Here is a 57,671-nt window from a genome sequence, read left to right as displayed (position 1 = left end):
CAAAACATGAACAAAATTGGTGTGGTATCTGCTGACGGCGCCACCACGCTGGACGGCCTGGAAGCAAAACTGGCTGAAAAAGCGACTGCTGCTGGCGCAACGGGTTACAGCATCACTTCCGCTATCGGCAAAGACAAAATGAGCGGCACCGCGGTTATCTATAAATAACCGAAAGATTACCTGTACGACCCAATGCTCCAACCCTCATTGACCCTGTTTGTTACCCTTTGTTTGCCCGTCCGCCACTGGACGGGCTTTTTTTTGCTTAGTGTTCCAGTCGTTGACGGAATTCCTGCAACACGGCGTCTGGCATCCCTATGTGCAACGCCGCCTCGCAAATCGCCTGCCAGCTTCCGGCATCCAGCGGAATACCTTGCTCCAGCCGTTCTTCACGAGTATTCACCTCCCACTCCCCTGGCAACAGGATCGGGGCATCTTCAGCATGGGGGGACGCTTTCACCCACTTAGCAAATGCCGCGACCTGGTTGTCGCAGTCCGGCGCGCCAAACAGTTCCGGATTCATAATGATGGTCGTCATACAGTTAATGATGGCGTCCGCGCTGGTCTGCAGGCTCTCTTCATGTGTGGTTTTACCACCAGAAAGCGCTCCCCCCATAATTTCGCACATTGCCGCCAGCGCATAACCTTTGTGTTGGGCGAAGGTCAGCAACGACCCCAGCGGAGAGACCTGCATTACGGCAGGATCGGTTGTGGGTACCCCATTAGCATCAATCAGGCATCCCGGAGCCACCAGCTCGCCCTTGTGCCATGCCACACGGGTTTTGCCAAACGCGATGGCGCTGGTTGCATAGTCCAGCAACAACGGGAACGTATTTTTACGCGGGAACACCACGCAGAAGGGGTTGGTGCCAAATCGACTATTGCGGCCATGAAAAGGTGCGACCATCGGGATCCCTACCACATTCACAAAGTGCACCGAAACAAAACCCGCCGCCGCACATTGCTCCGCCCAGTAGCCAATGCGTCCAATATGGTGCGAATTATGTAATGCCACGGCAGCGATACCGTACTGGCGCGCTTTTTCGATCCCAAGCGTAATTGCCTCGTGGGCCGCCACCTGACCAAATGCGCAGTCGCCGTCAAGCGTAATCACCGCTCCCGCATCGTTGACCACTTTGGCATGGCGGTTGATCTGCAGGTGTCCCTGCGAAAATGAGCGAATATAGCTTGGGATCATGCCGATACCGTGGGAGTCGTGGCCGGCGAGGTTAGAGGCTATCAGATGATCGGCCACCAGCCGCGCCTCCAGTTCATTGCTTCCCATCTGGTGAAAAACGGCCTGGATAAAGGCGTGCAGCGTTGGCACATGGAAGCGATGTCCACTGTTCATTGTTATCTCCTGTTGTGTCGCGTGTTGATTGTGGTTCTTATTTTTCAACAAACTATGCTGCGCCACAGCGCTCAGGAGATCAATAAACGTGCAGAAATTTCACGTTGCCGGAAGGCGTGAAGCGACGGGCCAGGCAAATGACCCGTCGGGAGAAAGAAAAATCAGAAGCTTTGCTCGACGCGGTCAAGTCCTTCAGCCAGCGTCGCGGATTCACCGGTTGCTACCAGGCAGCAGGCCATCTGGATTTTCAGCGATGCCGGAACCGGCTCACTGCCCGCCAGACAACGCTCAATCCAGCGCGCGGTAGTTTCCGGGTCTTTAGCCACCGGCAGTGGGACCGGCTCATCGGGCATCTCGCTCTGCCGGTCCTGTAGCACTCGCACGCCGGACGAATCTATCAGGCTTATCTGCGGGCAGCGCTGCGGGTTGGCGTACACTTCACCCTCGGTACCGTGCATCAACAGGGCACGCCCACCGATATCGCCGAAAAATTTCGCCACGCGCGATACGTATTCCGGGTGGGAAACGCTGGAAAGACGCAGCGCGGCATCTTCGGCAAACGGCGTGGCTAATTTAGCCAGCGTATGCGCACTGTTACGCACGCCCATTCGCCAGCGCATCGCCAGCTGTTTTTCCAGCGGAGGACACAGCGCACTCACCGGGATAAACACCGGCTCATGACCATCCAGCTTTGCCTGCGCCTGCCCGGCATGCAGCGTCGGCGCAATCCCCATCAGTTCGAAAATGGTTTCAGTCAGCACGCGGGTTGGATCCTCGCTGACACCGTGCACCACCACCGGGAAGCCCAGCTTATGCAGTAAAATCGCCAGCAGCGGAGTCAAATTTGCCTGCTTGCGCGCGCCATTGTAGCTGGGAATGACAATCGGCATGGGTTTGGCCACTGGCGGAGTCAGGCGAATGGTGTGGTTCTGCATCGCTTCGTAAAAGCCCAGCATCTCCGCTTCGCCTTCGCCTTTAATACGCAGCGCAATCAGTACACCGCCCATCTCAAGATCGGGCACTTCGCCGTTCATCATATGGGTATACAGTCCGCGAGCGGTATCCTTATCCAGGTCACGCGCGTGATTTTTTCCTCGCCCAATCTCTTTGATGATTTTGCGGTAATCCATCGATAACTCCTTGCCTGTTGCTCGCATCGTTAACGCCGACGGCGACGCGTGGGTTTCGCTTTTTCTTTTGGTTTTACTATAACGTCTGGCACAGCAGGTTGCTCTATCGGAAATATGGGTAATGCGTTCAGTAAACGCTTGCCATAGCTTTTGGTCAATAAACGCTTGTCATAAATAACCACTTCTCCCCAGCAGCCGTGGCTACGAATGAGTCGCCCAACCTGCTGGATCAAATTGAATGACGCCGCGGGCAAGCTCTGCACCTCAAAGGGGTAGCGGTTCAGGCTTTTCAGCCACTCGCCCTCGGTGATCACCACCGGGCTGTCGATAGGCGGAAAAGCAATTTTGTGAATATGCACCTGGGTCAGCAAGTCGCCTTTCAAATCCAGACCTTCGGCAAAAGATTGCAGCCCAATCAGTACGCTACGCTCGCCGTTGGTCACCCGCTTGCGGTGCAGCTCCACCAGTCGATAGCGCGGCTGGTCGCCCTGTACCAGCAACAGCAGACGCAGATCGGTAACGTGCTCAAGAAAACGCTGCATTGCCCGACCGCTGGCAAAGAGTACCAGCATGCCCTGATGCTTTTTACTTTCCAGCTGTTCGCGGAAATAGGCGGCCATTTCCGCGATATGCTGCTCTTCGTTATCAATTGACGGTTCGTAGCGCATCTGCGGAATGACGATTTTGCCTTGCTCAACGTGATTAAACGGTGAATCCAGCGCGATAAACCTGTCCCCTGCTTTTTCTTTCAGCCCGCTCATCTCCTGCAAACGCGAGAAGCTGTTGAGCGAACGCAGCGTGGCGGAGGTCACGATAATATGCGGTACGCTGCGCCACAGCAGTCGTTCAAGCTGATCGCTCACACGGATCCCCACACAGTGGAACCAGACGTGGATCTGCCCGTCACGCACTTCGCGCGTCGCCCATTTACTCACCGGCGCGCCTGACGACTGCGCGAGCGAAGCCAGCCGCCACAGTTTGCTTTGCGCCTCAAACATGCCCAACGCCCGATTCATCTGCAAAATAACCCGATGCAGACGCACAATATCGTGGGTGCCGGTTTTTTCGCTGAGATCGTTGAGGAACAGTTCCGCCAGACCGCGCAGCATTTCTGTTAGCTTCGCCAGACGCTGACAAATCTCCATCACTTCCGCAGGCAGTTCGCCCATCGCGAAGCGGTGTTCCGCCTCCTGGGTCGCAGGCATGTACAGATTAAGAATGTTATTGAGCGATGAAATCAGCTCATACAGTTCCTCACAGTGACCGTTCAGACGCTCGGCATTCGCCAGCGGCGGCGTGGTTTTTGGACGAAACTGTTCCAGGCAGGTGGCCACTAATTTGCAAAACAGATCCAACTGCAGTCGATACCAGGGGGCGCTGATTTCTGCGCTCATCTCCAGCGCATCGCGCGCGACGTCCGGCAAATGGTGACCTTCATCAAGGACCAGCAGCAGGTTCTTCGGCTCCGGCAAAACAGCTTCGCTTTCCATGGCCGCCATCACCAGCGCGTGGTTAGCCACCACCACTTCGGCTTCCTGAATCTCACGGCGGGCGACAAAAAAGGGGCATTCACGATAGTAGTGACAGTTACGATTCAAACAGCTGGCTTTATCAGTGCTCAGGCGCTGCCAGAGTCCGTCGTCGATAGCGATATCCGTGTGATCGCGCAGCCCGTCCCACTTGTAGCTGTCGAGATCGCCTTTTAGCCTGGCGCAGCGCTTTTGTTCTTCCTGGTTGTTGGGCGTCAGGTCATCGTCGAGAAAGGCCAACAGATCCTGCTGATTGGGTTCGCTACTGGCCAGCGCCGCTAAATTACGCGGGCAGACATAACGCCCGCGACCAAACGCGGCGGTAAAACGCAGATCGGGGATAATTTTGCGCAGCAGCGGTAAATCTTTGCTGTAGATCTGATCCTGTAAAGCAACGTTGGCGGTACTGACCACCAGCGTTTTTTGTTCTTCACGCGCTATGGCAATACCGGGAATCAGGTACGACAGCGTTTTCCCCACCCCGGTCGGCGCTTCAATTGCCAGATGCCGCCCTTCTTCCCCGGTGAGCGTTTTCGCGACGTCAGCAATCATCTGCCGCTGGGGCGCACGGGGAATAAAGTCGGGGATCTGTTCCTGAAGCGCCTTATACCAGGCGGCAATTTGCGCTTTTAGCGCGGCCGTTAGTGCCATGAGAAAACCTGAAATACTGTATAAACAGCCACTATTGTGGCACTTTCTGATACGTGTCGCAAAAAGAAAAGCCCGACCTTTCGGCCGGGCTCGCAATTACTGCGCTGAAGACGGTTTGCGCGGACGGCGCGGTGGACGAGGCTTATCGCCCGCCGGTTTGCCTTCGCCGCTACGCGGTTTCGCTTTTGGCGCACCGCCATCCTGACGACGCGGCTGCTGACCACGCCCAGCTCCCCCCTGACCGCGACCACCGCCGCCACGCTGCTGGCGACCATTCTGGATCGGCTCGGCTTTGATGGACGGGTCTGGCTCGTAGCCTGGCATCGCAATTCGCGGGATCTCTTTTTTCAGCAGCTTCTCGATGTCACGCAGCAGCTTGTGTTCATCGACGCACACCAGAGACAACGCTTCGCCGGTAGCGGCCGCACGACCGGTACGACCAATACGGTGCACGTAATCTTCCGGGACATTTGGCAGCTCGTAGTTCACCACGTGCGGCAGCTCTTCAATATCCAGACCGCGCGCGGCAATATCGGTCGCCACCAGCACACGAATATCACCGGATTTAAAATCAGCCAGCGCACGCGTACGCGCCCCCTGAGATTTATTACCGTGGATCGCCGCGCTGCGAATGCCGTCTTTATTCAGCTGTTCCGCCAGATGGTTCGCACCATGTTTGGTACGGGTAAACACCAGCACCTGCTGCCAGTTGCCCTGACCGATCATCTGCGACAACAGTTCACGTTTACGCTTTTTATCAACAAAATGAACGTGCTGAGTCACCTGCTCTGACGCGGTATTACGGCGCGCCACTTCGATTTCCAGCGGATTGTGCAGCAGCTTTTCGGCCAGCGACTTAATATCATCAGAGAATGTTGCTGAGAACAGCAGGTTCTGGCGTTTTGCCGGCAGTTTCGCCAGAACGCGACGGATATCATGAATAAAGCCCATATCCAGCATGCGGTCAGCTTCATCCAGTACCAGAATCTCAACCTGATCCAGTTTCACCGCATTCTGGTGTTCCAGATCGAGCAAACGACCAGGCGTGGCGATCAGCACATCCACACCGCCGCGCAGCTTCATCATCTGCGGGTTAATGCTCACGCCGCCGAAGACCACCAGCGAGCGAATATTCAGATACTTACTGTAATCACGTACGTTTTCGCCAATCTGGGCCGCCAGTTCGCGGGTTGGCGTAAGGATCAGCGCACGCACCGGACGACGGCTTTTGCCATGCGGCTGATGGGTAATCAGGTGCTGCAACAGCGGCAGGGTAAAACCTGCCGTTTTCCCCGTACCGGTCTGGGCGCTGGCCATCAGATCGCGGCCTTCCAGCACGGCAGGGATCGCCTGCTGCTGAATAGGGGTAGGTTCACGGTAACCCTGCTCGGCAACGGCACGTAAAATATCAGGGTTTAAACCAAGGGAATCAAAAGACATAACAACTCCGAACCACCCTGACCGTTACCGGTGTCGTTTTCAGGGAGATACATATAATAAAGATGACAAAAACCACAATGTCATGAAGGGGCGGAGTGTAGCAGTTTTTGTGATGTGCCGCATAAATTATCCCTGCGCTGAAAAATAACGGTCCGGACTGGACAAGGTTACACATCAGTCATAATCTTAATCAATCGATTGATTAAGATCTGAGTCGTGCTATGAATACACCCACCATGACAACCAAAGGTGAACAGGCGAAAAATCAGCTCATTGCCGCCGCGCTGGCGCAGTTTGGTGAGTATGGTCTGCACGCCACTACTCGCGATATCGCCGCGCAGGCCGGGCAAAATATTGCTGCCATCACCTACTATTTTGGCTCAAAAGAGGATTTATATCTCGCCTGCGCCCAGTGGATTGCGGATTTTATCGGCTCACAGTTTCGCCCGCATGCTGAAGAAGCCGAGCGTCTGTTTGCTCAGCCGGAACCGGATCGTGGCGCGATGCGCGAACTGATCCTCCGCGCCTGCAAAAATATGATCATGCTGTTAACCCAGGACGATACCGTTAACCTGAGCAAATTTATTTCGCGCGAACAGCTTTCCCCCACCGCGGCTTATCAACTGGTGCACGACCAGGTTATCAATCCGCTACATACTCACCTGACGCGCCTGATTGCTGCCTATACCGGCGGCGATGCCAACGATACCCAAATGATCCTGCACACCCACGCCCTACTCGGCGAGGTACTGGCCTTTCGTCTGGGGAAAGAAACCATTCTGTTGCGTACGGGCTGGTCACAATTTGATGAGGATAAAACCGCGCTGATTGACCAAACGATCACCTGTCACATCGATCTTATTCTGCAAGGTTTAACGCAAAGGAGTCTGGAGTCATGAAAAAACCTGTCGTTCTCGGGCTGGTCATCGCGGCCCTCGTTGCCGTGATTGCCGGTGGAACGTGGTGGTATCAAAGTCGGCAAGATAACGGTCTGACGTTGTACGGCAATGTCGATATCCGTAGCGTCAACCTGAGTTTTCGCGTCGGCGGCAGGCTGGCCTCGCTGGCGGTTGACGAAGGCGATGCCATTACCGCCGGTCAGGTGCTGGGCGAACTGGACCGTGCACCGTATGAAAACGCATTAATGCAGGCAAAAGCGAATGTTGCCGCCGCGCAGGCGCAATACGATCTGATGCTGGCAGGGTATCGTGAAGAAGAGATCGCGCAAACCGCAGCGGCAGTCAAACAGGCGCAGGCAGCCTATGATTACGCGCAAAACTTTTACAATCGGCAGGTGGGATTGTGGAAAAGCCGCACTATCTCCGCCAACGATCTGGAAAACGCCCGTTCATCACGCGATCAGGCGTTGGCCTCTCTGAAATCCGCACAGGATAAACTCACCCAATACCGCAGCGGTAATCGTGTGCAGGACATTGAGCAGGCGAAAGCCACGCTCGAACAAGCTCAGGCCGAGCTGGCCCAGGCAGAGCTTAATTTGCATGACACCACGCTGACCTCGCCGTCTGACGGCACGTTACTCACCCGTGCGGTCGAACCCGGCAGCATGTTGAACGAAGGGGGCACGGTACTGACGCTGTCACTCACGCGTCCGGTATGGGTTCGCGCCTACGTTGACGAACGAAATCTGAGCCAGGCGCAGCCAGGACGCGAAATCCTGCTTTACACCGATGGCCGTCCGGACAAACCGTATCACGGTAAAATCGGCTTCGTGTCGCCCACCGCGGAGTTTACCCCAAAAACAGTCGAGACCCCTGACCTGCGCACCGACCTGGTTTATCGCCTGCGTATTGTGGTGACCGACGCGGACGATGCGCTGCGCCAGGGAATGCCGGTAACGATAAAGTTCAGCGATGAGGCACGGCATGAATGACGCCGTCATTACGCTGAATGGACTGACGAAAAACTTTGCCGGAATGGATAAACCGGCCGTCGCCCCGCTCGACTGTACCGTTCATGCGGGCTACGTGACCGGGCTGGTCGGGCCGGATGGCGCTGGCAAAACCACGCTGATGCGAATGCTGGCAGGGCTGTTGAAACCCGACGCCGGTAGCGCAACGGTGATTGGTTTTGATCCCATCAAAGACGACAGCGCGCTGCATGCGGTACTGGGTTACATGCCGCAGAAATTTGGTCTGTATGAAGATTTGACCGTCATGGAGAACCTCAATCTCTATGCAGATTTACGTAGCGTTACCGGTGAAGCGCGAGAAAAAACCTTTGCCCGACTACTGGAATTTACCTCGCTGGGGCCGTTTACCGGACGACTGGCCGGCAAGCTTTCCGGCGGCATGAAGCAGAAGCTCGGACTTGCCTGTACGCTGGTCGGTGAACCCAGCGTGTTACTGCTGGATGAGCCTGGCGTGGGCGTCGACCCTATTTCCCGTCGCGAACTGTGGCAAATGGTTCATGAGCTGGCCGGGGACGGCATGCTGATCCTCTGGAGCACTTCGTATCTGGATGAAGCTGAACAATGCCGTGATGTGCTGCTGATGAACGAAGGTGAATTGCTGTATCAGGGCGATCCCACTCAGCTTACGCAAACCATGTCGGGTCGCAGCTTCCTGATGAGCAGTTCGCAGGAAAATAACCGCCGACTGCTGCAACGCACGTTAAAACTGCCGCAGGTTAGCGACGGGATGATTCAGGGGAAATCCGTCCGCCTAATCCTGAAAAAAGAAGCGACGGCCCAGCAGATTCAAAACGCTGACGGCATGCCGGAGATAACCATCAACGAAACCGCCCCCCGCTTCGAGGATGCCTTTATCGATTTACTCGGCGGGGCCGGAACATCGGAGTCCCCGCTGGGCGCTATCCTGCATACCGTGGAAGGCACGCCAGGTGAAACGGTGATCGAAGCCAAAGCGCTGACCAAAAAATTTGGCGATTTTGCCGCTACCGACCACGTAGACTTTGCCGTGCAGCGCGGCGAGATTTTTGGTTTGTTAGGCCCCAACGGCGCGGGCAAATCCACTACCTTTAAAATGATGTGCGGCCTGCTGGTCCCCACTTCGGGTAAAGCGCTGGTGCTGGACATGGACCTGAAGGTCAGCTCCGGTAAAGCGCGCCAGCATCTGGGCTATATGGCGCAGAAATTCTCCCTGTATGGCAACTTGACAGTTGAACAGAATCTGCGCTTTTTCTCCGGCGTCTACGGCCTGCGCGGTCGGGCGCAGAAGGAGAAAATCGAGCGGATGAGCGAGGCATTCGGCCTGAAGAGTATCGCCTCCCACGCCACCGACGAACTGCCGCTGGGCTTTAAACAGCGCCTGGCGCTGGCCTGTTCGCTGATGCATGAACCCGACATTCTGTTCCTCGATGAACCCACTTCCGGGGTCGATCCCCTCACCCGTCGGGAGTTCTGGTTACATATCAACAGCATGGTGGAAAAAGGCGTCACGGTGATGGTGACCACCCACTTTATGGATGAGGCAGAATACTGCGATCGCATCGGGCTGGTGTATCGCGGCAAACTGATTGCCAGCGGTACGCCGGATGACCTGAAAGCTCAGGCTGCTGACAGTGAGACGCCAGACCCGACCATGGAACAGGCGTTTATCACGCTAATCAATGACTGGGATAAGGAGCATACGCATGAGTAACTCCGTTCTCTCCTGGCGTCGCGTACGCGCGCTGTGCGTGAAAGAGACGCGCCAGATCGTCCGCGATCCCAGCAGTTGGCTGATTGCGGTGGTGATCCCGCTGCTGCTGCTGTTTATCTTCGGCTACGGGATCAACCTCGACTCCAGCAAGCTGCGGGTAGGGATTTTGCTCGAACAGCAAAGCGAAGAGGCGCTGGATTTTACCCATACCATGACCGGTTCACCGTATATTGACGCCACCATCAGCGATAACCGTCAGGAATTGATTGAGAAAATGCAGGCCGGGCGCATTCGCGGGCTGGTGGTGATCCCGGTGGATTTCGCCCAGCAGATGGCGCGACCCAACGACGTGGCGCCGATTCAGGTGATCACCGACGGTAGTGAACCGAATACCGCTAACTTTGTACAGGGTTATGTCGAAGGCATCTGGCAGATTTGGCAACAACAGCGGGCGGAAGATCGCGGAGAATCATTTGAACCTTTGATCGACGTGCAGACCCGCTACTGGTTTAACCCGGCGGCCATCAGCCAACATTTTATTATTCCCGGGGCGGTAACCATCATCATGACGGTTATTGGCGCTATCCTCACCTCATTAGTGGTGGCGCGCGAATGGGAGCGCGGAACCATGGAAGCGCTGTTGTCTACCGAAGTCACCCGCGTCGAACTGCTGCTGTGTAAACTGATCCCCTATTACTTTCTGGGCATGCTGGCGATGCTGCTGTGTATGCTGGTGTCGGTGTTTATTCTCGGCGTGCCCTATCGCGGTTCGTTGCTGATCCTGTTTTTCATTACCAGTCTGTTTCTGCTCAGCACGCTCGGCATGGGGTTGCTTATCTCCACCATCACCCGCAATCAGTTTAACGCCGCGCAGGTCGCGCTAAACGCCGCCTTCCTGCCCTCGATTATGCTGTCGGGTTTTATCTTCCAGATAGACAGCATGCCGGCGATTATCCGGGCAGTAACCTATATTATTCCGGCTCGTTATTTCGTCAGCACCCTACAAAGCCTGTTTCTGGCGGGAAATATTCCGGTGGTGCTGATTATCAACGTGCTGTTTTTAATCGCTTCGGCGGTGATGTTTATTGGCCTGACGTGGCTTAAAACCAAACGTCGGCTGGATTAAGGGGACGGGCATGTTTCATCGCTTATGGACATTAATTCGTAAAGAGCTGCAATCGCTGTTACGTGAACCGCAGACGCGAGCCATTCTGATTTTACCGGTGCTGATTCAGGTTATTCTGTTCCCGTTCGCGGCCACGCTGGAAGTCACCAACGCCACAATCGCTATCTATAACGAAGACAACGGTAAACATTCGGTGGAGCTAACCCAGCGCTTCGCTCGCGCCAGCGCCTTTACGCACGTTCTGCTGCTGAAAAGCCCGCAGGAGATCCAGCCCACCATCGACACGCAAAAAGCCCTGTTGCTGGTGCGCTTCCCGGCCAACTTTTCGCGTAATCTGGATACCTTCCAGCAGGCTCCCATGCAGATTATTCTCGACGGGCGTAACTCTAACAGTGCGCAAATTGCCGCGAATTATCTGCAGCAGATCGTTAAGGAGTATCAGCAGGAGCTGATGGACGGCAAGCCGAAACCGAACAACAGCGAGCTGGTGGTGCGTAACTGGTATAACCCGAATCTGGATTACAAATGGTTTGTGGTTCCGTCGCTGATCGCCATGATCACCACCATCGGCGTCATGATCGTCACTTCGCTCTCGGTTGCCCGCGAGCGCGAGCAAGGCACGCTGGATCAGTTGCTGGTCTCCCCGCTTACCACCTGGCAGATATTCATCGGTAAAGCGGTGCCCGCGTTAATTGTGGCAACGTTTCAGGCCACCATTGTGCTGGCGATCGGCATCTGGGCTTATCACATTCCGTTTGCCGGTTCATTGGCGCTGTTCTATTTCACGATGGTGATTTACGGGCTGTCGCTGGTCGGCTTTGGTCTGCTGATTTCATCACTGTGTGCCACCCAGCAGCAGGCGTTTATCGGCGTGTTTGTGTTTATGATGCCGGCGATTTTACTTTCAGGCTACGTCTCGCCGGTCGAAAATATGCCGGTCTGGCTACAGAATCTGACGTGGATAAACCCAATCCGCCATTTTACGGACATCACGAAACAGATTTACCTGAAGGATGCGAGTCTGCAGATTGTGTGGGGAAGTTTGTGGCCGCTGTTGGTGATAGCGGCCACGACCGGCTCAGCGGCGTATGCGATGTTTAGACGCAAGGTGATGTAGCTTTTTGTCTTTCGCCAACAGCGAGACCACGGCGGGTCCGGCAAGGATCACCAGCCCCGCCAGGGCCAGCAAGACGTTGTTTTGCAGCACGCGCGACAGCAACCACAGTACGATCATCGCGGCACCGAAATACCACGTGGTAGTCAGTTCTTCCAGCACATCAGCTACGTCGCGCCAGCGCTGCTCATGGTGACGTTGCAAGGCCAGCATTAATAAAACCGTTACGCCGTAAACGACGCATAATCCCAGGCCGACGCGCACCAGCGTACCGCTCATCCAGCCCATTACCAGCAACGCCACTACCAGTAAATGCAACACAATCTGCCAGCAACTTAGACCCGTTGCGACACGAACACGTTGTTGCCACCTCATGGCTTTTCTCCTGAAGGATTTTCAACTAATTATTCAGAGTACCGGACTTTACGGAAAATTCCGCAACACCGCATCTTTTTGTGACGACGACTACACTATTTTATTTAGGAAGTGACGCCAACGGGAGGCTCATGAGCGGATCGGGAGTTCAATTTTCATTCAATGTGCTCACCATTAATACTCACAAAGGGTTCACCGCCTTCAACCGGCGTTTTATTTTGCCTGAGCTACGGGAGGCTGTCAGAACGGTCGGTGCAGATATTGTCTGCCTGCAGGAAGTTATGGGCGCGCACGATGCTCACTCGCTGCAAATTGAGAACTGGCCGGATACCACCCACTACGAATTTCTGGCGGACACCATGTGGAGCGACTTCGCCTACGGGCGTAACGCCGTGTACCCGCAAGGGCATCACGGTAACGCGGTGCTGTCGCGTTATCCCATTGAACATTATGAAAATCGCGATGTGTCCGTCGGCGCGAGTGAAAAGCGCGGGGTCCTCTACTGCCGCATCGCGCCGCCAATGCTCTCGCACCCAATCCATGTCATGTGCGTGCATCTCGGTTTGCGTGAAGCACACCGTCAGGCCCAGCTCGCTATGCTGGCTGACTGGGTCAATGCCCTGCCCGACGCGGAGCCCGTGGTGATCGCCGGAGATTTTAACGACTGGCGGCAAACGGCCAATCACCCGCTGAAAGCCAGGGCCGGCCTTGACGAGATTTTTACCCGCGCCCACGGTCGCCCGGCGCGGACGTTTCCGGTGCAGTTTCCCCTGCTGCGTCTGGACAGGATCTACGTGAAAAACGCGAATGCCAGTACCCCAACGACGCTGGCGCTGCGTCACTGGCGACATTTGTCCGATCATGCCCCCCTGAGTGCGGAGATTCATTTATGAAAAATGGCTGGCGTGAAGGCAATCAAATTCAACTGCTGGAAAACGGCGATCAATACTATCCCGCCGTCTTTGACGCCATTGAACAGGCACAGCAAAAAATTATCCTTGAGACCTTTATCTGGTTTGAAGATGCGGTCGGAAAACAGCTGCATGCCGCCTTGCTCGGAGCCGCCCAGCGCGGAATCAAAGCAGAGGTGCTGCTGGACGGTTACGGTTCGCCGGATCTTAGCGACAGTTTTGTCGAAGAGTTGACCGTAGCTGGCGTTGTTTTCCGCTACTACGATCCGCGCCCGCGTCTGTTCGGTATGCGCACCAATCTCTTTCGCCGTATGCATCGCAAAATTGTGGTCATTGATGACCGTGTTGCCTTTGTCGGCGGTATTAATTATTCCGCTGAACACATGTCTGATTACGGTCCCGAGGCCAAGCAGGATTATGCCGTTCGCGTGGAAGGTCCTGTCGTGGCCGACATCCTGAAATTCGTGCTGGAGAACTTACCGGGACAGAGCGCCGTACGACGCTGGTGGCGACGTCATCACCGGGCAATTGAGAATCATCGGCCTGGCGAAGCGCAGGCGCTGTTTGTCTGGCGCGATAACGAAGAGCATCGCGATGATATTGAACGCCACTATTTGAAAATGCTGACCCAGGCCCGGCGGGAAGTGATCATTGCCAATGCCTATTTCTTTCCGGGTTATCGCCTGCTGCATGCCCTACGAAAAGCTGCGCGACGCGGCGTTCGGGTAAAACTCATCGTCCAGGGTGAACCGGATATGCCGATTGTGAAAGTGGGTGCCCGCCTGCTGTATAACTATCTGGTTAAAGGCGGCGTCCATGTCTATGAATACCGGCGTAAGCCCCTGCATGGTAAAGTCGCGCTGATGGACGATCATTGGGCGACGGTAGGTTCCAGCAATCTCGACCCGCTTAGTCTGTCGCTCAATCTGGAGGCGAATCTTATTATTCATGACCGCACGTTTAACCAGACCCTGCGTGACAACCTGAACCCCATTATTGCGCAGGACTGCAAGCGAGTTGATGAATCAATGCTGCCAAAACGCACCTGGTGGAACCTGACCAAAAGCGTGCTGGCCTTCCACTTTTTACGCCACTTCCCGGCGCTGGTCGGCTGGCTACCGGCGCATACCCCGCATCTGGCCGAGGTAGAACCACCCGCACAGCCAACTCTGGAAACCCAGGATCGTATTCCAACTGAGGATGCAGGAGGGGAAACCTGATGCCAAAAAACCACCGACGCTGGCGCTTAGCGAAAAAGATCCTCACATGGCTATTTTTTATTGCGGTCATCGTATTGCTGGTCGTTTATGCCAGTAAGGTCAACTGGCAGGAAGTGTGGACGGTAATTCGCGATTACAATCGGATCGCCCTGCTCAGCGCCGTAGGGCTGGTGATCGTCAGTTATTTACTTTACGGCTGCTATGACTTGCTCGGGCGCTACTACTGCGGGCACAGGCTGGCAAAACGCCAGGTCATGCTGGTGTCGTTTATCTGTTACGCCTTCAACCTGACGTTAAGCACATGGGTGGGCGGTATTGGGATGCGTTATCGTCTCTACTCGCGTCTCGGATTACCGGGGAGCACAATTACGCGAATTTTTTCACTGAGCATTACCACCAACTGGCTGGGCTATATTCTGCTGGGCGGTTTTATTTTCACCTTCGGCGTCGTTGAACTGCCCGCGCACTGGTATATCGATGAAGGTACGCTACGCCTCTTAGGCATTGCGCTGCTGCTGATGATTGTTGTTTATCTGTGGTTTTGCGCTTTCGCTAAACATCGCCACATCACCATCAAGGGCCAAAAACTGGTACTGCCCTCCTGGAAATTTGCCCTCGCGCAAATGGCGATATCCGGTACTAACTGGATGGTAATGGGGGCGATTATCTGGCTGTTGCTGGGTCAGAATATCAACTATTTCTTCGTGCTGGGCGTGCTGCTGGTGAGCAGTATTGCCGGTGTTATCGTGCATATTCCGGCGGGGATTGGCGTGCTGGAGGCGGTCTTTATGGCGCTGCTGGCAGGAGAGAATACCTCTCAGGGGACAATCATTGCCGCCCTGCTCGCGTATCGCGTGCTGTACTATTTTATTCCGCTGTTGCTGGCGCTGATGTGCTATTTGCTGCTGGAGAGTCGGGCGAAAAAGTTGCGGGTAAAAAACGAGAAGGCGATGGCGAAATGATTCACCGGATGGCGGCTTACGCCATCCGGCAACAGAGAGTTAACGACGATTGCCGAAGATACGCAGCAGCATCAGGAACAGGTTGATGAAGTCCAGATACAGCGTTAAGGCCCCAAGAATTGCGTATTTACGCAGATTTGAGCTGTCACGCAGGTCGATCTGCTCACCAATATTTTTCAGCTTCTGCGTGTCATAAGCGGTCAGGCCGACAAACACAATCACCCCAATATAGGTCACCGCCCACATCAGCGCTTCGCTCTTCAGCCAGAAGTTAACCAGCGAGGCCAGCACAATACCGATCAGCGCCATAAACAGCATATTGCCGAAACCGCTGAGATCGCGTTTGGTGGTGTAGCCGTACAAACTCATGATCCCGAACATCCCGCCGGTGACCACGAAGGTGCTGGCGATAGACGAGTAGGTATAGACGATAAAAATGCTTGATAGCGTCAGCCCGGTTAATGCCGAATAGAGCATAAACAGCGTGGTCGCCATTCCCGCGCTGAGCCTTTGCACCATGCCGGACAGGACGAACACCAGCGCTAGCTGGGCGATGATCAGTCCAAAGAAGGTGATTTTGCTGGAGAAGACAAACATCATCACCGCGGGCGTATTTGCTGCATACCAGGCGATAAACGCCGTCAGCAACAATCCGCAGGTCATCCAGCCGTACACCTGCGCCATATACGTTTGCAGGCCGGAACGGGCCTGTACAATAGAATCGGATCGTGGGAATCGGTCCATGACAATCTCCTGAATCAGTATGAGCCTACACCAATTGTACTCTACCAGCGTTTTGCTGCTAGCTTATCGCTGTCGCGGGCATCAACCCAGCGCTCACCTTCTGGCGTGGCCTCGCGCTTCCAGAACGGTGCGCGGGTTTTCAGATAATCCATAATGAACTGCCCGGCATCAAACGCGCTGCTGCGATGCGCACTGGTCACGCCAACAAAAACGATTTCGTCACCCGGCCACAGTTCGCCAATGCGATGAATGACCGTTACTCGTCCCAGCGGCCAGCGCGCACGCGCTTCGTCGACAATCTCCGCCAGCGCTTTTTCGGTCATTCCCGGATAGTGTTCCAGCGTTAACGCCTGCACGCTATCGCCGAGATTGTGATTGCGGACTTTACCGGTGAAAGTGACCACCGCGCCATCTTCATCGCGTTCGGCCAGCCAGGGATACTCATCCCCGACGCTGAACGGCGCATGACCAACAACAATTCGCGTTTCAGCCATCTTAGCCTCCGGTTACCGGTGGGAAGAAAGCCACTTCGTCACCCGCATTAAGGGGATGGTCAAAACTGACCAGCGTCTGGTTTACCGCGGCCAGCAGCTTGCCGTCTTCCAGCGCCAACGCCCAGCGATCGCTTTTTGCCGCAAGACTCCGGCGCAGCGCTTCTACCGTTGCAAACTCAGCGGCGACTTCTATCGCATCCGTGTTCACCAATTCCCGTACCTGAGCAAAGAAAAGAACCTTAATCATGCGCATCCACCTTAAAATCTCCCGATTTACCGCCGCTTTTAGCCAGCAGACGCACCGGACCAATCACCATATCCTTTTGCACCGCTTTGCACATATCGTAGATGGTCAACGCTGCCACGGAGGCCGCCGTTAACGCTTCCATTTCGACGCCGGTTTTCCCGGTCAGGCGACACAGCGTTTCAATGCGTACGCGGTTGTGTTCCGGCTCGGCGTGCAGATTAACTTCAACCTTGCTCAACATCAGTGGATGGCACAGCGGGATAAGATCCCAGGTCCGTTTGGCGGCCTGAATACCGGCAATACGCGCCGTGGCGAAAACGTCGCCCTTATGGTGGCTGCCGTCGATAATCATCGCCAGCGTTTCGCTACGCATGGTCACGAATGCTTCTGCACGCGCCTCGCGTACGGTTTCCGCTTTGGCGGAGACATCCACCATATGCGCTTCGCCAGCGGCGTTAATATGAGTCAGTTGCGACATACTTATTTCTTCAAATGTGGGTGGAAATTACACGGACGCGTACGGGCATCGAGCTGCGGCGCAATGATATTTTCCCATGCGGTACGACACGCCTTAGTCGACCCCGGCATGGCGAAAATCAGCGTTTTGTTGGCCACTCCGGCAATCGCCCGGGATTGCAGCGTCGCGGTGCCAATCTCTTCAAACGACAGCATACGGAATACTTCACCAAACCCTTCGACTTCTCTGTCGAACAGCGGTTGCAGCGCTTCTGGCGCCTGGTCCCCTTCGGTTAAGCCCGTGCCGCCTGTAATGAGCACGACCTGCACATCCTCACTGGCAATCCATGCAGAAACCTGGGCGCGAATGGCGTAGCGGTTCTCTTTGACAATCGCCTTGTCGACAATCTGATGACCCGCCTCTTGCGCCGAGTCACGCAGATAATGGCCGGAGGTGTCATCTTCTTCGCCGCGACGGTTGGAAACAGTAAGAATAGCAATGCGTGTCGGGATAAATTCAGCGCTTACCTGACTCATGAAAAACTCCTTTTAGCGATCAGCCGCCAATGTAAGATAAGTTTTGCGTAATACCGGTATTGTTCTGATGCAGGAAATGAGTCTGCTTTTTCTCCAGCAGCGCGGCGGAAATGCGTTCTTCCAGCGCCGACTGCTGAGCGTCATCTTCCAGCAAATCACGCAGGCTTACGCCGCCTTCACCAAATAAACACAGATGCAGTTTGCCGACAGAGGAAACGCGCAGACGGTTGCAGGTGGCGCAGAAGTCTTTCTCATAAGGCATGATCAGACCAATTTCACCAGCATAGTCAGGATGACAGAAAACCTGAGCCGGGCCGTCGCTGCGCTGTCGGATCTGGTGGATCCAGCCGCGACGCAACAGCTCATCACGCAGGACCTGGCCTGAGATATGGTGTTTACGGAAGAGAGAGCTGCCCTCGCCCGTTTCCATCAGTTCAATAAAGCGTAGTTGGATAGGACGGGGCTGAACCCACGCCAGGAAGGTGTCCAGTTGATGATGGTTTACGTCGCGCATCAGCACGGTATTGACTTTCACTTTTTCAAAACCCGCATCAAAGGCGGCGTCAATGCCTGCCATCACCTGCTGAAATTTGTCCTGCCCGGTAATGGCGTGAAACTGACGGGCATCGAGGCTGTCGACGCTGACGTTCAGTGCGGTCAGTCCGGCATCGCGCCAGGCAGCGGCATCACGCGCCAGACGATAACCATTAGTGGTCACCGCAATCTGACGGATGGCATCGTTTTCGCGCACGGCGGCGATAATGTCGGTAAAGTCGCGACGCAATGAAGGTTCGCCCCCTGTCAGACGCACTTTTTCCGTTCCCAGACTGGCGAACGCGCGCGTGACGCGGCGAATTTCATCAACGGTCAAAAAGCCGTTATTGGTGACACCGCCGGGCTTATAGCCATCCGGCAGGCAGTAGGTGCAACGAAAGTTACACACATCGGTAATCGACAAACGTAAGTAGTAAAACTTACGTGCGAAAGCATCGGTAAGTTGAGAGCCCATGTACACCTTTCCAAATACGGGAGACGTAGTCATTTCTTCCTACGCCCTGGTGACAAACTTATTCAAGTATTGTCACGGCCAAAGCACCGTATCATTTGACCCAGGTGCAGAGGCTAGAGTGTTTATTCTCGTCATACTTCAAATTGCAGAAGCGTGGGCTTTATTCGTTCACCCCAGTCACGTACTTATGTCCGCTTACGGGGGATTTTCTCGCTCACTGCCTTCCTGCAACTCAAATTATTCAGAGTACATTGTGGTTATGCCGATACTAGCGTGTAAATGACGCTTTTGCCATGTACACTTTCGTTGTATAAATACATACATAGCGACATGATCGTGCAATTTCGCTACAGAATAAGCAAAAACCACAGTTTTGCATTGATATACATCATCTTGCCAGCAGGTGAATCTCGTCAGAAAGGAGTAGATCGCAGAAAAAAATTACGCCAGATTCCGCCTGGATAATTGCTGAAAACACACTATTTACGTTACTGTAGCGCCGATCAATTGATATCAGGAAAATATATGCGCACTCGCACGCTGGCAGATCTGGACCGCGTTGTCGCTCTCGGCGGAGGGCATGGATTGGGACGCGTTCTCTCCTCTCTTTCCCCTTTAGGTTCACGCCTGACGGGGATCGTCACCACGACCGATAACGGCGGGTCGACAGGTCGTATTCGTCGCTCTGAAGGAGGCATTGCCTGGGGAGACATGCGTAACTGTCTGAACCAGTTAATTACTCAACCCAGCGTTGCATCCGCCATGTTTGAGTATCGTTTTGGCGGTAATGGTGAGCTTTCCGGGCATAACCTCGGAAATCTGATGTTAAAGGCGCTCGATCACCTCAGTGTGCGGCCTCTGGAAGCCATCAATTTAATTCGTAGCCTGCTGAAAGTTGATGCGCATTTAATTCCGATGTCGGAGCTGCCGGTGGATCTGATGGCTATCGACGATCAGGGACATGAAGTCTATGGCGAAGTGAATATCGATCAGCTCACCATCCCGCCTCAGGAACTGATGCTGTCGCCAAAAGTCCCCACCACGCGGGAGGCAGTTGAAGCTATCGCCGAAGCGGATTTGATTTTGATCGGACCCGGCAGTTTTTACACCAGCCTGATGCCGCTCCTGCTGCTCGACGAATTGGCGCAGGCATTACGTCGCACACCTGCCCCGATGGTCTACATCGGCAATCTGGGTCGTGAATTAAGCCTGCCAGCAGCCAGCCTGACGCTTAACGATAAGCTGGCAATCATTGAACAGTACGTTGGCAGGAAAGTAATTGATGCGGTGGTTGTGGGCCCGAAAGTAGATGTATCCACCGTTACCGACCGCGTTGTTATTCAGGAAGTGCTGGAAGCCAGCGACATTCCCTACCGCCATGACCGCCAGCTATTGCATTACGCGCTGGAGAAAGCGGTACAGGCGCTGGGGTAAGTGGAATTACCTGATGGGCTGCGCTTATCAGGCCTACAAACGCGATCTACTCCCACAGGCCGGATGAGGGGGTTCCCCCGCCTCCGGTACAATCTTACGATGCCGCGATAAACAACTCGCGCAACTGATGCAACTGGTCGCGGATTGTCGCAGCCTCTTCAAATTCAAGATTCTGCGCATGCTGCATCATCTGCCCTTCCAGCTCATGAATCTTCTGCTGCAGCGCTTTTGGCGTCATATCCAGTTCGACAATTTCAGACTTCGCGCCTGCGCGTGACTTCCCTTTGCCTTTCGCCTTAGTCTTCGCAATATTCTGACCCAGCGCCAGAATATCGACCACTTTCTTGTTCAGCCCCTGCGGCGTAATACCGTGTTCTTCGTTGTAGAGCTGCTGTTTCTCACGACGGCGTTCAGTTTCACCTATCGCCTTAGCCATTGAGGCGGTAATTTTGTCGCCGTAGAGAATAGCCTTCCCGTTGATATTACGCGCCGCACGACCGATGGTCTGAATAAGCGAACGTTCCGAACGCAGGAACCCTTCTTTGTCTGCGTCCAGAATCGCCACCAGTGAGACCTCAGGCATATCCAGACCCTCACGTAACAGGTTGATACCCACCAGCACGTCAAACTCGCCCAGACGCAGGTCACGAATGATTTCCATACGTTCCACGGTATCGATGTCTGAGTGCAGATAGCGCACCCGCTCACCGTGCTCTTCGAGGTATTCGGTGAGATCCTCTGCCATCCGTTTCGTGAGCGTAGTGACCAGCACACGTTCGTTAATCGCCGCACGGATGCGGATCTCAGACAGCAGATCGTCAACCTGCGTCGCCACCGGGCGTACCTCAATGATCGGATCCAGCAGGCCGGTCGGTCGTACTACCTGATCGACGACGTCATCACCGGATTTCTCCAGCTCATAGTTGCCCGGCGTCGCTGAGACGTAGATGGTCTGCGGGGCCAGCGCTTCAAACTCTTCAAATTTAAGCGGACGGTTATCCAGCGCCGACGGCAGACGGAATCCGTATTCGACCAGAGTCTCTTTACGCGCCCGGTCACCACGATACATACCGCCAATTTGCGGGATAGTGACGTGGGATTCATCCACCACCAGCAGGCCGTCGGCAGGCAGGTAATCAAACAACGTCGGCGGCGGCTCGCCGGGGCCACGCCCGGACAGATAGCGGGAGTAGTTTTCAATCCCCGAGCAGTAACCCAGCTCATTCATCATTTCCAGATCGAACTGCGTACGCTGACTTAGCCGCTGTTCTTCCAGCAGTTTGTTATTTGCCAGCAGGACCTTGCGCCGCTCTGCCAGCTCAACTTTGATTTCTTCCATCGCCTGCACGATACGTTCGCGCGGCGTCACGTAGTGCGTTTTAGGATAGATGGTGTAGCGCGAAATCGTGGATTCAACCTGCCCGGTAAGCGGGTCAAACAGCGATAAACGTTCGACCTCTTCATCAAACAGTTCCACGCGCAGCGCAATGTCGTCGGATTCAGCCGGGAAAATGTCGATCACTTCACCACGCACGCGGAAGGTTCCGCGCTGAAATGCCTGATCGTTGCGGGTATATTGCAGTTCCGCCAGGCGGCGCAGGATCGCACGCTGGTCGATAATCATCCCTACCGTCAGATGCAGCATCATTTTCAGATACAGATCCGGATCGCCCAAACCATAGATAGCGGAAACTGACGCGACGACAACGACATCCCGACGTTCCAGCAGCGCTTTGGTCGCTGACAGACGCATCTGCTCAATATGTTCGTTAACCGAGGCATCCTTCTCGATGAAGGTGTCAGAACTTGGAACGTAGGCTTCCGGTTGATAATAGTCGTAGTAGGAGACGAAATACTCCACCGCGTTATCCGGGAAGAACTCTTTCATCTCACCGTACAACTGCGCGGCCAGCGTCTTATTGGGAGCCAGCACCATGGTAGGCCGCTGCAAGTCCGCAATTACGTTAGCGATGGTGAATGTCTTCCCCGAGCCCGTCACCCCCAGCAGCGTCTGATGCGCCAGACCATCCTCCAGCCCTTCTTCCAGACGGCGAATAGCCTCAGGCTGATCGCCAGAGGGTTTAAAAGCGGAATTTAGTTTGAACGGTTTACTCATGAGCAGCTACCTGAAGCAATGGGCGGGCAGGTGTGTAATTTTACTCGCAGTCGTATATTTTGCCAGTAAAATATACTGGATGAAAAAACAGTAACGCACCAGAATATTTCTGATACGCCATCAGAATGACCGTGACTGCAGGCTAAAATTTGGCCTCAGACAAGATAAAACACCAGCAAAAACGTGTTATCCCCAAAGCAATGACTTTTTTAACATTTGTCAAGCTGCCCGATGAAAGTTTTGTGGCAACGCATGACACTTCTGCGACAGCCATTGATTTTATCTAACATTCTGTAATTTAATGACTATTATCCCGAGCCGTCTTTCGCATCAATTTAGTCGCAGGCCGCGTCTTCTCTCGCTTACATTGTGTTTTCTAACTCTAATACACAAGGTTATCCACAGGAATAGTGGATAACTGCCTCCAGCCCGTATGGACTGTAGCCTGGCAAAAACGCCCTCACTCCCTTTTCCGGAGGGATAAAAAAAATTTATCGCTATTTTTTGATATTTATCAGCTAACGAAGCGGCCTGGAATGGCCGGGATCTTGCTCGCATTTTCATCATTTTCTTGCCTGCACCATTACGACACCGCCAGGCACTGGCAATGTGCACAAAACAACGCCAGCCCTCCGGCTAGCCAGACGTTACCGCCTGCGCGGCACACTCTCCTGCTGTTTTTTGACCCCAATCCCTCTTCTGGCAAGAGAATTGCAATTTTCTTCCGACGACCTGTACGTGGGGCGGATAGCATCATGCTGGAGGAATCTATGTTGAGTCTTCGCGCAGTGAATCATTATTACGGTAATCAACACTCCCTATGGGATGTGGATCTCGACCTGCTGCCCGGTAAATGTACCGGTGTGTTGGGGCTTCCAGGGATGGGAAAGACTACACTGACCAATTGCATTATCGGCAATTTACCGATCGAAAGCGGCACCATGTTCTGGCATCAGGCTGGCGCACCACCGCGCGACCTGAGTCCCATTCCGGCGGCAAATCGCATCGCGCTGGGCATTAACTACGTTTCACAAGAGAGACGGATTTTTTCGCAATTGACGGTAGAGGAAAATCTGCATATTGCGCGCCAGGCGGTTGAGGAAAGCGAAACGATGAACAGCAGTGATATTTACCGCCTGTTTCCACAGTTGTTCGTACTGCGTCAGGCCAAAGGGGCGGCATTATCGGAAGATGATCAGCACCAGCTTGCGCTCGCCAGCGCGCTGGTCACACGCCCGCGCCTGCTGATCCTCGATGAGCCCACGCGGGGAAGTGGCCAGGCATATATCCACAAACTGGGGAACCTGGTGGTAAGGTTAAGCCAGGAGCTCGGCATCGCCATAATGCTCGCGGAGCAGAGCCTGCCGTTTATTCGTCGGGTCGCTGACTGCTACTGCCTGTTACACCGTGGGCGCAACGTGGCTCAGGGGCAAATCACACAGCTCAGCAACCCGCTAATCACCGACTGGGGGGCGCTACAGACAAAACGCTAAGATCGATATAACGTCCTGTCGATGCCCGCTCCGGCTCTTCTGCCAGCCAGGGAATTTCCCCCAGCAGCGGAGCCGCAAGCACACGCCTGAGCGTTGCCATATATTCAGCATGACGCTTGCCAGGTGGCGTCACATCATTGGCGACCCATCCGGCAAGCGTCAGTCCGGCCTGCTGCACCGCCTGGGCGGTCAGCACAGCGTGGTTGATGCAGCCGAGCTTAACGCCAACCACCAGAATAACCGGCAACTGCTCTGTTTTTACCCAATCAGCAAAACTCAGCGTTGGCGAAAGCGGCGTAAACCACCCGCCAGCACCTTCCACCAGCACCCAGTCAGCCTGTTGTTCCAGCGCGCGTAAACCCGCAGACATTACAGAGGCCTGAATGGGGCGACCTTCGTCCGCGCTGATGATATGCGGTGAGGTAGGTTCCGCGAAGGTATAGGGGTTGATAGCCGCATAGTCCACCGTCACAACGCTGTTGCGCTGTAATGCCAGGGCATCGCTATTGCGCAGACCTTCAACCGTCATTTCACTGCCCGACGCCACTGGCTTATAGCCGACGGTTCGCAATCCCCTCTGCCCCGCCGCCTGTAGCAACGCACAGCTGGCGATAGTTTTCCCCACTTCGGTATCCGTCCCGGTGACAAAAAAAGTGTTAATCACGTTGAATCACTCCCAAAAATAGATGATAGGTCAGCGGATATTTCCCCTGCTGGCAGGGCCAGGCTAGCTGTAGCTGGCGCAGCTGTGAGCGGGTGAGGACGCGCGGCTCGCGGCCATCATGCAAATGCGTCGCGCCAATGCCCTTCAGCGAGCGCATGGCGCTCAGCGCATCGTCAAACCACAGCGTGACGGCATGAGACTGGTATTCAACGTCCCACCCATGCAGGGTGTTTTCCAGTTGCTCCACGGGCAAAAAACGATTGGCGTGCTCCCGCTCATCAACTGCTCGCCACGCCTGACGAAGTTCCGGCATTGACCCCTGCGCCAGGGTACTAAACGCCACCATCCCGCCAGGACGCACCACCCGGTAAAGCTCACGTAACGCGCCGCGCAGATCGCTGCACCACTGTACGGCCAGATTGCTCCAGGCCAGGTCGAAAGTAGCAGCAGCCTGCGGAATGGCTTCAATATCCGCCAACAGATAGCGGTGGGCGACATCGTGACGCTGCGCTTCAGTCAGCATTTGCGCCGACAGATCCAGCGCGCAGACCTCGCTCCCCTGCTCCCGCCAGTAACGGCTCATACGCCCGGGTCCGCAGCCCGCATCTAAAACCTGAGAGAATGCCCGACCATCGAGTCGTGCCAGTAACGCATCGGCGCTCTGACGCTGGAGTTCCGCGTGTTGCTCATAGTGAGTAGCCGCGCGGCCAAACGCGGCAGCAATCGCCTGCTTATTGACCTGCGCCATGCAGCACCTCCAGTAAGCGATCGATATCCTGGACTTCATGCGCCTGGGTCAGCGTAAGCCGCAGCCTGGCCGTACCAACCGGCACCGTCGGTGGGCGAATAGCCGTCACCCAGCATCCCTGTTGACGTAATGCCTCCGCCAGTTGCAAGGCTTTATGATTGTCGCCCACGATCAGTGGCTGAATGGCGCTGTCTGACTGCGCCAGCGTTAAGTCCGGCGTATTCACCCCAGCGCGAAAACGCTGGATCAGCATCGCCAGTTTTTCTCTGCGCTCATCGCCTTCGCGGCTGCGGATCACCTCCAGCGCGGCGCGCAAGGCCTGGGCCTGCGCCGGAGGCATACTGGTGCTGTAGATCAGATGACGGGCAAACTGCAGCAGATAATCGGCCACGCTGTCTGAGCACAAGATTGCTGCGCCGCTGACGCCAAAACCTTTGCCAAACGTCACCACTAACAGCTCGGGTTTCACCTGCTGTCGGGAGCACGAGCCGCGCCCTTCCTCACCGCTGACGCCAATCCCGTGCGCATCATCCACCAGCAACCACGCGCCCTGCCGCTCTGCTACCGCGTGAATTTCCGCCAGCGGTGCGCTATCGCCATCCATGCTGAACACACCTTCAGTGACCACGAGTTGTTGCCCCGGACAGGGGGTTGTCAGCAGACGTTCCAGATGTTGCGGATCGTTATGGGTAAAGCGACGTAGCACGGCAGGGCTATGGCTGGCAGCTTCCAGCAGTGAGGCATGGCTGAGTCGGTCAGCAACAATCCGGTCCTCTTTGCCCATCAGCGCGGCAATGACCGCCTGATTAGCGGCAAAACCGGAGATAAACAGCAGCGCCCGGGAATAGCCGAGCCATTGCGCCAGCTCATCTTCCAGCGCCTGATGAGCAACGGAATAACCGCTCACATGACCCGAGCCGCCGCTGCCGACGCCAAAACGCTCAGCGCCTTGCTGCCACGCGCAGATAATATGCGGATGGTGGCTTAAGCCAAGGTAGTCGTTGCTGGAAAAGTTCAGGTACTGGCGACCTTCGGCCTGCAGCCAGCGACCGGCGCCCTGCGTCACCGCATAGCGCCGACGCAACGCATCAGCACGACGACGCGCCGTTAACGCATCGTCTATTTTTTGCTGCCAGGTCATACGGTTGCCGCGTTGTAGTATTCGTCGGTATCCGGGGTACGCAGCGCCTGTTCCAGGCGTTGCTGCTGTTCGTTATCGCCTGCCAGCACCGCCGTTTGCTGCGGATTGAGACCCAGCTTGCGAAACAACAGCAAATCCTTATCTTCGTTCGGGTTCGGCGTGGTCAGCAGTTTGCAGCCGTAGAAAATCGAGTTAGCTCCGGCCATAAAGCACATCGCCTGGGTTTGTTCGTTCATCTGCTCGCGTCCGGCTGAAAGACGGACATATGAAGTCGGCATCATGATCCGCGCCACGGCGATAGTACGAATAAAATCAAAAGCATCCACATCGTCGTTATCGGCAAGCGGCGTGCCTTTCACTTTCACCAGCATGTTGATCGGCACGCTTTCTGGCGGCGTTGGCAGATTAGCTAATTGCAGCAACAGACCCGCGCGGTCGGTCACCGTTTCCCCCAGTCCCACAATCCCGCCGGAGCAAACTTTAATGCCCGCCTCACGCACTTTATCCAGCGTATCCAGGCGCTCCTGGTACGAACGGGTTGTGATGATATTGCCGTAGAATTCCGGCGAGGTGTCGAGGTTATGGTTGTAGTAGTCCAGACCCGCATTGGCCAGTCGCTGGGCCTGATTTTCGTTCAGCGTACCCAGCGTCATACACGCTTCCAGCCCCAGTTCTTTTACGCCCTGAACCATCTGTTCCAGGTAAGGCATGTCGCGTTCGTGTGGATTCTTCCACGCCGCGCCCATGCAAAACCGCGTTGAACCGGCCTGTTTCGCTTTACGCGCTGAGTCCAGTACCTGTTCAACCTCCATCAAACGTTCCGTTTCCAGACCGGTTTTATAGCGGGAGCTTTGCGGGCAGTATTTGCAGTCTTCCGGGCAGGCACCGGTCTTAATCGACAGCAGCGTACTGACCTGAACCTGCCGCGGATCAAAGTGCTGACGGTGAACCTGCTGCGCTTCAAACAGCAGATCCAACAGCGGTTTTTCAAATAATTCGGTGACTTGCGACATTGTCCAGCGAGAAGAATGAGCCATATTGGTATACGTTTCGTTATGAGTTTGGTGTAGACTCGTAAACCTAAATCTTTTTAATTTGGTTTACAAGTCGATTATGACAACGGACGATCTTGCGTTTGACCAACGCCATATCTGGCACCCTTACACCTCCATGACCTCCCCGTTACCGGTTTATCCGGTGGCGCGTGCCGAAGGTTGCGAACTGATTTTAGCCAGCGGTGAGAGGCTGATAGACGGCATGTCGTCCTGGTGGGCGGCGATCCACGGTTACAATCATCCACAGCTGAACGCCGCGATGAAAACGCAGATTGATGCCATGTCACATGTGATGTTTGGCGGCATTACCCATGCCCCGGCCATTGCGCTGTGCCGCCAGTTGGTGGCGATGACGCCAGAGGCGCTGGAGTGCGTTTTTCTCGCGGATTCAGGTTCGGTCGCCGTAGAAGTAGCAATGAAAATGGCGCTGCAATACTGGCAGGCCAAAGGCGAATCCCGTCAGCGTTTCCTGACATTTCGAAACGGTTATCACGGCGATACCTTCGGCGCGATGTCGGTCTGCGATCCCGACAACTCGATGCACAGTCTGTGGAAGGGTTATCTGCCGGAGAACCTGTTTGCGCCCGCCCCGCAAAGCCGCATGGACGGCGAGTGGGACGAACTGGATATGGTGCCTTTTGCCCGCCTGATGGCCGCGCATCGCCACGAGATTGCGGCGGTGATCCTTGAGCCGATTGTGCAGGGCGCTGGCGGCATGCGCATGTATCATCCCGAATGGTTAAAGCGCATCCGTAAGATGTGCGACCGTGAAGGTATCCTGCTGATTGCCGATGAAATCGCCACCGGATTTGGTCGTACAGGCAAGCTTTTTGCCTGTGAACACGCCAACATAACCCCGGACATTTTGTGTCTGGGCAAAGCGTTAACCGGCGGAACCATGACCCTTTCCGCCACCCTGACCACGCGTCAGGTCGCGGAAACCATCAGCAACGGTGAAGCCGGATGCTTCATGCACGGTCCAACCTTTATGGGTAATCCGCTGGCCTGCGCCGTCGCCTCCGCCAGCCTGTCGTTACTCGAAACCGGTGAGTGGCGCTCACAGGTAGCGGCTATTGAAGCGCAACTGCGAACAGAACTCGCCCCGGCGGCAGACTCCAGTTGGGTAGCCGACGTGCGCGTACTCGGCGCCATCGGTGTGATCGAAACCACGCATCCGGTGAATATGGCGGCGTTACAGAAGTTCTTTGTTGAACAGGGTGTGTGGGTACGACCGTTTGGCAAACTGATCTATCTGATGCCGCCGTACATTATTCAGCCCGATCAGTTGCGTCGTCTGACCCAGGCCGTAAACGAGGCTGTGCGCAGTGCAACATTTTTTAGCGATTAATCAGCGGTAAGCTCTACGGTTTCTGGCTACACTTTTTGGCTAACGAGAGGAGTCAGCATGAAACTAATCAGTAACGATCTGCGCGATGGCGAAAAGCTTGCGCATCGCCACGTCTTTAACGGCATGGGATATGACGGGGATAATATTTCCCCGCATCTGGCGTGGGATGACGTGCCAGCAGGGACCAAAAGCTTTGTCGTGACCTGCTACGATCCTGATGCGCCAACCGGCTCCGGCTGGTGGCACTGGGTGGTGGTAAATCTGCCAGCAGATACCCGCGTACTCACGCAAGGCTTCGGCTCCGGGCTGGTTGCGCTGCCGGATGGGGTGATTCAGACCCGTACGGATTTTGGGAAAGCAGGTTATGGTGGTGCTGCGCCGCCGAAGGGTGAAACCCATCGCTATATCTTTACGGTTCACGCGCTGGATGTGGAGCGTATTGATGTCGATAAGGACGCCAGCGGCGCGATGGTTGGCTTTAACGTTCACTTCCACTCGCTCGCCAGCGCCTCGATTACGGCGATGTTCAGTTAAGCTGTGTTGTGCCGGATGTCGGCTTCGCCGCATCCGGCCTACTAAACAAGGCTTCTCTACAGAAATTCAGGCAACAATTTCAACAATGTCCCCTGGGCTAACAGTTCGGTTGCACATTCAATATCCGGAGCAAAAAAGCGATCCTGCGTATAGTGGGCAACCTGCTCGCGCAGAGCCTGGCGCGCCAGCTCCAGCAGCGGGCTTGAGGTTAACCCTTCACGCAGGTCAATCCCCTGACACGCCGCCAGCCACTCCACGGCAATCACGCCGCGCGTATTCGCAGCCATCTCCCACAACCTGCGGCCCGCTGCCGGTGCCATAGACACATGATCTTCCTGGTTGGCGGAGGTCGGCAGGCTGTCCACGCTGTGCGGATGCGCCAGCGCTTTGTTCTCGCTCGCCAGCGCGGCCGCGGTTACCTGAGCAATCATAAAGCCGGAGTTCACCCCGCCGTTTTTCACCAGGAACGGCGGCAACTGCGACATATGTTTGTCCATCATCAGCGCAATGCGTCGCTCTGATAACGCCCCGATTTCCGCAATCGCCAGCGCCAGATTATCTGCCGCCATCGCCACCGGTTCAGCATGGAAGTTGCCGCCGGAAATGACATCGCCCTCTTCGGCAAACACCAGCGGGTTGTCGGAAACCGCGTTGGCTTCTACCAGTAAGACCTCCATTACCTGACGCATTTGCGTCAGGCACGCCCCCATCACCTGCGGCTGACAGCGCAAAGAATACGGATCCTGCACTTTTTCACAGTTATGATGCGACTGAGAAAGTGCGCTGGTGTCGGTCAACACATGGCGGTACAGCGCTGCGGCATCAATCTGCCCACGCTGTCCTCGTGCGGCATGAATACGGGCATCAAACGGACGACGAGAGCCCAATACCGCTTCGGTGGTCAGCGCCCCACACACCGTCGCAGACGCGAACAGCTCCTGGGCTTCAATTAACCCACGCAGCGCAAAGGCTGTGGAAGCCTGGGTACCGTTGAGCAGCGCCAGCCCTTCTTTCGCCTCCAGCGTAATCGGCTCCAGTCCGGCCTTTTTCAGCGCTTCAGTCGCCGGAAGCCATTCCCCCTGCCAGCGCGCTTTACCTTCGCCCAGCAGCGTCAGAGACATATGCGCCAGCGGTGCCAGATCGCCCGATGCGCCCACTGACCCTTTCGCCGGGATCAGCGGATACACCCCGGCATTCACCAGCGCAATCAGCGCTTCAATCACGCTGAGACGAATACCCGAAAAACCCCGCGCCAGGCTGTTGATTTTCAGCACCATAATCAGGCGAACCATCGCGTCATCGAGCGCCTCACCAACGCCTGCCGCATGGGAAAGCACCAGAGAACGCTGTAAATTCTGCAAATCTTCCGTGGCGATACGGGTCTGAGCCAGCAGGCCAAAGCCGGTATTAATGCCATACGCCGTACGGCCTTCAGCGACAATATTATTGACGCAGGCGACGCTTGCGTTGATCGCATCAATCGCCCCGGCATCCAGGCTCAGTTTGACCGGCTGCTGCCAGATGTCGCGCAGTTGCGCAAAGCTCAGATGACCCGGCGTTAATGTCATGGTGTTCATATCAACGTTTCTCCTGCGTCGCCGCGACCATCGGCAAATTCAGCCCTTCTTCGACGGCGCATTCCACCGCAATGTCATACCCGGCGTCGGCGTGGCGCATCACCCCGGTAGCCGGATCGTTATGTAATACCCGGGCGATACGCGCTGCGGCTTCATCAGTGCCATCGCAAACAATCACCATCCCGGCATGCTGGGAGAAGCCCATTCCTACCCCGCCACCGTGATGCAGTGACACCCAGGTTGCACCGCTGGCGGTGTTAAGCAGCGCGTTCAGCAGCGGCCAATCGGATACTGCATCAGAACCGTCGCGCATGGCTTCGGTTTCGCGGTTCGGGCTGGCGACGGAGCCGGAATCCAGATGATCACGGCCAATAACAATCGGCGCAGACACTTCGCCGCTGCGCACCATTTCATTAAACGCCAGCCCCAGTTTTTGACGCCATTCCAGACCGACCCAGCAAATACGCGCCGGTAATCCCTGGAAGTTAATCCGCTCACGCGCCATATCCAGCCAGTGGTGCAGATGTTTATCGTCAGCCACGATCTCTTTCACTTTGGCATCCGTTTTATAAATATCCTGCGGATCGCCGGAAAGCGCTACCCAACGGAACGGGCCAATGCCGCGGCAGAACAGGGGGCGAATATAAGCAGGGACGAAACCGGGGAAATCAAAGGCGTTTTCCACGCCCATCTCTTTGGCCATCTGGCGAATGTTGTTGCCGTAATCAAACGTCGGCACGCCCATTTTGCTGAACGCCAGCATTGCCTCAACGTGCGTTGCCATTGAGCGTTTCGCCGCCTGTACCGTGCCCTGCGGATCGGACACCGCTTTCGCCTGATACGCTTCCCAGCTCCAACCGGACGGCAGATAACCATGCAGCGGATCGTGGGCGCTGGTCTGGTCAGTGACCATATCCGGGCGCACACCGCGCTTCACCAGTTCCGGCACAACGTCGGCGGCGTTAGCGCATAGCGCAATGGAGACCGCTTTACCCTCGCGGGTGTACTTTTCGATACGCGCCAGCGCGTCGTCAAGCGATGTCGCCTGCTCGTCCACGTAGCGGGTACGCAGACGGAAATCGATCCGGCTTTGCTGACACTCAATATTCAGCGAGCAAGCACCTGCCAGCGTTGCGGCTAACGGTTGCGCCCCACCCATGCCGCCCAGCCCGGCGGTCAGCACCCAGCGTCCGCTCAGGTTACCCTGATAATGCTGACGCCCGGCCTCAACGAAGGTTTCATAAGTCCCCTGCACGATGCCCTGGCTACCGATGTAGATCCAGCTCCCGGCGGTCATCTGGCCATACATCGCCAGCCCTTTGGCGTCCAGCTCGTTGAAGTGTTCCCAGGTAGCCCAATGTGGCACCAGGTTGGAGTTGGCAATCAGTACGCGCGGCGCATTGTCATGGGTTTTGAAAACGCCAACCGGTTTACCGGACTGGACCAGCAGGGTCTCATCGGTCTCCAGTTTGGTCAGCGCGTTGACGATGGCGTCATAACATTCCCAGTCCCGCGCGGCGCGACCAATCCCGCCGTATACCACCAGCTCATGCGGATTTTCCGCCACATCGGGATCCAGGTTGTTCATTAACATGCGCAGCGGCGCTTCGGTCAGCCAGCTTTTGGCCGTTAACGTGGTGCCGCGTGGGGCACGAATATCCTGCTGACGGTACTTGCTATGAGACATGGTAGAGCACTCCTCGCGAACGATCGGACAGATAAGTAACATATACTTGTCTATACAAGTTGTCGCAAGCGTGCTTTTAACAAAAAAGATACAATTTTATTATACTGCGGCAGCAATCACGCTTTTCAGGACATAAACCGCCCTTGCAGGCGATAGCGGGAACCCGGGAAGAGCAAACGGGCATGAGAGACAATGGATGACGCAGACCAGGTTTTACGGCGGATCAGCAAGCAGGGATCGTGTTCTTTGATATTCAGCAGCGCGCACTCTTCGGCACTGGCGCGGACCGCTTCAACAATATGCTCGCCTTCCGTTAAAGGGGCTATCAGCGACAGATAAGCGTGCGGCGTAGTCTGGCTGTAATCCTGCGCCAGATACGCTGGCACAATTTCGGCATTCACGCAGCGATCTTCAATCTGCACCGGCAGTTCGTTCTCGTAGTGCACCATGACAGAGTGAAAAATGGAGGTACCTTCTTTGACGTTTAACACCAAAGCCTGCTGCGCGCTTGCCTGGGTTCGTTCAAGCGTGATCACCTCGCAGCGGTGCTGATGCTGACGGGCGTTGATTTCATCCGCGATGCTGCGAATTTCAAACAGCGCAGACTGGCCCTTCGGCTCGGCGACAAACGTCCCTACGCCCTGCAAACGAACCAGTAACCCTTCATCCGTTAACTCACGCAGCGCCCGGTTGATGGTCATGCGGCTGAAACCATACTGCGCCACCAGCTCCGCCTCAGAGGGAATGCGATCGTGAGGTTGCCAGATACCGCTGGCAATCTTTTCGCTGATCTCCTGTTTGACCTTTTCGTAAAAAGGTGCCGGAGCAGAACGGGATGGGAGCATGCGTAAGCCTTCCTTAAGCTGAGAATGTGAGTGGGTACAGTTTACAGACATTACCCGAACCTGATAAGCGCAACGCCATCAGGTATATCAGTGCCACCAGTGCGCGATTTGCCAACCTAATCGCGCCGCAACGCGCGCCGCTCTGCCATCATCGTCAAAGCGTGGATTAAATTCAACCATATCCACCGCCTGCAGTTTACCGCTACGACACAGGGGTTCAATCAGATTCAGCAGCGTCGCCAACGGTACGCCCAGCGCAGCGGGTGCCGACACGCCGGGCATTTCCCACACCGGCAGCACGTCGAGATCGATAGTCAGATAGATAACATCCAGGTTGGCGACAAACTGCGCTAACTGCGCCTGCGCCGTTGCACAGAACAGATCCTCCACCACGGTCACACCGAGCCGTTGCGCCTCATCCCATAGCGCCTGGGTGTTTGCCGCCCGACTGACGCCGATACAGGCATAGTGAAATTCACGCTGCTGTTCATCGCAAAGCTGCGCCAGTTGGCGAAACGGTGTACCGGAAGTAGCCTGATCGGCATGGCGCAAATCGAGGTGCGCATCGAAGTTGACGATCCCCACTTTCGCCTGCGGGAACGCATCCAACACGCCTGCGCCGTGCGCAAATGCGGTTTCGTGTCCTCCCCCCAGAACAAAGGTACGTATATTCTCCTGCTGACAGCGCTGCACCGCATTGCGTAGCGCCTGCTGCGCGCCCTCAAGGTCGGGGGCCTGGGCCACAATATTTCCCAGATCTACCAGCCGATGATGCCCATCGTGGCTGGCTAAATTCGCCAGCGCCTTGCGCAGCACATCGGGCGCTCCGGCGGCTCCCGTCCGGCCCTGATTACGTTTCACGCCTTCGTCGCAGGCAAACCCGAGCAGCGCTATCTGCTCGCGATACATTTCTGGGCTAAATGTCGGGCTCAGCGTGATAGTCTGAAACAGGCGCAGCGCATTCGGCGATTCGGCGCGATCATCACGTCCCTGCCACAGCGCAGGTGAAACAGGTTGCCAGTGAGTCATACTATTTGTCCTTTGAATACGCGTTGGTAGAGCGGGTTGCGCCCCGGTTCATACAGGATCTCGACCGGGAGAGTGGCATCCCACACCACAAAATCGGCCACAAACCCGGCCTTCAATTGACCATGAGTGGTATGACGTCCCAGCGCCCGGGCCGCATGACGGGTGACGCCCGCCCATGCTTCTTCCGGCGTTAAGCCAAACTGAACGCAGGCCATATTCATCGCCCAGTGCAGGCTGATAAACGGGCTGGTACCTGGGTTAAAATCTGTCGCCACCGCCATCGGTACCTGATACTGACGCAGCAATGCCACCGGCGGACGCTGTTGCTCTTTAAGGAAATAGAATGCGCCGGGCAGCAGTACGCCGACCGTACCGCTTTGGCTCATCGCCGCTACGCCCGCTTCATCGAGATATTCAATATGATCGGCGGATAACCCGTGGTAGCGGCTTACCAGCTGTGCGCCACCCAGCAATGACAGCTGTTCAACATGGCCTTTAATCGGGATGCCCAACGCCTGCGCGGCCTGAAACACCCGCTCGCTCTGTGCCAACGAAAAACCCACGCTTTCACAAAACAGATCGACGGTCTCAAACAGCCCTTGTTCCCACAGCTGCGGCAAAATGGTCTCGCACACCAGCGTAATATAGCCGTCAGGATCATCCCGGTATTCTGCTGGAGTCGCATGGGCAGCCAACAGCGTGGGGCTTATTTCAATGATATTCTCCGCCGCCAGCGCCGCTGCCACACGCAATATTTTCTCTTCTGTCTGCAAATCCAGGCCGTAACCGGATTTTATTTCCAGCAAGGTAACGCCTTCTTTGATCAGCTGTTCCATACGCTGATGCGCTAGATGTAAGAGTTGCTCATCACTGGCGCTGCGGGTTGCTGATACGGTGGCATTGATACCCCCGCCCTGGGCGCTTATCTGCTGGTAGGAGACACCGTTTAGCCGCTGCTCCCATTCACCTGCGCGGTTTCCACCAAAGACCAGATGCGTATGACAGTCAATCAGGCCAGGTGTAATTAGCCTGCCCTGCATATCAAAGGTATTGTCATGTGTGAGATAGAGCGATGACTCCGGGACGATATCGCGAATCTTCCCCTGGCGGACGATCAGCGCATGACCCTCCACCAGCCCATACGGGGTGTTACGTTCGGGATCCATGGTCGCCAGACGAACATTGCGCCAGATAACATCATCAGGGAAGAATTGCTGCATTCGACTCACCACTTGTCATAGGTTGTATAGACATTTATTTTTGATTATACGGATGTTGTCAACCTGAAGGACCGTAATTGTTATGTATTTGTGATATAAGAACTCTCCGCGCCGGGCATTACGGCGATAAAAACAACTTTTTACCTTTTAACCTTCCCGTTTCGCTCAACTTAGTATAAAAAAGCAGGCTTCAATGGATAACTTTCAAAGCCCGGAGCAACCTGTGAACATATCATCAGTTTCCCGTCTGGCGCTGGCAATGGCTTTTGGCGTGACGCTGACCGCCTGTAGCTCTACGCCGCCCGATCAAATTCCTTCCGATCAGACCGCGCCAGGTACCTCTTCGCGCCCGATCTTGTCGGCCAATGAAGCGAATAACTTCGTTGCTGCGCACTATTTTTCCGCGCTGACGCCAAACACCGCGCCGTGGAGCCCTTCTGCTATTTCTCTGCCTGCACAGCCTGACTTCGTGGTTGGCCCGGCTGGGACTCAGGGCGTCACCCATACCAGCATTCAGGCTGCGGTTGATGCGGCAATCATCAAGCGTACTAACAAACGTCAGTACATCGCGATTATGCCGGGCGAGTATCAGGGCACGGTATATATCCCGGCAGCAACGGGAAGTCTGACGCTGTACGGCATGGGCGAAAAACCGCTGGATGTAAAAATTGGCCAGGCTATTGATGGTGACATGAGCACCGCAGACTGGCGTCGTACGGTGAACCCGGGCGGTAAATACATGCCGGGTAAACCGGCGTGGTATATGTTTGATAATTGCCAGAACAAGCGCGGCACAAATATTGGCGTGATGTGTTCTGCCGTCGTCTGGTCGCAAAATAACGGTCTGCAATTGCAGAACCTGACCATCGAAAACAATCTGGGTGACAGCGTTGATGCGGGTAATCACCCGGCCGTTGCGCTACGTACCGATGGCGATAAAGTGCAGATCAATAAGGTCAACATCCTCGGTCGCCAGAATACGTTTTTCGTGACTAACAGCGGCGTACAAAACCGTCTGGAAAACGATCGTCAACCGCGTACTTTGGTAACCAACAGCTACATTGAAGGGGATGTGGATATTGTTTCCGGTCGCGGCGCCGTGGTGTTCGATAACACCGATTTCCGCGTTGTGAACTCCCGTACGCAGCAGGAAGCCTATGTGTTTGCACCAGCGACGCTGTCAAACATCTACTACGGCTTCCTCGCCACAAATAGCCGCTTCACGGCGAGTGGTGATGGCGTGGCACAGTTGGGCCGCTCGCTGGATGTCGATTCGAACACTAACGGTCAGGTCGTTATCCGCGACAGCGTGATCAACGAAGGCTTTAACATGGCAAAACCATGGGCTGACAGCGTTATCTCGAAGCGTCCTTTTGCCGGTAATACCGGTGCACAAGATGACAAAGGTGAAATCCAGCGCAACCTGAACGACACCAACTTTAACCGCATGTGGGAATACAACAACCGCGGTATCGGTAGCAAAGTGGTTGCCGAACCGAAGCAGTAATCACAGCCATCAAACCGCTGGCGGGAACACTCCCGCCAGCCCCCTTCACCGCTTTCAACGTCTTTTCTTCACACAGGTCATATTTTCACCAATGCAGGTTTGAAATCGATCTATTTATAGCCAAAATAATTCGAGTTGTATGAAGGCAAGCCCAGGCGCTTACGTAAGTAAGTTACAGTAACGTTTAATTGGACAAATATTGTTTTGCCGCTAAACTCACTTTTTAACCTAAAATAGATAAAAAGCCAAGCCATATTAATTTTAATGTATGAGCATTGTCAATATATATCACTTTCCGGAAAAGGAAAATTACCGTAAATTTTTCTAAAAATAAATCAAAAAACCCGTTACGATATTTCCAATATATAATATATATATTGTGAAATTTTATTCAAAAACAACTCATCTGACCAGTAACCTTTATTCCTAATTATCCCATCACAGCTTTTGGCTTCTGGTGATTTACGAAAAATGCCGCATATAATATTTCGGCACAGTGAGTGCAGGGTTAATTTTTTACAGCAACTAATATCTAAGGATTTATGGATATGAAAAACATGATTCATTCATGGAAAAGGAAATCAGCGCAGTATCGTGAGCTGAAAAAGCAGAAAGGCGTGACGCTGCTTGAAATTATCATTGTACTGGGCATTATCGGTATTATTGCCGCCGGTGTGGTTATTCTGGCACAGCGTGCGTTTACATCTCAGGATATTTCAGACCTGACCGATAATACGAACTCTGTCCGTGTTGCGATGACAGAGGCGTATAAAGACTCCGCTGAATATCCGGCTCGCGCTGATTCAAATTCAGAAACAAAAGCTGGGATCGAGACATCACCTGGAACATCCGCAATCGTTGGTCTGGTCAAGATGGGTAAAATCGGTCCTAGCGAAGCGTTCAATGGATTCTCTAACGATGCTTTTGAAATTGGACCTGCAAAACTTTCCGCTACTGCCGCGAAGAATAAAGCTTTCTTTATGGTAATCAACGGACTGGAGAAGGAAGATTGCCGTAACATTGTGTCACAGATTGGTTCTCAATGGGATTATGTGGCGACCACTACAGCGGCTGCAGGTGCAATGTCTGGTAATGCTGCAGCAATTGATATCAGTGTTGAAGCGAACCCTGCTACTGGTATTTTGAAAACAACGACTGATGATAAGTTAACGCCTGCCAATATCGTCTTAACTGGTGTCTGTGACACTGATCCAACTGGTCCAACTAACGCTATCGTTTTAGGTAGCCGTTAATAAATACTGGCAATATTTTTTTAATTTGTTGTACTTATTCTGCCCTCTTTATTAGAGGGCAGTCCTTCTAAATGGACTTTATAAATGATAAGTAAGCACAGCACGAATGCTCACGGCCGTCAGGCAGGCGTCACCCTTCTTGAAATGATTGTTGTGCTTGCCATTATCGGCATGTGCCTGATGACTTATGCCAATTATAAACGAAAAGAAGCCCAGCAAAGTCACCAACTGATTGTCGCTGATATGATCGCCCGTGATATTTCCGGCGTGATGCGCTTTGTGGCACAAGACAAACTGGCTACCACGAATAGCGCACAACAAGCCAACCCACTATACGGAAAAAATACTCACGTCAATATCGCGAATTATGATAACCGCGTCACTAACAGGACATTACAGGATTCACCCGACAGGGATGATAATAATTTTTATTCCGGTTGGTCTGCTGCTGTGTCAACACAAACCGATGTATCGCCCACCCGGGGTTCTCGCTATCTGTTTCTGGGTAGCGAATGTAGAAATGGCAATATTGAGAAAGGGAAGCTGCCCTTCAAGCTGACGGAGTCTATGCTGCCGTGTGAACTGCGCCCTGGCGCCGAATCGCTGGGTCTGGTGCTGGAACGCGTGGACTTCGTCAACAACAATCGCACCAGCGGGTTGGGCATTGAACGTGTCGACTTCTATCTCGTCTACCAGAACGAGGTCGAGAACGAAGGCCTCCATTTTGCCGGATTTATTAAGCCGCTGGAAAAAGCGCTGAAAAGCGTCGATCTCGGTTATCTGCAGGCGGTGGTGTTTGAAGTCAACAATAGCGGTAATTTTAACCTGGTAACAACGGCCGCAGACCAACCGCTGCAGATGGGGGACGTTCCCAATAATCTGGACAGGCTCGATGCAAATAAACGTTACGGCATTCGCTTAAGCTTAGACAAAAACAGTGAAGATATTACTGCCGATGGTTCTGTTCCGGCTGCCAAGCTGTGCTGGAACGATGCCAAAGGCGAGGCCGGACCGTGTATTACGGCGATTGATGAAGACCGCCTGCTGATTACCAGCAGCGATGCAACGGACAAAGATAAAAACGAACCGGCGATGTGCTGGAGCAGAGAGCAAAACAAGAGCACGCTGTGCCTGGCGGCAATGAACAGCAACGGCGTCAATCCGGATGGCAGGCTTAATCCAGACGGCACGCCGTATAATCCAGACGATCGCATTCTGCATCTGCGTACCAGCGCGGATAAAACAGACGGTAGCGAAGTGGATCCTGCTTCGCCGAGCTCGCTCAAAGGCACCACCGGCACGCTGTACGCCAATATCGTGATGGAAAATACCTCGCGCAAGCATCCGGAAAAATGGTATGTGGCTTACAATGAAACTGATGCTGACAGGCTTAAAAACGGTATCCAGGATGATGATGACACCCTTAGATTCCCTAATCAATTTGCAGATGCTTTCCATGGTCAGTATGAGCTGGTGACGCCCACCACCACCTTTTATCAATCATTTAAAAACAATTATCCGCAGGGTAAAAAACCGGATGTTGCTGATGCTGACTATATAAACTGGAATAGTGAGGATAATTACAAAAATCTCTTCACTGAACCAGGCGTGATTCGTTTACCGTTGCAAACGTGTCCTAAAGTAACCGGTATCGATAAAGATCGTAAAACCAAGCTGCGTAGCCTCTATCCCCGCCTGTCGGTCGCCATATCATCTGTCGCGGCAGATGAGGATGATGGGGCAAACAAAACCGGTGGCTATTTCGACTATACCCAGCAGGGGGCAACCCGGACGAATAGCTACAAGAGTAAGAACGATCCGAAACCTGTGGGCGCGGTAGCAGCTGTGGCGATCCAGGCCAACATTGTGGTGAACAAAGATATTGTCTCTGCCAACGTCCCGGATAAAGCGAACGTAAACGGAATCTTTGAGGACTGGATCGCGGAGAAATGGTTTAAAGGCACAAGTAATAATCTGGACGAGCCCTTCTGGTTAATCAGCGCCGCGTCGGCAACGATTACCCCTGATGGCAAAAAAAATGTGAATAAAATAAACCCACAGTCTCTCTCAGTGGTAATTAACCAGTGGTGCAGCACAATCCCGCAGGGGGGAATGATTTCATCCGAAGGTCACGCCTGGACTGAGGCGGAGCCGAATAAGTATGTGCTCCATTCTCTTGTTGCGGAAGATAACGATCTTAAGTTTTATAAAGAAAACGGTAATGAACTTGATATTCCGGACCATGAAAGAATCACCTATTAATCATTGGAAGAGTAAGATGAAAAAAACATGGATAATTGGGGCTGCCGTGTCCGCATTATTAGGCAGCCAGGGAAGTTTTGCCGCCAGCGCACCAGCCGGGCAAAAAATTGACGCAGGGATGTTAACCACCACGCCAGTGAAAGAAAGTACAACCACACCGCGAAATCCCTTTTCCGGGGATGATACGGTGAAAAACGTCGCGCCTGTCAGTGCGCCAGTAGTGGAAATAAAAATTGATTTACTGGAAGAAGAGTTATTAAGCCAGCAGCTCTCAAAATGGGCGCAGCAAAATGGCTATAAGCTGCTCTGGAACAGCTCAACTGATTTTGTTATTTACAAGGCAATTCATTTGCAGGGTAAATCAACACAGGATGTGCTGGTTAAACTTGGACAAGTATTTACGTCAGAAAACTACGGGCTGGTGATTAAAGACTACCAGGCGAATAACGTACTGATCATTGATGAGCAGTAATTACGCAAGGGAATAATGCTATGAAAATTAAAGTTTCGCTTCTGGCGTTGACGCTGGCTCTTCAGGGTTGTACGTCTATTGATACCAAGTACGATAAAAGTATTGTCCAGCAGGAAACCGGCAACCCGACCACTCCGGATGAGATGAAAACGACCGGTTATATGAAATATAACGAGCCTTATCTGGGCAAAAAGGTTGAATATAACTCCCGTAAACAGGCGCTGCTGCGTAAGCAGGTGAGTATTCAGTCTTACGAGCCTACCGATCTGGCGACAATTCTTGAGGCGGTGACCGCGCAAACCGGTATTAGCTACCGTATTAATACTTCCGTTCCCGGTGGAAAATCGGATGCGGGGGAACCGGAGTTCCGCAGCGTTAAGTTCAACGGAACGTTTGAGGAATTTACCCGCTATATTTCCGCGCTGTATGACGTGAATCCGCTGCTGGATAACAACGGCGTGCTTGTCGTCTCTTATTTCCAGAACTATGTGCTGAAGCTCGATTTTTACGGCGAAGACAACAAGTTTGAGACCAGTCTCGATCTGTCCGGTAATGAAGCCACTTCCGGCGGCGGTCTGAAAGGCAAAGCCGAAACCAAGTTTGAATCCAGCTTCTGGGACGACGTTGAGGATATGGCGGAAAAATTTGTCTCCAGCGGCGTTTACAGCATTTTTAAAGACGCCTCGATTCTGACGATCACCGCACGTCCTTCGGAGTATCACGCGCTGAATGAGTCGCTGAAAAAATTCCAGGCGGATAATACCCGTCAGTTTGTCGTGACTTACAAAATATTTACCCTTGATAAGCGCAAAACGAAAGAGCTGGGCGGTGGGGTCAATATGACCTTCAACGACGGGACCTCCTCTTTTGGTATCGACAGCTCAGAAATGCTGATGAAGCTCTCCGGCGGCTTAACCGCAGGCTGGACCAATCAGCATATGAATATCAGCTCTCAGTTGGATGCCCTGTACGAACTCACCGGCAGTAAGGTGATCCAGAGCGGTTCGTTTATTACCCGTAATAACATCCCTATTCCGCTCAACATGACCACGTCGCAATATTATGTTTCAAGTCGCACTAGGGAACAAGATTCCAATACAGGAGACGTCAGTACGGAGGTGGAAACCACGGAACTGGTCACCGGCACCAGCTTTATTCTTACCCCGCGTATCTTAACCGACGGGCGAATTGAAGTGGCCAGCGGCTTTACCAAGCGCTACCTCAACTCAATCGATACCTTTGATGAAGTTCAGTTGCCGTCGGTAAGCACGACGGAAATGTTTAACATTTCCACAATTACGCCGGGTAGCCTGCTGCTGGTCAGCAAATACGAAGCGAAAGAGGATTCTGACGGTCAGGGATGGTCGGTGCTGGCAGGCTCGGTCACCAACAACGATCATGTCGAAACGGTGGTTATGGTAGTCGGTATTGATAATTACCGTGCCCCAACGCAGACCCGATGAGGGCATCATGCTTAAGCACTTATCAGAAAATCGGGTATTAATTGATCTGGTCTGGAGCTACGAGCCCACCTCTCACGAACCTTATTATCTTGACTGGCTGGCACATATACGGCGAACCCATCGCCAGTTAACGATCTTGTCGGATGAAGGGGAAATGGTTACGGGTTTCTGTACTAAACACTCCACCTTATATGAGCCTTTCGCCCTGTGGATGAAAGCCCTGTACGGTGACGGTATTTATTACTATGAGCAGGCGGAAAGCTACTATTTCCTGATTATCACGCGCGGTGCTCCCGTATCAGGCAGCGATCGTCTGGTCTCCAGACGCTTCTGGATGAAGCTGAAAGAGCAACTGAAAGAGTCGCCACAGTATGCGGAGCTACCGTTAATTCAGTTAACGGAACAGCACTTTGAGGCGGTGATTGAAGGCTGTACTGAACATCAGCGGCGGCAGAAAAAACGGCGACAGATGATGATCGGCGCTCTGTTAGCAGGCGGCATCGTATTTTTACTGGTGTTTATGACACTGCTGAAATTATTTATAAAAGGATGAGAACGTGGCGGTCTCTGAAAATCTCTATTTCTGGAAACGTCGTAATATTATAGGGGGCGGTTCTACCGGGCGAGGAGGTAATATTATCGTCTGGGTCGTTACGCTACTGATTTTATTAGCTGGCGGCGGCGGGGCGGGCTATTACTATTTTATCTGGAAACCGGAGCAGGAACGATTGGCCAGAGTCCAGGCTGAACAGGCTGCCCGCCAGCAAAAAATCAAAGCTATCGAAGATTTTTATCGCAACTCGCTTACGGGAGGCAGCATTTCTGATGCCAGCCTGCTGCTGGAGCAGCTCTTGCTGGCGAATAAAAAACTGTCGCAGGTAGGCTTTGCGCCAAAAAGTATTGAATGTACCAGTACGGGCTGTTCACTCAGCTATGCGCTGAATCCAGGGCGGATATTTAGCGTGGCCGATATTAATCTCTGGGGCAAAACCTGGTCGCCCAGTTTTTCAAAAAACACGCTGGACTATACGGGCGTTGAGTCCGGGATGAATAAACATCCGTGGTTCAGCGCCTGGCAGAGTAAAAATACGGTCAATCTGCCGGTCTGTACCGATGTATTAAGTTATATCAGCACCTGGAACTCATTAGGCGGACGAAATACCGAACTGGTATTTACCGGGATGCCCTCCTCTGCCGTCGGGCAAAATGAAAGCGCGCTGAAAAGTGCGGTAACGTCATTCGGCATGCTGTTCGCCGGTTGGACGATCACCTCACCGACCAAAATGGATTTCTCAGGCGTGTCGTTAGTGTTGAATAAGCAACCCTTTGCCGACGCGTTTATTATCAAATCAATCGTATTCAATGAAAACTCAACGCTCGTTACCGGAGGACTGGCATGCAAAAAGGGAAATTAATCATTGCGGGAATAGTGTTGACGCTTTCACCTGCTCTTTACGCCGCAGATACGGCAGAAATCATCCCCGCGCAGCAGGTTGTGCAAGCGGAAGGCACGCCGCCGTTAAGCGACGTATCGCCGATGCAGGATCACGTTGTTGAGATGATAGAAAAAGATTTCAACTTCGAGAGCCAGTACCGCGAGCTGGCGAATCAGCTTGCGCTGGAAAAAGTCCGTAGCGAGCTGCGCAAGCTGCGCGGTGAGAAAAAGGCGGATAGCGCAGCGGTTATGCCGGTGAGCACCGCCAGCACAATGGATGATATTAGCGCTTCCCCTGGAGCAACGTCAGAATCTGCGCCTGGGCTGCGGCCGCTGCTGATTTCCGAAATCGCGGGTCAAAAACGCGTGGCGATTGCCGGCGCCGACGGCGGCGTGAAGATGGTGCCGCTGAATCAGCGTTTTAGTTACGGCGGTTATGACTATATTGCGCGTCATAACCAGGCAAATGACGTGACGGTCGAGGTTGTGGGTAAGTGATCGATTATATCCAGTTTAACGAGGAGAACATTCATTCTCAGGAGTGGCAATTCCAGGAGTATGACGGCGATATTCTGGTTGCTGAACATGCGGATGAAGCCTGGTTACTGGTATCCACGCCTTTGATTGATAATCTGGCGCCAATGCAGGCGGTGTGCCACCGCCTGCAGGTTTCCCATAATATTCAGGTTAAGGGAATAGCGCAGGTTACTGAGAAAAATTATTACCTGATCGTAGAACAGCTGCTGTCGGCAGGAAGTAAGCTGCTTGAGCAGGAAAGCAGTAACACACAGCTTGCGCTGGAAGAAATGCTAAAAAAGGCCGTGGCGTTGAAGGCCAGCGACCTGCATATCACCCGTAATGATATGGTGGCGAATATTGAGCTGCGCATTAACGGCGTGCTTTGTCCGTTTATACAGATGAAGGCGTCACGCTGCGATGAGTTGGTGTTCGTGCTCTATAACGTTGAGGCAAGCACCCGCGACACCACCTGGAACCGCAATATTGCGCAAAACGCCAATATCCTCTATTCGCTGGCGGGGAAAAGCTACCGCTTCCGCTATGCGCACTATCCGATATTTGGAGAGACCAGCGATTGCTATCACGCGGTATTGCGAATTATTCCATCGGGTCTGGACAGAGCCAGCGTCGCGAGCCTGGATAAGCTTGGCGTTTCCGATGAGGAAATTAGCGACCTCAAAAGGATCCTGAGTAACCCCTACGGCGCTTATATTATTGCCGGAACAACCGGTTCGGGGAAATCCACTACCCTGAAGAATTTGATGGAATGGATGCAAATCAACCGCTATGACAATCGCGGCTGTTTTCTGACCGTAGAAGATCCGGTCGAATATCAGATCTATGGCGCGACGCAAAGTTCGGTATTAAGCGGCGAATCCGGAGGATTCCATTCGGCGATCAAATCCTCGCTGCGTCGCGACCCGGACGTACTGATGGTGGGGGAAATTCGCGACAATATCTCTTCTAACGCGCTGGCTGGGGCGGTGGAAAGTGGTCACTACTGCTTTACCACCGTGCACGCAGGCAACATCGTTTCGTTATTGCAACGCTTATCCGCGCTCGGTATTACCAGCGATAAGCTTTCAACGCCGGGCTTTATTGCGGGCTTACAGTGCCAGAAGCTAATACCGGTACTGTGCCCGCAGTGTAAAACGTCCTTACGGACCACCGCCATTAAGGGACGCGAATTCCAGCTTTATGAAAAAAACGCTGAAGGCTGTCCGGCCTGCAAACATACCGGTATTGGCGGACGCCAGTTGGTGATGGAGTATTTGCTGCCGGTGTATGACGAGCTGGAGGCCATTGCAGAACAGAAGTGGCTTAAAGTTTATACCGTCTGGCGCGCGAAGCGATTAAAACAGACCGGCCTGAGCGAAGGATTCGAAATTAAAGAAAAAACGATGGCGGCAGTACTTCAGGGACGCGTGTGCGCGACCTGGTTTCAAATGGAATTTGGGCAAGTCGTTCAGGAAGAACTGGAGGTAATAGTTGAAAAAATTTGGTAAGAAACAGCGTATTTATCTTTATCAGTTTTGCGCGGATATGATTAACGCTGAGCTTCCGCTGTATGATGCGCTGCAAAAATTACGCGCGGAAGGGGAAAAACTGCTCGGCAAAGGATTTGCTAAACGTCTGGAAGATCTGACCGCGAAAATGGCGAAAACCACCTCCATTGCGATGGTTTTCGAGGGACTGGTCCCTGAATCTGAACTGAGCGTGATTAACGCGGCGGAACGCAGCGGCAGCCTGGCCGACGGTTTTATCACCCTGGTAAACGTAATTAATTATAACGACGAGTTGCGCAAGAAAATCGTCGGCGCCATCACCTTCCCGCTCATTATGCTGGTCCTGTCGCTGGTGGTGATAGGCGGTTATGCTTATAAAGTGTTCCCGGCTTTTGAAGGCGTTGTACCGGTTGAAAAATGGCCTGGCGTCACCAGCGCGCTCTATATTTTTGGGATGGCGCTGTGTAATGGGCTGTGGATATATATCCTCATTGGTTTTATTGCGCTGGTTACCGTGATCAAAATAGCGATGGGCAAAATGACCGGGAATATTCGTAATCAGTTTCTTGACCGAATTATGCCGTTCTCAACGTATAAGCAGTTGACCGCCTCTATTTTTCTCAACAACCTGGCGCTGATGTTAAAAAACGGCATTCCGCTCAACGATGCGCTCAGCATTATTAGCCTGAACTCCAGCCGCTGGCTGCGCTGGCACCTGGCCGGGATGCAGAAGAAAATGGCGGCAGGCGTCAGCTATGGGGAGGCGCTCAATTCGGGTTTACTGAACACGGAAACGCTGCTTAATATCAGCCTTTACGCCGCGCTACCTTCGTTTAATGAGGTGCTGCTGGCGGTATCAAATAAATCACGTGAACACATTCGGGAATATATCACTAAACTTTCCGGGTTATTAAAAGCGCTCTCCACGCTGATATTAGGCGGTTGCGTAATATGGGTTTTTGCCGCGTTGTTTTCGCTCAGCGACAAGTTGGCGGCGATGGGCGCCAGCGGTTCTTTTTAGGAAAATTAAATCATGGAACTGTTAATGCCATGGATGGTGGCTATTTTTATCCCACTTGGATTGCTGTTTGGCAGCTTAGCCAACGTGATTATTTATCGTCTGCCGCTGATGCTTGGCGTAATAGATGAGGATGATTCAGAAGGGGCGGCTGTTAATTTGTGGTGGCCGCCGTCGCACTGCCCTGCCTGTAAATCGGATATTAAGCCCTGGGATAATATTCCGGTTCTCAGTTGGCTGTTACTGAAGGGCAAATGCCGCCAGTGCGGCATTGCGATCCCGGTTATTTATCCGGTTTCTGAACTGGCGATGGGGCTGGTATGGGGGGCGCTGGCCTGGTTTTACCTGCCGCAATGGTCTCCTCAGCTCGCGCTGGCGTATGCACTGTTGTTTATGGTGCTCTACAGCGCGGCGGTTATCGATTTTAAACATCTGATTCTGCCGGACGCGCTGGTCTTCACCGTGCTCTGGGGCGGGCTACTGCTTGCCGCATCGGGCTACTCCATGGTGCGGGTGAAGGACGCGGTTTATGGCGTCGCCGCCGCCTGGCTATTGCTGTGGGGCGTGATGAAGCTGTGGGAGACGTTGTGCAAACGCGACGGTCTGGGCTACGGCGACGTCAAGCTCTACGCCGCCTGCGGGGCATGGCTTGGCTGGCAGCGCCTGCCGGAATTACTCTGCTTTTCGGCGCTGACCGGGCTGCTGTTTTACGCCTGCGTGCGGTGCTTTTATACGCAAGAGGATGACAAACATCGCTTTTATATTCCGTTCGGTCCGGCTATCGCGCTGGTCGCGTTTTTACTGCTGCTCTGACGGAGGTCGATCGTGTCGTGTCTGATATGGAGCGTATGGCTGACAATAGCGCCGCTGGCGACGACCAGCTGCGAGCAAGCCTGGCAGCAAGCTTTCGTTCCGTCATTACAGGCGGCGCAAGTGTGGTCAGAAGAGAACCTGCAGATATCGTCCAGCGCTGCAGCGGTGGTTGATGATAACGCGCCGGTACGCTTTATCTGGCCCGTGGCAAAGCGCCAGATCAGCTCAGGATTTGGACAACGCCTGCACCCTGTGCTGGGGCGCATGATGCAGCATAAAGGGATGGATATTCCTGTGCCATTCGGCAGCAGCGTGCATGCAATTGCCGACGGCGAAGTGGTGGAGAGCGGCTACGGTCGCGGCACCGGATACTTTATCACTCTCCGTCATGCAGACGGCTGGCTGAGTCGCTATTTTCATCTCGCCTCTGCGCGGGTGCGTAAGGGCGAAAAGCTGACGGCGGGCGAAGAGATCGCCGCATCCGGCAGCAGCGGTTTTAGCACCGGTCCGCACCTGCATCTGGAAATTGCCTGGCGGGGCGTGGCGCTCGACCCGCAGCCCTTGCTGAACAACACCCCGATGCTGGCGCGCGCCGGGCGTGCGTCTGCGGAAGAAAAATCCGACGCTCAGCCTCGGGTGGTGCTGGTTTCTCAGGGACCGGGCGGAACCCGGATCACCGTCCGGTTTAACAACAAAACGCGCACCGTGGCACCAGGTAGTATGGTGTTTGGCAACTATCAGGTCGTGCTGTTGCGCAGTGGTAAATATCAGATTATTTCCGCTGTATAACAAGGAGCTACATAATGGAAAAAAAGAAAAGGATCGCTTTATCGGCGGGGTTGCTGGCGGCAGCGCTGCTTTTTAACCCAGGAGTGTTGGCAAGTGACGACACTCAGGAGCCAGAGAACAGCAAAGGGCATTTTGGCTTTCTGCCTCCGCAGCCACCGCTGAAACTGCCGGGATCACATTATTTTCTCGTTAAGGTTTCGAGTGATTTTAGCCGCCTGGGACAGACAGCGGGTATTAACTATCAGATCACAGGCGTGAATGTTTACTGGAAAACTAAGGGAATCGATCAGGAGCGTGGGCGTTCGCATGCTTCTCTTGTTGGGCCAAATCTGCCAAATTGTTCATTTGGGAACGAAGCCCCGTGTAACGTTACTTTGGCTAATGCTGAAGATGGAAATGAGGACCGTAGCTCTGGTGGAAAACTGTATCAACTTGGATCAACAGAGCATCTGGAAGGGTTAGTATGGGTTTATTCTAACCATCTATTCAACGGTGATACGGTAGGCTCCCCCAAATACCTTGACGATGGAGTTTGTCCCGATCTAGTGAGAAATCAAGATTTAAATCATGCTTTTAATGGCAGGAGAACGCGATTTTTTCGGGGTTTTTATGATGGATTTGAATACTGTGGAAATGGCATAGAGAACATCCCAGGCACCACGCGCACACTTCGACCTGATGGAACCTATGATGCTAAAGTTACTAATCCAGATAACGATGTCCACCTTTCTGCTATGTTCAATTCGCAAGATTCAAGTATCTGTAATGATGCAGGTCCATTATATTGCGGTGGCTCTGGCAATACCCCCAGCGGCTATATCTATATCCCCAGTAATAATCTGAAGTATATGGTTATTGAGGTAATGGGGTTTGAAGCTCAAAGTCACGATCTTCATACTTTTCCCATTATAGCGTTTAAATATACCAACATTGCTCCTGACGATCCTGACAGCTATAAGATGGAATTTGTCTCGTCGCAGGACAAGACGGGGGTTAATTTAGGTGAACCTATCAGCTATATGGTACCATTTTATAATAAAGGTTTTAGCTCTTACAGAAATATAAATCTGTTTGCGTCCGACTTTCACTGGAATGGAGATATAAGCAACGACGGACACGACGACAAATATGTCGGTTACGGCAACTATGGGCCTCTTCTGGATTTCAAAAATATTGACTATCTGGAGGTGAACCTTAAATCTCTCGATCATATGGTGTTAAATGGTCCCTCCCGTATGGCAAAGAATAACGTGTCCGTGGACGGTACACGAGGTGGAGTGGGGGTTAGTCTTCGCAAATATGACTGGAAATGTTCAGAAGGCCCTGAAGTAGTCCCTGACGGGGCAGAACTTAATGGGGCAACAGAAGAGGAATACCTTAAGGCTAATTGTGCCTACAAGACGCGGTATTAATAGCTGACCGGCGGCGTCTGCGCCGTATGAGTTAATTTTTTCCCCGCGAGGTTCACACGGATGTAAACCTCGCTTTTTATCTTTGGACAGGCTTTTCCTGCTCTAACTGATGGCGTTAGTAGGCGTTCACCACGACCCACATCGGTCCCTGACCCACCGCATAACGCCCCTTCTCTGCCAGCAGCCCCTGCTCGCCAGCAATCTCATACACCGCGATATGGTGCGATTTTTGCCCGGCGGCAATCAGGTACTTACCGCTGTGATCGATATTAAAACCGCGCGGCTGAGTTTCAGTAGGCTGGAAACCCTCTTTGGTCAGCACGCTGCCATCTTCAGACACGCTAAAGATCGTAATCAGGCTTGCGGTGCGGTCACAGGCGTACAGATGACGACCATCCGGTGTAATGTGAATATCCGCTGCCCAACGGGTATCAGTGAAATCAGCCGGCATCATATCCAGCGTCTGCACACACTCAATCTTGCCGTACGGATCTTTCAGCGCCCAGACGTCAACGGAGCTGTTCAGCTCATTCACACAGTAGGCAAATTGCTTATTCGGATGGAACGTCATATGACGCGGGCCAGCACCTTCAACGGTGGTCACTTCCGCCGGTTCCTGCGCCACCAGATGTCCATCATCGCTTACCTCAAACAGACAGATACGATCCTGTTTCAACGCCGGAACCCACAGGATACGGTTATCCGGTGAGATGTTGGCCGAGTGGCAGCCGTCCAGACCTTCAACCACGTCAACCTGTTCCACCGGCAGGCCATCTTCCAGACGCGTGACGCTCACGCTCCCGGCGTTATAAGAGCCGACAAACACGAAACGTCCCTGATGATCGGTAGAAATATGCGTCGGGCTACCCGGCAGCGCAGACTCCGCCGCGAAGGTCAGCGCACCGTCATCAGGCGCAATGCGGTAAGCCAACACGCGAAATTCCGGGCGCACGCCAACATAGAGGTAGCGCTTATCCGGGCTGACGACCATCGGCTGTACCTGACCCGGCACATCAACCACCTGCGTCAGCGTCAAAGAACCATCATGATTCAGGCTCCAGACGTGGATTTGCTGACTTTCAGGGCTGGCGGTATAAACGGTTTGCTTCATGAATACTCCTTTGCTTTTTGGCAGGTGGCTGCAATTGCCTGACACACGCCTAAGGTAGACGCTTTTAACGGTGAATGCTTAATTAAGGCGCAGAATTTTGTCCGGCTCCCGTCTCGGTGTACCATTCCAGCAGACAAAATTCTCAACCTTAATCTGGAAATAACTATGACCGCACGCGTGATTGCCCTGGATTTAGACGGTACCCTGTTGACCCCGAAAAAAACCTTGCTGCCATCCTCTCTTGAAGCGCTCGCGCGCGCCAGAGAAGCAGGATACCAACTTATCATTGTCACAGGTCGCCATCACGTTGCTATTCATCCTTTTTATCAGGCACTGGCGCTGGATACACCTGCAATTTGCTGCAACGGCACCTACTTGTATGATTATCAGGCAAAAACGGTACTGGAATCCGATCCCCTTCCGGTAAACCAGGCATTACAGCTGATCGAAATGCTGGATGAACATCAGATCCACGGGCTGATGTATGTGGATGAGGCCATGCTGTATGAGCGCCCAACCGGGCATGTGGTGCGTACCGCTAACTGGGCGCAAACCCTGCCGCCGGAACAGCGCCCTACCTTCACCCAGGTGCCTTCGCTGGCGCAGGCTGCACATGACGTTAACGCCGTCTGGAAATTTGCCCTCACCGACGAAGATATTCCGAAACTGCAGCAGTTTGGTAAGCATGTTGAACAACAGTTGGGGCTGGAGTGTGAATGGTCCTGGCACGATCAGGTCGACATTGCCCGTAAAGGCAACAGCAAAGGACGACGCCTTACCCAGTGGATTGAAGCACAGGGCGGGTCAATGGAAAACGTCATTGCCTTTGGTGACAACTTTAACGATATCAGCATGCTGGAAGCTGCAGGTACCGGCGTGGCGATGGGTAATGCCGACGACGCGGTCAAAGCCCGCGCCAACATCGTAATTGGTGACAACACCACCGACAGCATCGCGAAATTTATCTACTCCCACCTGCTGTAATCACGCGGTAATCGATACGCTCTTAATTTGCGCGTACAGCCACAGGCCAGGTTTGATACCCAGTTCATCCCTGGCCCACGGGCTGATCCTCGCCCACAGCGTTTTACCGCCCACTTCAAGCTGAACCTCCACCTGACCATTATCGTCATAGCACTGCGCGACTTTCGCCCGCAGCACGTTACGAATACTGGTCTGCTGCGGCGGTTGAAGCACCAGCGAAACATCAGATGCCTGAATACGAATACGCAGCGCAGTTTGTAGCGGTTGATCCAGCTTATTGACCCATAGATGCTGATCGCCAAGCGCCAGTGCAGTCATTGCGTAATGTGGATGATGTTCCAGCACGCTGACTTTCAGAATGCTGCTTTGCTGTTCCTTTGGTAGCCACGGGTGCATCACGCTGCTGCCCCAGATATCTTCCAGCGAACCGAACGCTTTAACCTGCCCGTTTTCCAGCACCATCACTTTGTCTGCCAGGTGCAAGATTTCATCGAGCGAGTGGCTGACGTAGAGCATCGGAATATTAATTTCACGCGCCAGGCGTTGCAGGTAAGGCAACAGTTCGCGCTTACGCGGGATATCCAGCGAGGCTAGCGGCTCATCAAGCAACAACAGTTCCGGCGCGGTAAGCAGCGCCCGACCGATGGCTACGCGCTGTTTTTCACCGCCAGAAAGACCGCCGGGCAGACGGTCAAGCAGCGATTCAATGCCCAACAGGGCCACCAGCTTATCAAACTGTCCGGCCATACTTTTCGCCATACCGTAACGCAGGTTGCCGCGCACTTTATAATGCGGAAACAGGCGCGCATCCTGGAAAACATAGCCCACCCGACGTTTTTCGGGCGTTAAACAGATTCCGTTCTCGACGTCGTTCAAAACCCGTCCGTTAAGCACGATGCGCCCGGACTGCGGCTGCGTCAGGCCGCTGATGGCGTTAATCAGCGAGGTTTTACCCGCGCCGGAAACGCCAAAAATAGCGGTGATCCCACTGGCTGGCAGCGTTTCGTTGAGCGTCAGGCAATGCGTCCCCAGCGTTTGGGAGAAATTAAGTTCCAGCATGATTACCGCCCCGTCCGTTCACGGCTAATACGCGCCAGCCATTCAGAAATCAGCAGTGAAATCAGCGCTAACACAATAGAAATGATACATAACCTTGCCGCCGCACTTTCGCCGCCAGGGGTCTGGATCAGGGTATACATCGCCGACGGGATAGTGCGGGTTTCGCCAGGAATATTGGAGACAAAGGTAATCGTTGCGCCAAATTCCCCGAGGGAACGCGCGAACGCCAGCACCGTACCGACAATAATGCCAGGTAGCATCAGCGGTAAAGTAATCGTCACAAATACGCGCCAGCGTCCAGCGCCCAGCGTGCGGGCCGCCTGCTCCAGCTTGACATCGACACCTTCCAGCGCCAGACGAATAGCCCGTACCATAAGCGGGAAAGACATCACCGCCGCAGCCAGTACCGCACCGCGCCAGCTAAAGGCAAAGGTAATGCCAAACCAGTCGTACAGCCATTCGCCAATGAATCCGCGGCGTCCCATGGCGACCAACAGCAGATAGCCCACCACGACCGGCGGCAGTACCAGCGGCAAATGCAGAACGCTGTCGAGCAGCGCTTTGCCCGGGAACTTGCATCGCACCAGCAGCCAGGCAAAGAAGATCCCAAACGGCAGACTAAACAACACAGCCAGGGAAGAAACTTTCAGGCTCAGTATAACGGCCTGCCATTCAGGATCGGTCAGTATCATTACTTGGTCGTAAATCCATAACGTTTAAAGATTTCAGCAGCCTGCGGTCCTTTCAGGTAATCATAGAACGCGCTGACCGTTGCGTTTTTGTGCCCATCAACAATTGCGATAGGGTATTCCACTTTTTTGTGTGAATCTTCCGGGAAAGTCGCAACAACTTTTACACCCTTGCTGGCGACAGCATCGGAACCATAGACGATCCCCAGCGGCGCTTCGTTACGCTCTACCAGCGCCAGCGCACCGCGCACATCTTCGGCAGGTGCCAGTTTCGGGGCCAGGGTATCCCATGCCCCCAGTTTTTGCAGCGCTTCTTTAGCATAAATGCCCGCCGGAACATGTTCCGGATCGCCAACGGCCAGACGCCCACCATTTAACAAACGGGTCCAGTTGGTTTTGCTGTCGATGGTGAAGTCTTTCTGCGCACTGTCTTTCGGTGCGACAACCACCAGGCTGTTACCCAACAGCGTTTCACGCGTTGCGGTATCAATCGACTTTTTGTCTACCGCGTAATCCATCCATTTCTGATCGGCAGAGATAAACAGATCGGCCGGTGCGCCTGCTTCAATCTGGCGCGCCAGCGTGGAAGAAGACGCAAAAGAGGAGACAACATCAACGTTCTTCTCTTTTTTGTATTGCGTCGCAATATCCTGCATCGCGTTAGTCAGTGAAGCCGCTGCGAAAACAGTAATTTTTCCTTCATCCGCCAGCGCATGCCCGGCAACAGTAAGAGAAAGTGTTGCCCCGGCAAACAAGCGTAACCATGTACGTGCCATCTGTAACTCCTTTGAGTTTCGTTATGTAGTCGCAAATATAACGAGTAAACCAGGATTTTCCCAGTGGTTATTGATACCAATTTGAGGTTACACGAAGAAAATATCGGCAGGGAAAGCAGGATCTTGAGAAACGGTAGACAGAGAAAACGGGTTGGAAGGCATAAAAAATATAAACGCCCGACTGAGCGGGCGTTTGGGGAATCAATGATTCTGTCTGGACTGGTCTTTTTGACCGATACCGGAGAAAATGTTGAACACTTCACCCAGTCCGTAAATCAGACCCAGAATGATGGCCATTACCACAGGTACCATGATTACGGCGAATACCAGACTTTTCAATAACTCTAACATGGTCAACTCCAGATGTAGTCCTTAGCTGTATTCTAACCACATAACGCAGAAAAGCACTCCCCTTTTGTGCGGTCGGCTTTGCTCAGGCACGGTTTTCCGTCACAATACCCTTTTTTGCCAGGAGCTTGTGATGCAGGCCGAAATCCTTCTTACGCTGAAACTTCAGCAAAAACTGTTTGCCGATCCCCGTCGCATTTCTCTGCTTAAGCATATTGCGCTTTCCGGCTCTATCAGTCAGGGCGCGAAGGATGCAGGTATTAGCTACAAAAGCGCCTGGGATGCGATTAACGAAATGAACCAACTCAGCGAGCAGACGCTGGTTGAGCGCGCCACCGGCGGCAAAGGCGGCGGCGGCGCGGTATTAACGCGCTACGGCCAACGCTTAATCCAGTTGTATGATTTGCTGGCGCAGATCCAACAAAAAGCCTTTGATGTTTTGAGCGATGACGATGCGCTACCGCTCAATAGCCTGCTGGCGGCTATCTCTCGATTTTCACTGCAAACCAGCGCCCGTAACCAATGGTTTGGCACAATCACCGCCCGCGACCACGATCAGGTCCAGCAGCATGTCGACGTCCTGCTGGCCGATGGCGAAACGCGCCTGAAAGTGGCGATCACTGCGCAAAGCGGCGAGCGTCTGGGTCTTGAGGAAGGCAAAGAAGTACTGATTCTGCTGAAAGCGCCGTGGGTGGGAATCACTCAGGACGATGCCATCGCTCAGGCCGCCGATAACCAGTTGCAGGGCACGATTAGCCATATTGAACGCGGTGCGGAACAGTGTGAAGTGCTGATGACGTTACCAGACGGCCAGACGCTGTGCGCCACCGTTCCGGCCCAAGACGCCGCAACGCTGCAAGAAGGCGCTAACGTCACCGCCTGGTTTAATGCAGACAGAGTGATTATCGCCACGCTGTGCTGAGTAGATTGACATCAGCCTGAAGAACACGTATCCCTGTTATTAATCGCTGCAAATAATGGGATACAAAATGTCATCGTTGCAAATTTCGCAAGGCACGTTTCGTCTTAGCGACACAAAAACGCTCCAGTTAGATGCGTTGACGTTAAACGCGGGTGATAGCTGGGCGTTTGTTGGCGCTAACGGGAGCGGGAAATCCGCGCTGGCCCGCGCACTGGCGGGAGAGCTGCCGCTTCTGAAAGGCGAGCGCCACTGTCAGTTCACGCGTATTACCCGACTCTCCTTTGAGCAGCTACAAAAGCTAGTCAGCGACGAGTGGCAGCGAAACAACACCGATCTTCTTAGTCCCGGTGAAGACGACACCGGGCGCACCACCGCCGAAATCATCCAGGATGAGGTCAACGATCCCGCCCGCTGCGCTGCGTTGGCGCAGCAGTTTGGCATTTATTCCCTGCTCAACAGGCGTTTCAAATACCTTTCCACCGGTGAAACACGCAAAACCCTGCTCTGTCAGGCGTTAATGTCCGCGCCGGATTTACTGATCCTTGATGAGCCCTTTGACGGGCTGGACGTGGCGTCACGCCGTCAGTTAGCAGAACTGCTCGCGGAGTTGCATCAGGCCGGCTTTACGCTGGTGCTGGTACTTAACCGCTTTGATGAAATACCCGAGTTCGTGCAGTTTGCTGGCGTACTTGCCGATTGCACACTGACAGAAACCGGCGCAAAAACCGACCTTCTGCAACAGGCATTAATCGCTCAGCTTGCCCATAGCGAGCGGCTGGAAGGAATTCAGTTACCTGAACCGGACGAGCCTTCGGTGCGCCGTACGTTGTCAGATAACGAGCCGCGAATTGTGCTTAACGATGGCACCGTCTCGTATAGCGATCGCCCTATCCTTCACCATTTGAGCTGGCAGGTAAATCCGGGGGAACACTGGCAAATCGTCGGCCCCAACGGAGCGGGAAAATCAACTCTGCTCAGTTTAATCACCGGCGATCACCCCCAGGGCTACAGCAACGACCTGACCCTGTTTGGCCGTCGCCGTGGCAGCGGTGAAACTATCTGGGATATCAAAAAACACATCGGCTACGTCAGCAGCAGTCTGCATCTGGATTACCGGGTGAGTACCACAGTTCGCAACGTTATTCTCTCTGGTTATTTTGATTCAATCGGCATCTATCAGGCCGTTTCCGACAGGCAGCACAAGCTGGTGCAACAGTGGCTGGATATCCTTGGCTTCGATAAACGTACCGCGGATGCGCCATTTCATAGTCTTTCCTGGGGACAGCAGCGGCTGGCACTGATTGTTCGCGCGCTGGTTAAACACCCGACGTTGTTGATCCTTGACGAGCCTTTGCAAGGGTTAGATCCGCTCAATCGCCAACTGATTCGCCGTTTTGTGGATGTGCTAATCGGTGAAGGTGAAACTCAACTGCTGTTCGTCTCTCACCACGCCGAAGATGCCCCAGCCTGCATTACCCATCGACTGGAGTTTGTGCCCGAGAACGACATCTACGCCTATCGACTAAC

At 53.8% G+C, this 57,671-nt stretch carries 55 protein-coding genes and 1 riboswitch (2 of these 56 cut by a window edge); of the genes, 29 read left to right on the top strand and 26 right to left on the bottom strand.

The window, feature by feature from the left end; genetic code table 11:
- On the top strand, positions 1–168 hold the 3' portion of the coding sequence (gene ybiJ / locus BZK42_RS09405; protein WP_016152363.1) for a DUF1471 family protein YbiJ. Its footprint begins 93 nt before the window's first position; the window shows 168 of its 261 coding nt (coding positions 94–261); the start codon falls outside the window, past its left edge; its stop codon occupies positions 166–168.
- Positions 169–265: 97 nt separating this feature from the next.
- Here the strand turns inward: ybiJ and BZK42_RS09400 are convergent, their stop codons facing one another.
- The 4 genes from BZK42_RS09400 to rhlE form a co-directional block, all read right to left on the bottom strand.
- Complete coding sequence (locus BZK42_RS09400; RefSeq protein WP_080859037.1) at positions 266–1,351, bottom strand: malate/lactate/ureidoglycolate dehydrogenase; 1,086 nt, start codon at positions 1,349–1,351, stop codon at positions 266–268.
- A 161-nt stretch (positions 1,352–1,512) separates the two neighbouring features.
- Positions 1,513–2,481: a DNA-binding protein YbiB gene (gene ybiB / locus BZK42_RS09395; RefSeq protein ID WP_046274638.1), complete on the bottom strand. Its 969-nt coding sequence runs from the start codon at positions 2,479–2,481 to the stop codon at positions 1,513–1,515.
- 29 nt (positions 2,482–2,510) lie between these two features.
- A complete protein-coding gene (dinG, locus tag BZK42_RS09390; protein WP_046274637.1) occupies positions 2,511–4,661 on the bottom strand; it encodes an ATP-dependent DNA helicase DinG in 2,151 nt (716 codons plus the stop codon).
- Positions 4,662–4,757: 96 nt separating this feature from the next.
- Complete coding sequence (rhlE, locus tag BZK42_RS09385) at positions 4,758–6,101, bottom strand: ATP-dependent RNA helicase RhlE (protein ID WP_016152359.1); 1,344 nt, start codon at positions 6,099–6,101, stop codon at positions 4,758–4,760.
- Positions 6,102–6,322: 221 nt separating this feature from the next.
- Here rhlE and cecR point away from each other — a divergent pair, with 221 nt between their 5' ends.
- From cecR to BZK42_RS09360, 5 genes are read left to right on the top strand one after another with little or no spacing between them, the layout of a single operon-like run.
- Positions 6,323–7,000, top strand: a complete 678-nt coding sequence (gene cecR, locus BZK42_RS09380) for a transcriptional regulator CecR (RefSeq protein ID WP_016152358.1) — start codon at positions 6,323–6,325, stop codon at positions 6,998–7,000.
- Positions 6,997–7,992, top strand: coding sequence for a secretion protein HlyD (gene hlyD / locus BZK42_RS09375; protein WP_019076344.1), 996 nt, complete (start codon positions 6,997–6,999; stop codon positions 7,990–7,992). The genes cecR and hlyD overlap by 4 nt, the downstream gene beginning before the upstream one ends.
- Complete coding sequence (locus tag BZK42_RS09370; RefSeq protein ID WP_016152356.1) at positions 7,985–9,721, top strand: ATP-binding cassette domain-containing protein; 1,737 nt, start codon at positions 7,985–7,987, stop codon at positions 9,719–9,721. Before hlyD ends, BZK42_RS09370 begins: the two co-directional genes overlap by 8 nt.
- Positions 9,714–10,847 (top strand): ABC transporter permease, encoded by a 1,134-nt coding sequence (locus tag BZK42_RS09365; RefSeq protein WP_016156059.1) that lies wholly within the window; start codon positions 9,714–9,716, stop codon positions 10,845–10,847. Before BZK42_RS09370 ends, BZK42_RS09365 begins: the two co-directional genes overlap by 8 nt.
- 10 nt (positions 10,848–10,857) lie before the next feature.
- Complete coding sequence (locus tag BZK42_RS09360) at positions 10,858–11,964, top strand: ABC transporter permease (RefSeq protein WP_016152354.1); 1,107 nt, start codon at positions 10,858–10,860, stop codon at positions 11,962–11,964.
- On the opposite strand, the gene BZK42_RS09355 is transcribed toward BZK42_RS09360, so the two are convergent.
- Positions 11,926–12,336 carry a YbhQ family protein gene (locus BZK42_RS09355; RefSeq protein ID WP_016152353.1) on the bottom strand — a complete coding sequence of 137 codons (411 nt, stop codon included), beginning with the start codon at positions 12,334–12,336 and terminating at the stop codon, positions 11,926–11,928. The genes BZK42_RS09360 and BZK42_RS09355 overlap by 39 nt on opposite strands.
- Before the next feature lie 131 nt (positions 12,337–12,467).
- Between BZK42_RS09355 and BZK42_RS09350 the strand changes: the two genes are divergently transcribed.
- The 3 genes from BZK42_RS09350 to BZK42_RS09340 are packed head-to-tail and all read left to right on the top strand — an operon-like array spanning position 12,468 to position 15,429.
- Positions 12,468–13,229 carry an endonuclease/exonuclease/phosphatase family protein gene (locus BZK42_RS09350; protein WP_053388796.1) on the top strand — a complete coding sequence of 254 codons (762 nt, stop codon included), beginning with the start codon at positions 12,468–12,470 and terminating at the stop codon, positions 13,227–13,229.
- Entirely contained in the window at positions 13,226–14,467 is a 1,242-nt protein-coding gene (clsB, locus tag BZK42_RS09345; protein WP_080859036.1) for a cardiolipin synthase ClsB, read from the top strand. Before BZK42_RS09350 ends, clsB begins: the two co-directional genes overlap by 4 nt.
- Positions 14,467–15,429 (top strand): lysylphosphatidylglycerol synthase domain-containing protein, encoded by a 963-nt coding sequence (locus BZK42_RS09340; protein WP_080859035.1) that lies wholly within the window; start codon positions 14,467–14,469, stop codon positions 15,427–15,429. Before clsB ends, BZK42_RS09340 begins: the two co-directional genes overlap by 1 nt.
- Positions 15,430–15,468: 39 nt before the next feature.
- Here BZK42_RS09340 and BZK42_RS09335 read toward each other — a convergent pair whose 3' ends face one another.
- From BZK42_RS09335 to moaA, 6 genes are all read right to left on the bottom strand, one after another.
- On the bottom strand, positions 15,469–16,173 hold the full coding sequence (locus BZK42_RS09335) for a Bax inhibitor-1/YccA family protein (RefSeq protein ID WP_003831536.1): 705 nt from the start codon (positions 16,171–16,173) through the stop codon (positions 15,469–15,471).
- Between the two features lie 41 nt (positions 16,174–16,214).
- On the bottom strand, positions 16,215–16,667 hold the full coding sequence (gene moaE, locus BZK42_RS09330; protein ID WP_046274634.1) for a molybdopterin synthase catalytic subunit MoaE: 453 nt from the start codon (positions 16,665–16,667) through the stop codon (positions 16,215–16,217).
- Position 16,668: 1 nt separating this feature from the next.
- Complete coding sequence (gene moaD, locus BZK42_RS09325) at positions 16,669–16,914, bottom strand: molybdopterin synthase sulfur carrier subunit (RefSeq protein WP_016152348.1); 246 nt, start codon at positions 16,912–16,914, stop codon at positions 16,669–16,671.
- Complete coding sequence (gene moaC, locus BZK42_RS09320; RefSeq protein ID WP_003035188.1) at positions 16,907–17,392, bottom strand: cyclic pyranopterin monophosphate synthase MoaC; 486 nt, start codon at positions 17,390–17,392, stop codon at positions 16,907–16,909. The genes moaD and moaC overlap by 8 nt, the downstream gene beginning before the upstream one ends.
- Positions 17,393–17,394: 2 nt before the next feature.
- The gene (gene moaB / locus BZK42_RS09315) at positions 17,395–17,907 is read right to left on the bottom strand and encodes a molybdenum cofactor biosynthesis protein B (protein ID WP_016152347.1); all 513 of its coding nucleotides are present in this window, start codon (positions 17,905–17,907) and stop codon (positions 17,395–17,397) included.
- Positions 17,908–17,926: 19 nt separating this feature from the next.
- On the bottom strand, positions 17,927–18,916 hold the full coding sequence (gene moaA / locus BZK42_RS09310) for a GTP 3',8-cyclase MoaA (protein WP_065554855.1): 990 nt from the start codon (positions 18,914–18,916) through the stop codon (positions 17,927–17,929).
- Positions 18,904–19,049, bottom strand: a riboswitch (molybdenum cofactor riboswitch). (Overlaps the previous gene by 13 nt.)
- A gap of 392 nt (positions 19,050–19,441) precedes the next feature.
- On the opposite strand from moaA, the gene yvcK reads away from it, so the two are divergent.
- Positions 19,442–20,350 carry a uridine diphosphate-N-acetylglucosamine-binding protein YvcK gene (yvcK, locus tag BZK42_RS09305; RefSeq protein ID WP_016152345.1) on the top strand — a complete coding sequence of 303 codons (909 nt, stop codon included), beginning with the start codon at positions 19,442–19,444 and terminating at the stop codon, positions 20,348–20,350.
- 94 nt (positions 20,351–20,444) lie between these two features.
- On the opposite strand, the gene uvrB is transcribed toward yvcK, so the two are convergent.
- Entirely contained in the window at positions 20,445–22,466 is a 2,022-nt protein-coding gene (gene uvrB / locus BZK42_RS09300; RefSeq protein ID WP_016152344.1) for an excinuclease ABC subunit UvrB, read from the bottom strand.
- 770 nt (positions 22,467–23,236) lie between these two features.
- Between uvrB and BZK42_RS09285 the strand changes: the two genes are divergently transcribed.
- Complete coding sequence (locus tag BZK42_RS09285; protein ID WP_047359446.1) at positions 23,237–23,959, top strand: ATP-binding cassette domain-containing protein; 723 nt, start codon at positions 23,237–23,239, stop codon at positions 23,957–23,959.
- Here BZK42_RS09285 and bioD read toward each other — a convergent pair.
- The 4 genes from bioD to bioB are packed head-to-tail and all read right to left on the bottom strand — an operon-like array spanning position 23,925 to position 27,549.
- Positions 23,925–24,623, bottom strand: coding sequence for a dethiobiotin synthase (gene bioD, locus BZK42_RS09280; protein ID WP_047359447.1), 699 nt, complete (start codon positions 24,621–24,623; stop codon positions 23,925–23,927). The two genes, BZK42_RS09285 and bioD, sit on opposite strands and share 35 nt — an antisense overlap.
- Entirely contained in the window at positions 24,616–25,371 is a 756-nt protein-coding gene (gene bioC, locus BZK42_RS09275; RefSeq protein ID WP_047359448.1) for a malonyl-ACP O-methyltransferase BioC, read from the bottom strand. The genes bioD and bioC overlap by 8 nt, the downstream gene beginning before the upstream one ends.
- A complete protein-coding gene (gene bioF / locus BZK42_RS09270; protein WP_016152340.1) occupies positions 25,355–26,512 on the bottom strand; it encodes an 8-amino-7-oxononanoate synthase in 1,158 nt (385 codons plus the stop codon). Before bioF ends, bioC begins: the two co-directional genes overlap by 17 nt.
- Positions 26,509–27,549: a biotin synthase BioB gene (bioB, locus tag BZK42_RS09265; protein ID WP_029139462.1), complete on the bottom strand. Its 1,041-nt coding sequence runs from the start codon at positions 27,547–27,549 to the stop codon at positions 26,509–26,511. Before bioB ends, bioF begins: the two co-directional genes overlap by 4 nt.
- A gap of 76 nt (positions 27,550–27,625) precedes the next feature.
- Between bioB and bioA the strand changes: the two genes are divergently transcribed.
- Together bioA and BZK42_RS09255 are read left to right on the top strand one after the other, a co-directional pair.
- Positions 27,626–28,915 (top strand): adenosylmethionine--8-amino-7-oxononanoate transaminase, encoded by a 1,290-nt coding sequence (gene bioA, locus BZK42_RS09260; RefSeq protein WP_046274629.1) that lies wholly within the window; start codon positions 27,626–27,628, stop codon positions 28,913–28,915.
- Positions 28,916–28,972: 57 nt separating this feature from the next.
- Positions 28,973–29,449, top strand: coding sequence for a kinase inhibitor (locus BZK42_RS09255; RefSeq protein WP_080859034.1), 477 nt, complete (start codon positions 28,973–28,975; stop codon positions 29,447–29,449).
- A gap of 56 nt (positions 29,450–29,505) precedes the next feature.
- Here the strand turns inward: BZK42_RS09255 and hutH are convergent, their stop codons facing one another.
- From hutH to hutI, 5 genes are all read right to left on the bottom strand, one after another.
- Positions 29,506–31,026: a histidine ammonia-lyase gene (gene hutH, locus BZK42_RS09250; RefSeq protein WP_080859033.1), complete on the bottom strand. Its 1,521-nt coding sequence runs from the start codon at positions 31,024–31,026 to the stop codon at positions 29,506–29,508.
- A gap of 1 nt (position 31,027) precedes the next feature.
- Positions 31,028–32,713, bottom strand: a complete 1,686-nt coding sequence (gene hutU, locus BZK42_RS09245) for a urocanate hydratase (RefSeq protein WP_049043080.1) — start codon at positions 32,711–32,713, stop codon at positions 31,028–31,030.
- 125 nt (positions 32,714–32,838) lie between these two features.
- A complete protein-coding gene (locus BZK42_RS09240) occupies positions 32,839–33,558 on the bottom strand; it encodes a histidine utilization repressor (protein WP_016152334.1) in 720 nt (239 codons plus the stop codon).
- Positions 33,559–33,645: 87 nt separating this feature from the next.
- Positions 33,646–34,587, bottom strand: a complete 942-nt coding sequence (hutG, locus tag BZK42_RS09235; protein ID WP_047359451.1) for a formimidoylglutamase — start codon at positions 34,585–34,587, stop codon at positions 33,646–33,648.
- The gene (hutI, locus tag BZK42_RS09230) at positions 34,584–35,807 is read right to left on the bottom strand and encodes an imidazolonepropionase (RefSeq protein WP_046274624.1); all 1,224 of its coding nucleotides are present in this window, start codon (positions 35,805–35,807) and stop codon (positions 34,584–34,586) included. The genes hutG and hutI overlap by 4 nt, the downstream gene beginning before the upstream one ends.
- 223 nt (positions 35,808–36,030) lie before the next feature.
- On the opposite strand from hutI, the gene BZK42_RS09225 reads away from it, so the two are divergent.
- From BZK42_RS09225 to BZK42_RS09165, 13 genes are all read left to right on the top strand, one after another.
- Positions 36,031–37,314 carry a putative acyl-CoA thioester hydrolase gene (locus tag BZK42_RS09225; protein ID WP_046274669.1) on the top strand — a complete coding sequence of 428 codons (1,284 nt, stop codon included), beginning with the start codon at positions 36,031–36,033 and terminating at the stop codon, positions 37,312–37,314.
- Positions 37,315–37,862: 548 nt separating this feature from the next.
- Positions 37,863–38,567 (top strand): type IV pilus major pilin, encoded by a 705-nt coding sequence (locus BZK42_RS09220; RefSeq protein ID WP_046274623.1) that lies wholly within the window; start codon positions 37,863–37,865, stop codon positions 38,565–38,567.
- A gap of 84 nt (positions 38,568–38,651) precedes the next feature.
- Positions 38,652–40,829: a type II secretion system protein gene (locus BZK42_RS09215; RefSeq protein WP_080859032.1), complete on the top strand. Its 2,178-nt coding sequence runs from the start codon at positions 38,652–38,654 to the stop codon at positions 40,827–40,829.
- Positions 40,830–40,845: 16 nt separating this feature from the next.
- The gene (locus BZK42_RS09210) at positions 40,846–41,301 is read left to right on the top strand and encodes a TcpQ domain-containing protein (RefSeq protein WP_046274621.1); all 456 of its coding nucleotides are present in this window, start codon (positions 40,846–40,848) and stop codon (positions 41,299–41,301) included.
- Between the two features lie 20 nt (positions 41,302–41,321).
- Positions 41,322–42,764: a type II and III secretion system protein gene (locus BZK42_RS09205; RefSeq protein ID WP_080859031.1), complete on the top strand. Its 1,443-nt coding sequence runs from the start codon at positions 41,322–41,324 to the stop codon at positions 42,762–42,764.
- A 7-nt stretch (positions 42,765–42,771) separates the two neighbouring features.
- The gene (locus BZK42_RS09200) at positions 42,772–43,317 is read left to right on the top strand and encodes a hypothetical protein (protein WP_080859030.1); all 546 of its coding nucleotides are present in this window, start codon (positions 42,772–42,774) and stop codon (positions 43,315–43,317) included.
- A gap of 4 nt (positions 43,318–43,321) precedes the next feature.
- Entirely contained in the window at positions 43,322–44,179 is an 858-nt protein-coding gene (locus BZK42_RS09195; RefSeq protein WP_080859029.1) for a hypothetical protein, read from the top strand.
- Positions 44,161–44,697 carry a hypothetical protein gene (locus BZK42_RS09190; RefSeq protein ID WP_053389688.1) on the top strand — a complete coding sequence of 179 codons (537 nt, stop codon included), beginning with the start codon at positions 44,161–44,163 and terminating at the stop codon, positions 44,695–44,697. Before BZK42_RS09195 ends, BZK42_RS09190 begins: the two co-directional genes overlap by 19 nt.
- Positions 44,694–46,223, top strand: a complete 1,530-nt coding sequence (locus BZK42_RS09185; RefSeq protein ID WP_080859028.1) for an ATPase, T2SS/T4P/T4SS family — start codon at positions 44,694–44,696, stop codon at positions 46,221–46,223. The genes BZK42_RS09190 and BZK42_RS09185 overlap by 4 nt, the downstream gene beginning before the upstream one ends.
- Complete coding sequence (locus BZK42_RS09180; RefSeq protein WP_053389686.1) at positions 46,207–47,244, top strand: type II secretion system F family protein; 1,038 nt, start codon at positions 46,207–46,209, stop codon at positions 47,242–47,244. Before BZK42_RS09185 ends, BZK42_RS09180 begins: the two co-directional genes overlap by 17 nt.
- A 12-nt stretch (positions 47,245–47,256) precedes the next feature.
- Positions 47,257–48,054 (top strand): prepilin peptidase, encoded by a 798-nt coding sequence (locus BZK42_RS09175; protein ID WP_080859027.1) that lies wholly within the window; start codon positions 47,257–47,259, stop codon positions 48,052–48,054.
- Positions 48,055–48,066: 12 nt separating this feature from the next.
- A complete protein-coding gene (locus tag BZK42_RS09170; RefSeq protein ID WP_242672062.1) occupies positions 48,067–48,843 on the top strand; it encodes a M23 family metallopeptidase in 777 nt (258 codons plus the stop codon).
- Positions 48,844–48,857: 14 nt separating this feature from the next.
- Complete coding sequence (locus tag BZK42_RS09165) at positions 48,858–50,255, top strand: hypothetical protein (protein WP_047359461.1); 1,398 nt, start codon at positions 48,858–48,860, stop codon at positions 50,253–50,255.
- A 115-nt stretch (positions 50,256–50,370) separates the two neighbouring features.
- Here the strand turns inward: BZK42_RS09165 and pgl are convergent, their stop codons facing one another.
- On the bottom strand, positions 50,371–51,366 hold the full coding sequence (gene pgl / locus BZK42_RS09160) for a 6-phosphogluconolactonase (protein ID WP_049042052.1): 996 nt from the start codon (positions 51,364–51,366) through the stop codon (positions 50,371–50,373).
- A 165-nt stretch (positions 51,367–51,531) separates the two neighbouring features.
- On the opposite strand from pgl, the gene BZK42_RS09155 reads away from it, so the two are divergent.
- A complete protein-coding gene (locus BZK42_RS09155; protein ID WP_016152329.1) occupies positions 51,532–52,350 on the top strand; it encodes a pyridoxal phosphatase in 819 nt (272 codons plus the stop codon).
- Here BZK42_RS09155 and modC read toward each other — a convergent pair whose 3' ends face one another.
- The 4 genes from modC to BZK42_RS09135 all read right to left on the bottom strand — a co-directional run bounded on the left by modC (position 52,351) and on the right by BZK42_RS09135 (position 55,225).
- Complete coding sequence (gene modC / locus BZK42_RS09150) at positions 52,351–53,409, bottom strand: molybdenum ABC transporter ATP-binding protein ModC (protein ID WP_080859026.1); 1,059 nt, start codon at positions 53,407–53,409, stop codon at positions 52,351–52,353. It abuts the gene before it with no gap.
- Positions 53,410–53,411: 2 nt separating this feature from the next.
- Positions 53,412–54,101: a molybdate ABC transporter permease subunit gene (gene modB / locus BZK42_RS09145; protein ID WP_016152327.1), complete on the bottom strand. Its 690-nt coding sequence runs from the start codon at positions 54,099–54,101 to the stop codon at positions 53,412–53,414.
- Entirely contained in the window at positions 54,101–54,874 is a 774-nt protein-coding gene (gene modA / locus BZK42_RS09140; protein WP_016152326.1) for a molybdate ABC transporter substrate-binding protein, read from the bottom strand. Before modA ends, modB begins: the two co-directional genes overlap by 1 nt.
- 201 nt (positions 54,875–55,075) lie before the next feature.
- Complete coding sequence (locus tag BZK42_RS09135; protein WP_003023026.1) at positions 55,076–55,225, bottom strand: AcrZ family multidrug efflux pump-associated protein; 150 nt, start codon at positions 55,223–55,225, stop codon at positions 55,076–55,078.
- 130 nt (positions 55,226–55,355) lie between these two features.
- Here BZK42_RS09135 and modE point away from each other — a divergent pair, with 130 nt between their 5' ends.
- Positions 55,356–56,144, top strand: coding sequence for a molybdenum-dependent transcriptional regulator (modE, locus tag BZK42_RS09130; RefSeq protein ID WP_016152325.1), 789 nt, complete (start codon positions 55,356–55,358; stop codon positions 56,142–56,144).
- A gap of 67 nt (positions 56,145–56,211) precedes the next feature.
- Positions 56,212–57,671: the 5' portion of a molybdate ABC transporter ATP-binding protein ModF gene (modF, locus tag BZK42_RS09125; protein ID WP_080859025.1), read on the top strand. It continues 13 nt past the right edge of the window; 1,460 of the gene's 1,473 nt are visible here — the first part of the coding sequence; the start codon lies at positions 56,212–56,214; its stop codon lies off the right edge, out of view.

Source organism: Citrobacter braakii, from assembly GCF_002075345.1.
Taxonomy (GTDB): Bacteria; Pseudomonadota; Gammaproteobacteria; order Enterobacterales; family Enterobacteriaceae; genus Citrobacter; species Citrobacter braakii.
Note: the sequence above shows the minus strand (reverse complement) of the source record. Positions and strands in the feature narration are given on the sequence as shown.

What these genes read in the sequence shown, in the direction of transcription:
- BZK42_RS09215 (WP_080859032.1), top strand. Translation starts at nt 38,652, where the DNA reads ATGATAAGTAAGCACAGCACGAATGCTCACGGCCGTCAGGCAGGCGTC.
- BZK42_RS09205 (WP_080859031.1), top strand. Translation starts at nt 41,322, where the DNA reads ATGAAAATTAAAGTTTCGCTTCTGGCGTTGACGCTGGCTCTTCAGGGT.
- clsB (WP_080859036.1), top strand. Translation starts at nt 13,226, where the DNA reads ATGAAAAATGGCTGGCGTGAAGGCAATCAAATTCAACTGCTGGAAAAC.
- BZK42_RS09165 (WP_047359461.1), top strand. Translation starts at nt 48,858, where the DNA reads ATGGAAAAAAAGAAAAGGATCGCTTTATCGGCGGGGTTGCTGGCGGCA.
- BZK42_RS09200 (WP_080859030.1), top strand. Translation starts at nt 42,772, where the DNA reads ATGCTTAAGCACTTATCAGAAAATCGGGTATTAATTGATCTGGTCTGG.
- yvcK (WP_016152345.1), top strand. Translation starts at nt 19,442, where the DNA reads ATGCGCACTCGCACGCTGGCAGATCTGGACCGCGTTGTCGCTCTCGGC.
- uvrB (WP_016152344.1), bottom strand. Translation starts at nt 22,466, where the DNA reads ATGAGTAAACCGTTCAAACTAAATTCCGCTTTTAAACCCTCTGGCGAT.
- BZK42_RS09350 (WP_053388796.1), top strand. Translation starts at nt 12,468, where the DNA reads ATGAGCGGATCGGGAGTTCAATTTTCATTCAATGTGCTCACCATTAAT.
- BZK42_RS09210 (WP_046274621.1), top strand. Translation starts at nt 40,846, where the DNA reads ATGAAAAAAACATGGATAATTGGGGCTGCCGTGTCCGCATTATTAGGC.
- BZK42_RS09400 (WP_080859037.1), bottom strand. Translation starts at nt 1,351, where the DNA reads ATGAACAGTGGACATCGCTTCCATGTGCCAACGCTGCACGCCTTTATC.
- hlyD (WP_019076344.1), top strand. Translation starts at nt 6,997, where the DNA reads ATGAAAAAACCTGTCGTTCTCGGGCTGGTCATCGCGGCCCTCGTTGCC.
- BZK42_RS09155 (WP_016152329.1), top strand. Translation starts at nt 51,532, where the DNA reads ATGACCGCACGCGTGATTGCCCTGGATTTAGACGGTACCCTGTTGACC.
- moaC (WP_003035188.1), bottom strand. Translation starts at nt 17,392, where the DNA reads ATGTCGCAACTGACTCATATTAACGCCGCTGGCGAAGCGCATATGGTG.
- BZK42_RS09335 (WP_003831536.1), bottom strand. Translation starts at nt 16,173, where the DNA reads ATGGACCGATTCCCACGATCCGATTCTATTGTACAGGCCCGTTCCGGC.
- BZK42_RS09175 (WP_080859027.1), top strand. Translation starts at nt 47,257, where the DNA reads ATGGAACTGTTAATGCCATGGATGGTGGCTATTTTTATCCCACTTGGA.
- bioC (WP_047359448.1), bottom strand. Translation starts at nt 25,371, where the DNA reads ATGGCGCAGGTCAATAAGCAGGCGATTGCTGCCGCGTTTGGCCGCGCG.
- pgl (WP_049042052.1), bottom strand. Translation starts at nt 51,366, where the DNA reads ATGAAGCAAACCGTTTATACCGCCAGCCCTGAAAGTCAGCAAATCCAC.
- modA (WP_016152326.1), bottom strand. Translation starts at nt 54,874, where the DNA reads ATGGCACGTACATGGTTACGCTTGTTTGCCGGGGCAACACTTTCTCTT.
- hutU (WP_049043080.1), bottom strand. Translation starts at nt 32,713, where the DNA reads ATGTCTCATAGCAAGTACCGTCAGCAGGATATTCGTGCCCCACGCGGC.
- BZK42_RS09370 (WP_016152356.1), top strand. Translation starts at nt 7,985, where the DNA reads ATGAATGACGCCGTCATTACGCTGAATGGACTGACGAAAAACTTTGCC.
- bioF (WP_016152340.1), bottom strand. Translation starts at nt 26,512, where the DNA reads ATGACCTGGCAGCAAAAAATAGACGATGCGTTAACGGCGCGTCGTCGT.
- BZK42_RS09355 (WP_016152353.1), bottom strand. Translation starts at nt 12,336, where the DNA reads ATGAGGTGGCAACAACGTGTTCGTGTCGCAACGGGTCTAAGTTGCTGG.
- BZK42_RS09135 (WP_003023026.1), bottom strand. Translation starts at nt 55,225, where the DNA reads ATGTTAGAGTTATTGAAAAGTCTGGTATTCGCCGTAATCATGGTACCT.
- moaA (WP_065554855.1), bottom strand. Translation starts at nt 18,916, where the DNA reads ATGGGCTCTCAACTTACCGATGCTTTCGCACGTAAGTTTTACTACTTA.
- BZK42_RS09190 (WP_053389688.1), top strand. Translation starts at nt 44,161, where the DNA reads ATGCAAAAAGGGAAATTAATCATTGCGGGAATAGTGTTGACGCTTTCA.
- cecR (WP_016152358.1), top strand. Translation starts at nt 6,323, where the DNA reads ATGAATACACCCACCATGACAACCAAAGGTGAACAGGCGAAAAATCAG.
- modC (WP_080859026.1), bottom strand. Translation starts at nt 53,409, where the DNA reads ATGCTGGAACTTAATTTCTCCCAAACGCTGGGGACGCATTGCCTGACG.
- modB (WP_016152327.1), bottom strand. Translation starts at nt 54,101, where the DNA reads ATGATACTGACCGATCCTGAATGGCAGGCCGTTATACTGAGCCTGAAA.
- hutG (WP_047359451.1), bottom strand. Translation starts at nt 34,587, where the DNA reads ATGACTCACTGGCAACCTGTTTCACCTGCGCTGTGGCAGGGACGTGAT.
- BZK42_RS09240 (WP_016152334.1), bottom strand. Translation starts at nt 33,558, where the DNA reads ATGCTCCCATCCCGTTCTGCTCCGGCACCTTTTTACGAAAAGGTCAAA.
- hutI (WP_046274624.1), bottom strand. Translation starts at nt 35,807, where the DNA reads ATGCAGCAATTCTTCCCTGATGATGTTATCTGGCGCAATGTTCGTCTG.
- BZK42_RS09220 (WP_046274623.1), top strand. Translation starts at nt 37,863, where the DNA reads ATGAAAAACATGATTCATTCATGGAAAAGGAAATCAGCGCAGTATCGT.
- hutH (WP_080859033.1), bottom strand. Translation starts at nt 31,026, where the DNA reads ATGAACACCATGACATTAACGCCGGGTCATCTGAGCTTTGCGCAACTG.
- moaE (WP_046274634.1), bottom strand. Translation starts at nt 16,667, where the DNA reads ATGGCTGAAACGCGAATTGTTGTTGGTCATGCGCCGTTCAGCGTCGGG.
- bioB (WP_029139462.1), bottom strand. Translation starts at nt 27,549, where the DNA reads ATGGCTCATTCTTCTCGCTGGACAATGTCGCAAGTCACCGAATTATTT.
- BZK42_RS09365 (WP_016156059.1), top strand. Translation starts at nt 9,714, where the DNA reads ATGAGTAACTCCGTTCTCTCCTGGCGTCGCGTACGCGCGCTGTGCGTG.
- bioA (WP_046274629.1), top strand. Translation starts at nt 27,626, where the DNA reads ATGACAACGGACGATCTTGCGTTTGACCAACGCCATATCTGGCACCCT.
- moaB (WP_016152347.1), bottom strand. Translation starts at nt 17,907, where the DNA reads ATGAGTCAGGTAAGCGCTGAATTTATCCCGACACGCATTGCTATTCTT.
- BZK42_RS09255 (WP_080859034.1), top strand. Translation starts at nt 28,973, where the DNA reads ATGAAACTAATCAGTAACGATCTGCGCGATGGCGAAAAGCTTGCGCAT.
- dinG (WP_046274637.1), bottom strand. Translation starts at nt 4,661, where the DNA reads ATGGCACTAACGGCCGCGCTAAAAGCGCAAATTGCCGCCTGGTATAAG.
- moaD (WP_016152348.1), bottom strand. Translation starts at nt 16,914, where the DNA reads ATGATTAAGGTTCTTTTCTTTGCTCAGGTACGGGAATTGGTGAACACG.
- modE (WP_016152325.1), top strand. Translation starts at nt 55,356, where the DNA reads ATGCAGGCCGAAATCCTTCTTACGCTGAAACTTCAGCAAAAACTGTTT.
- BZK42_RS09360 (WP_016152354.1), top strand. Translation starts at nt 10,858, where the DNA reads ATGTTTCATCGCTTATGGACATTAATTCGTAAAGAGCTGCAATCGCTG.
- ybiB (WP_046274638.1), bottom strand. Translation starts at nt 2,481, where the DNA reads ATGGATTACCGCAAAATCATCAAAGAGATTGGGCGAGGAAAAAATCAC.
- rhlE (WP_016152359.1), bottom strand. Translation starts at nt 6,101, where the DNA reads ATGTCTTTTGATTCCCTTGGTTTAAACCCTGATATTTTACGTGCCGTT.
- BZK42_RS09285 (WP_047359446.1), top strand. Translation starts at nt 23,237, where the DNA reads ATGTTGAGTCTTCGCGCAGTGAATCATTATTACGGTAATCAACACTCC.
- BZK42_RS09340 (WP_080859035.1), top strand. Translation starts at nt 14,467, where the DNA reads ATGCCAAAAAACCACCGACGCTGGCGCTTAGCGAAAAAGATCCTCACA.